Genomic DNA, 57,161 nt, shown 5'->3' with positions numbered 1-57,161 from the left:
GACACCCGCCTGATCGCTCACCCGCAGATTCTCGATCTCCAGCACCGGTTTGCCGGGCTGGGCGGGCACTTTATCGACTTGCAGCAGGACCTTCCGGCCAACCATCAGCTCGGCCAGTTCCTCGGGGCTGGTGTCGGCAGTCTTGACCGTCGCAGTCATCTGCCCGCGGCGCATGACCGAGACCGTATCGGTGTTCTCCATGATCTCACGCAGCTTGTGCGTGATCACGATGATGGTCTTCCCCTCGGCCCGCAGACGGTCAAGGATGCGGAACAGCTGATCGGCCTCAGCCGGGGTCAGAACGCCGGTCGGCTCGTCCAGAATCAAAATCTCGGCCTTGCGATACAGGGCTTTCAGGATTTCGACACGCTGTTGCATGCCCACGCCGATCTCGTCGATGCGTTTGTCCGGATCCACGAACAGTTCGTACTCTTCTTCCAGCGCTTTCAGTTCCTTGCGCGCCTTGGACAAAGACGGGGCCAGCAGCCCGCCGTCTTCAGCGCCCAGAACAATGTTCTCCAGAACGGTGAAATTCTCGACCAGTTTGAAGTGCTGGAACACCATCCCGATCCCCGAGGCAATCGCGGCCTGGCTGTCAGGGATTTCGGTCTTTGTCCCGTTGATCCAGATCTCGCCTTTGTCGGCTTTGTAAAACCCGTAGAGGATGCTCATCAGCGTGGATTTGCCCGCACCGTTTTCACCGATGATCCCGTGGATCGTGCCGGGGGCGACGCTGATGGAAATGTCTTTGTTGGCCTGAACCGGCCCAAAGGCTTTGGAAATCCCTTTGAGCTCAATGGCGGGGACGGTCATGTCTTGCCCTCAATTGCCGAAGGGCCGCGTAGTCAAACAGCGGCAGAGTGAGTTGGGACGGGAGATAAAATCCCCCGTCCCATGCGATATCAGAACTGCAGTGCCGGGCAGCTGTCGTTCTCGTAGTAGCTGACAACAGAGATGTCCCCGTCGATGATGCCACGACGTGCAGCTTCTACGGCATCAGCCATCTGGGGGTGTACCAGTTCGCGGTTGTTATCGTCGATTGCGACACCAACTCCGTCTTCGGCCAGACCCATGGCGAATACGCCGGTTTCAAGGTCTTCACCCGCTTTCATCGCTTCATAAACAGCAACGTCCACGCGTTTCAGCATCGATGTCAGAACCTTGCCCGGGTGCAGGTGGTTCTGATTGCTGTCCACACCGATCGACAGGATGCCTTCGTCCGCCGCAGTTTGCAGAACACCAACACCGGTGCCGCCGGCAGCCGCATAGATCACATCAGCGCCCTGGCTGATCTGGGCTTTGGTCAGTTCCGAACCCTTTACAGGGTCGTTCCAGGCGGCCGGGGTGGTGCCGGTCATGTTGGCTACCACGTTGATGTCCGGGTTCACAGCCTTGGCGCCCTGTGCATAGCCGCAACCGAAGTGGCGGATCAGCGGAATGTCCATGCCGCCGATAAAGCCGACGGTGCCGGACTTGGACGCCATCGCGGCCATCATGCCGACCAGATACGAGCCTTCATGTTCGGCAAAGCCGATCTGACGGATGTTCGGCGCGTCCAGCCAGGTTACGTCAACCGCGACGAACTTGGTGTCCGGATAGTCGCCTGCAACAGCAGACAGCGGATCGGCCATTGCAAAACCCATGGTGATGATCGGGTTGGCACCGGCTTCGGCAAAGCGGCGCAGGGCCTGCTCGCGCTGGGCTTCGGACTGAAGCTCGATCTCGCGGTAGGTACCGCCGGTCTGATTGGCCCAACGTGATGCGCCGTTATGGGCCGCTTCGTTGAACGATTTGTCGAACTTGCCACCCAGGTCAAAGATCAGGGCCGGTTCTGCAATTGCGGCACCCGCTGTCATCGCGACTGCAGCTGCGGCACCCATCAAGGATTTCATCAGGGTCATTGGTTACTCCCGTTTTGTTTTTTTGTCGGCTGGAGCCAAGATAGCCCCCTTTACCCACTCAGAGCGAGCATAACTGTTGTGATGGCGGGAATTAAGGCCGTTTGCAACAGCCATGGTCAACCACTAATTTGACCAATCGGTAAAAAACTTGCCTGCCTTCAGATCAGGCGGCATTCCATTTGGATTGCATCGAGCTTCTGATTGTTTTCATGAAGGTAATACCCCTTACGCAGGCCGCAGACCTTGTAACCACAGCTCTGATAAAGGGAAATTGCCGGCAAATTGTCGGCCGCTACGTCCAGAAAAGTGTGAGTGGCACCCAGTTTTTTTGCCTTGTTGTGCCAGTCTTTCATGCATTGCCTTGCAAGCCCCTGCCTTTGATAGGCCGGGTGAGTTGCAATCGTCAAAAGCTCCGCCTGATCGGCAATAACCTGAATGACGGCAAATGATCGTTCATTTCCAACAACATGCGTGAATCTGTTTTCCAGAAGATCACAAAACTCCTGGGCGCTCCACGGGCGGGCTCGGGTAAAAGCCGCGGCATGCGTCCTTGCAAGATCCTGCGGTTTCATTCGTCCAGCAACACCGGAGGCAGATCTTTCGATGGGGCCGCATCGGCCGCACGGATATAGAGCGGCGCTGGTGCCTCTGATACAGACTGCCAGCGACGCGACGTAATCCGGGCAATCGCGCGGGCTTGCAAATCCGCGTTGTCGTTCAGAACCAGGGCTCCAAACGTTTCTGCCGTCTCTTGGCCAATCAGTTCCGGGTCAGAATCATGCAAGGAAACATAAACCTGCTCTCGCGGCGCGCGAATCGCAGGGATGCTGCCCTGAGGCGCAAATTCGGCCAGGGCATCGAATCCCGTCACGCCGACAGCCGGAATTCCCAGGCCCAGCGCCAAACCGCGTGCGGCAGAAACCGAGATTCGGATTCCGGTGAAATTGCCCGGACCTATGCCAACGCCGATCGCATCCAAATCCGCCCAAGTACACCCGCCCAGAGCCAGAACCTCGTGCAGCAGAGGCATCAGGCGTTCCGCCTGGCCGCGCGTCATGGGTTCAGCGCAGGAGGTCACGATTTCACCGTCCCGCAACAAAGCGGCCGCGCAATGCGCGGCCGATGTGTCGAATGCCAGTATGATCGGATCAGACGGCAACCGGGCGCACCTCGGTCACTTCGGGGATGTAGTGACGCAGCAGGTTCTCGATCCCCATTTTCAGGGTCAGGGTCGACGATGGGCAGCCCGCACAGGCGCCTTGCATATGCAGATATACGACACCGCGGTCAAAGCCGTGAAAGGTGATGTCCCCACCATCCTGTGCCACGGCCGGACGCACGCGGCTGTCCAGCAGGTCTTTGATCTGATTGACGATTTCCGCGTCCTCGCCGGTATGTTCGGCGTGCCCCGAAGCGGTTGCGGCGTCTGCGCCCATAACCGGCTGACCGGACTGGTAGTGTTCCATCACCGCGCCCAGAATTGCGGGCTTGATGTGATCCCACTGCAGGTCGTCAGACTTCGTGACTGTTACAAAATCATTGCCGAAGAAAACTCCGGTAACGCCGTTCACCTCAAAGATCCGCTTGGCCAAGGGTGACTTCTCGGCAGCTTCGGCCGTCGGGAAGTCTGCCGTACCCGCTTCCAGAACGGTTTGGCCGGGCAGGAATTTCAATGTTGCAGGGTTGGGCGTCGATTCGGTTTGAATGAACATGGCGCGGCTCCGGTTGGGTTGTACCTGATATGCGGGCAGGCGCCGTGGAAGTCAAGATTTGGAACGATTCTAAATCGTACTGGCAAAATCGACCGCATCCTCCAGCCGGTCATCCCCCCAGAACAGCTCGTCGCCTGCTACAAAACTGGGCGCCCCGAACAGGTCCAGGGCCTGAGCGCGCTTGGACTGCTCGAACAAAGCTTCCTTGATAGCCGGATCCTTTGATCGCGCAATCATATCGCTGCGCAACCCGGCAACGACAAGACAATCAGCCAGCACGCTTTCGTCCGAGATTGTGCGCCCGTCGGCAAATTCTGCTTGGTACACAGCGCGCACAAATGCCGCTTTTTGGTCCTGATCCTCGATGGCCAGAACCAGCCGGGCGGCCAGAACTCCGTTTTGGGGAAAAGGGTTCGGATGCACGAAAGCCAACCCGCGCTTTTTGCACAGACGCTCCATGTCACGCCACATATAGCGCCCTTTGGCGGGATAGATATTGAACGGAGAATTGTCCCATCCCTGCGCGGCGAAAATCGGGCCCAGAAGAAAGGGCTGCCAATCCACGGCAACCCCTTTTTGCGCCGCCACCTGTTCAACCCGCATCGCACTGAGATAGGAATAGGTCGAAGCAAATTCGAACCAGAATTGGATACGGCGGGTCATGTTGGGGCCTCAGGTAATAGCTTCCAGCTTTTCCTTGCTCAGATCCCCGGGCACGATGGTGATCGGGATCGGAAGACTGCCGGAATTGCGTGTCAGTTGCGTCACCAGCGGACCGGGCCCTTTCTTTTCAACGCCCGCACCCAGAACAAGCACCCCGATTTCAGGGTCCGACTGGACATGTTCAATGATCTGCGGCACCGGATCGCCTTCGCGGATGGCCAGTTCGGGTTCGATACCCTGCTTGTCGCGCATCCATTTCGCAAACACCTCGAAATGTGCGTGAATGCGCTCGCGCGCTTCTTCCCGCATGACTTCCGCCACACCGATCCAGTGGTTGAACTCATCCGGAGGGATGACCGACAGAACCGTTACCCCTCCGCCGGTATGCGCCGCACGCATTGCCGCGAAACGCATGGCATTCAGGCATTCGCGGCTGTCGTCAAGTATGACCAGGAACTTACGCATTTGTATCCTCTTTTGTTTCCGGGATCATGCCCGACAGTGGGGATACTGGCAACTCGGAAGCGCGCCGCATTGACGTGTTAGCGGTTGCTGGCGGCCCAATCCCAATACAACTCACGGGCGCGGCGGGAAATCGGGCCAACCTGATACCGGGTATCTTCCAGTGCCGTTACCGGTGTGACCTTGTTCATGTTCCCGGTCATGAACACTTCGTCAGCGTTGTGGAAGTCATCAAAGCTCAGGATGGCTTCGTGCACGGTGACGCCGTCCGCCCTCAGGTTCTTGATATGACGCGCGCGCGTGATCCCGGCCAAAAAGGTTCCATTTGGGGTGGGTGTGAACACCTCGCCGTCGCGAACCATGAAAATGTTGGCCGTTGCGGTTTCCGCCACATGTCCAAGGGCGTCGGTGACAAGCGCATTTGAAAACCCTTTTCCGCGCACCTCCTGCAACATCCGAGCGTTGTTGGGGTAAAGACAGCCGGCCTTGGCATTCACGACTGCGGATTCCAATACCGGGCGACGGAATCGTGTGGTGCCCAGCGTTGCCGAGGCAGTCTCGGGCGCCATCGGAATTTCTTCCAGACAGACCGCAAAACCGGTGCTGTTTTCCTGCGGAACGATAGCGGTCGCGTCGCCATCGATACCCCAGTACATCGGACGGATATAGACAGCGGCATCGGGGCTGTAGCTTTTCAAGCCTTCGCGGATGATCCCGATCATCTGATCAGTGGTTACGAATGGCGTCAGCATAAGCGCCTCGGCCGAGCGATTCACGCGGGCACAATGCGCCTCAAGATCCGGGGCCATGCCATCAAAATACCGCGCCCCATCAAAGACGGACGATCCCAGCCAAGCACCGTGATCGGCCGCGCGCATGATCGGGGCATCCCCGTCATGCCACTGACCCTCGAAATAGGTACGGATATTCTTGCCGACTGCCATGGCGCCCTCCCTAGCTTATGGCAAACCTAGGAAGGCGTTGAGGCAACGTCCAGCGTAATCAGCCCTGTTTGGCGCCGACCATGCCCACGATTTCGTAGGTCTGCTGCAGGATCGGAGATGCAATCGCGCGCGCCTTCTCTGCGCCCCGGGCCAAAATCTGGTCGATCTCGGCCTCTTCGCCCATCAGTCGGGCCATCTCGGACGAGATCGGCGCCAGCTTCGACACCGCCAGTTCGGCCAGCATCGGTTTGAACTCGCCAAACTGCTTGCCGCCTGCTTCGGCCAGAACCTGCTCGGCAGTCTGGTCGCTGAGGGCGGCATAGATGTTTACCAGATTGCGCGCCTCCGGGCGTTCTGCCAGCCCGTCGATCTCGGACGGCAGCGCATCCGGGTCTGTCTTGGCCTTGCGAATCTTCTTGGCGATCGCGTCGGCGTCATCGGTCATGTTGATCCGGGTCATGTCGGACGGATCCGAAGACGACATCTTGCGCGTTCCGTCGCGCAGGTTCATCACACGCGGCGCAGCACCACCGATGACCGGTTCGGTCACAGGAAAGAAGTCCACCCCATAGTCGTGATTGAACTTGATCGCGATGTCACGGGTCAGTTCCAGATGCTGTTTCTGATCCTCTCCCACTGGCACATGGGTTGCGTGATAGGTCAGAATGTCCGCCGCCATCAGCGCAGGATAGGCAAACAGACCCAGCGAGGCGTTTTGCGCATTCTTACCCGCCTTGTCCTTGAACTGCGTCATCCGCTGCATCCAGCCCATCCGGGCGATACAGTTGAAGATCCACGCAAGCTGCGTGTGTTCGGCCACCTGGCTCTGGTTGAAAAGGATCGACTTTTCCGGATCAAGACCGGCGGCGATAAAACCCGCGCAGACTTCGCGGGTCTTTTCGCGCAGACGCTCCGGGTCTTGCCAGACGGTGATCGCGTGCAGGTCGACCATGCAATAGATGGTCTCGAACTCAGGGCCCTGCATATCCACAAAACGCTTGAGCGCACCGAGGTAGTTGCCAAGGTGCAGGTTTCCCGAAGGCTGGATGCCGGAAAACACGCGCGGCGTGAATTGAGTTTCGGTCATCGAAGGGAACTCCCGTCTGGAAAAATCAGCCCCCGTCGCTTACCCATGAGGTCAAGGGACGTCAACAGCCGCGAAAGGCCCGCCCAATGAGCAGCGAACAATATACACCTGCCGTGAACCCTCTGCCGCCTGTCGTTGTGGCGCTGGTGTTGTTCATCATTGGTATCGAACTGGCGTTTTCCCTTGGTACGCGCGGGATCGTCGGCGGACCTTCGGCTGTCGGATGGCGGCTGGACGCGCTGCAAAGCTATGCCTTCTCGCCGGACATCTTCGACTGGATGGTTCAAAACGGGCGGTGGCCCTTCGAACATTTGATCCGGTTCGTGACCTATCCCTTTGTCTCGGCCAATTTCACGCAGGCCATTTTTGTCTGCGTGTTCGTGCTGGCAATGGGCAAAATGGTGGCCGAGGTGTTTGGCGGCTTTCCCATGCTGTTGATCTTTGTGCTGTCAGGTGTCGGCGGTGCACTGGCCTATGCGCTGATCCTGGATCCCCGCTACCCGTTGGTCGGCGGGTTCCCACCGGTCTACGGTCTGATCGGCGCGTTCACCTGGCTGCTGTGGCGCAAACTGTCGCTGGTCGGCGAAAACCAGTCACGCGCTTTCAGCCTGATTGCCGTGCTGATGGGCATCCAACTGCTGTTCGGCCTGCTGTTTGGCGGCACGTCCGACTGGGTCGCCGATCTGGGCGGGTTTGCCACCGGCTTTGGCCTGTCGTTCTTTTTGGCCCCGGGTGGATGGGCCCGGATTGTCGGGCGCATCCGGCGCGACTGACGGATCAGGACCGGCGCAAGGCGCGCCTGAATTCCGATACTTCAAAAGCCCGCAACAGGTGGCCCAACGCGAAATAGGTGATCGCGGCAATCGCAATCAGCAGGAACAGGGCCGGATAACGCCATCCTGGCAGGGCAAAGACCCAGCCGAACACGTGCAGCGCAACAAACAACACAGCGCCCATTCCAACCGAGGCCGCGACGATTCGCCAAGCACGGCGCTTTAAGCGGGCGTCAAAGCGGGCCTCTTCCCCCATCCGGCGTGCGCCGATGGCCAGAAGCGCCACCATCGCCCACCCGGCAGCCGAAGCCGCAATGGCGGGCGCGATCCAGCCCACAACCGGATACAGGCCAAAGGCCAGGGCAGCATTCACGATCATGGCCACCACCGCGTAGTGAAACGGCGTGCGGGTGTCTTCACGGGCAAAAAACAGCGGTTGCAGCAGCTTTTGCAGCATGAAGGCCGGCAGACCGACCCCGTAAATCGCGACGGCCAGCGCCGTGGCGGCTGTGTCTTCTGGGCCGAACTGGCCCCGCTCGAACAGCACCGAAACCAGTGGCGTGGGAATGATCACAAACGCCACAGTCGATGGGATGGTCAGAAGCAGCGTGAATTCGCCCGCTCGGGAGAAGGCGTTGCGCGCACCATCCTTGTCGTCCGCGCGCAAGCGGCGCGAAAGATCGGGCAGCAGCACGATGCCCACAGCGATGCCCACCACACCCAATGGCAACTGGTAAAGCCGGTCTGCCGCAAACAGCCAGCTGACGGCTTTTTCGGTTTTCGACGCCACCAACTGGCCCACCACCAGGTTGACCTGCGTCACGCCCATCGCCAAAGCAGCAGGAACCGCGACACGAACCAGATTGCGCATCTCAGGGCTGAGCTTGGGAAGCCCGGGACGAATACGGATACCTGCGCGCTCCGTTGCGACCCAGACCAGCGCCAACTGTGCGACACCGGCCGCCGGAATGACCGCCAGCAGCCAGCGGACGACTTCGCCACCGGATACAGCACCAAGAATAAGGGCCGAACAGGCAAAGATGTTCAGCAACACCGGCGCGGCCGCAGCGGCGGCAAACCGGCCCGTCGCGTTCAGGACACCCGAAAACAAGGCGGCCAGCGACATGAATAGGATGTAGGGAAAGACGATATACCCATAATCCACCGCCAGATCGAAACGTTCGTCGCCATAGAAGCCCTCGGCCGTGACCCAGACCAGCGCGGGCATGAAGACCATGGCGAGGCCGACCAGCGCCAACACAGCCAACGCCAGCAGGTTGAAGGCGTCCTGCGCAAACTCTTGTGCGTTCTCGCCGCCCTCAAGGCGCTTTGAGAACATCGGAACAAACGCTGCGTTGAACGCGCCTTCGGCGAAGAAGCGGCGGAACATGTTGGGCAGGCGGAAGGCCGCGACAAATGCATCCATGACCGGTCCCGGACCAATATAGGCCGCCAGAAGGATTTCGCGCAGAAATCCAAGGATGCGGCTGGCAAGCGTCCAGAAGCCGACCGTGAACAGGCCCGAAAACAGGCGGATCTGCTTCATGAGGCCGCGCGCTCGGCGCCTTCGGTGATCGCTTTGCGCAGCTTGGCTTCCAGCCCGCGCTGTTTGCTTTCCGAATAGTATTTCAACCCGAACATATCCTTGACATAGAAGGTGTCGACCACCTGTTCGCCGTAGGTCGCGATCACAGCATTGGCGATATACACGTTGGATGCCGCTAGGGTTCGGGTCAGGTCGAACAGCAAACCGGGGCGGTCGCGGGTATCGACCTCGATGATCGTGTAAATTTCAGACCCGTCATTGTCGAACATGATGTGGGTCGGAACGTTGAAGGCGCGTTCGCGTTTCTTGATCTTGTCCCGCGATTTCAGCGCATCGCGCGCCACCACCTCACCCTTGAGGGTTTTGTGGATCATCTGGGTCAGGCGCGGCAGGCGGCTGGCTTCGAATGGGTGGCCTTCGGCATCCTGTATCCAGAACGCATCGGTCACATAGCCGTCCTTGGTCGTATAACTGCGTGCATCCACGACGTTGGCCCCGACCAGCGCCAGCGCGCCGGCGATCCGCGCGAAAATTCCGGGGTGATCGCCCATGGCGAAACAGGCGCGGGTGGCATCGCGGTCTTCGTCCGGGTGCAGGCGGATTTCCATCGCTCCGGGGTCGCCGCTGGTTTCCAAAGCCTGCAGCATCTCGGCAAATTCGATGTGGGTCGAAAGATTGAGACCCTGCCAGTAAGGATCGTAGTGCCGTCCGGTTTCGGTTTTCAGGTCGGCCTTGGACCAGTCGTCCAGCGCAACCCGCAGTGCCTTCTTGGCCTCGGCCCCGCGGTTGGCCCGGTTCAGATCCTCCATCCCCGTTTCCAGCGCGCGTTTTGTTTCGGCATGCAGCGCGCGCAACAGGGTAGCCTTCCAGTTGTTCCATGTATCTGGGCCGACGCCGCGAATGTCACAAACCGTCAGCACCGTCAGAAGGTCCAGCCGTTTGACCGTCTGCACTGCCTTGGCAAAATCACGCACCGTGCGCGGGTCGGAGATATCGCGTTTTTGTGCCATGTCCGACATCAGCAGGTGATAACGCACAAGCCATTCGACCGTTTCGGTGTCTGACTTGTTCAACCCGAGACGTGGCGCGATCTTGCGGGCCATCTGGGCGCCGAGAATCGAGTGATCTTCAGGCCGCCCCTTGGCAATGTCATGCAAAAGCAGCGCCACATACAGAACCTTGCGATTGACGCCCCCTTTCAGGATCGACGAGGCGAGCGGCAGCGATTCAACCAACTCTCCGCGTTCGATCTGCGCCAGGTTGACGATGCACTGGATGGTGTGCTCGTCCACCGTATAGCTGTGATACATATTGAACTGCATCATCGCCACGATAGGCTCGAACTCGGGCAGGAAGGCCGACAACACACCAAGCTCGTTCATCCGGCGCAGGGCGCGTTCCGGGTTGCCGTGTTTCAGCATCAGGTCGAGGAAGATGCGCTGCGCCTCTTTGTCATTGCGCATTTCATCGTCGATCAGATGCAGGTTGGCCGTGACTAGGCGCATTGCATCCGGGTGGATCAGCATCCCGGTCCGCAACCCCTCCTCAAACAGACGCAGCAGGTTCAGTTTGTCGGACAGAAACTTGTCCGGGTCACCAACATCCAGACGGCCATGCACCACCGTGTAGCCTGATTTGACACGGCGGCGGCGGCGAAAGATGCGTTCCAGCAGCGGCGCACCTTTTACATGCGCGGCCTCCAGCTTGGTCAGAAAGATCCGCGTCAGTTCTCCGACCCGCGTTGCTTCCCGGAAATATCGCTGCATGAACACCTCGACCGCACGCCGACCGGCGCGGTCCTGATAGCCCATGCGGTCGGCAACCTCGACCTGCAGATCAAAGGTCAGCTGCTCGGTCGCGCGACCCGTGATCAGATGCAGATGCGACCGGACAGCCCAAAGGAACTCCTCAGCCTCGACAAAGCCCTTGAATTCATCAGGTGTAAACAAGCCAAGCGGAACAAGCTCGGCCACGTCGTGAACGCCATAGATGTACTTGGCGATCCAGTACAATGACTGCAAGTCGCGCAGACCCCCTTTACCCTCTTTCACATTGGGCTCGACCATATATCGCTGGCCTTGCTTGAGGTGTCGTGCGTCCCGCTCCTGCAACTTGGCTTCGATGAATTCACGCTCGCTGCCCTTGAACAGGTCGGCTTTCAGGCGCTCTTCCAGCCCCGTCGCCAATTCCCTGTCCCCGGCAAGGTACCGCTGCTCGAGCATCGAAGTGCGGATCGTGAAATCATCCGCGCCCAAACGCAGGCAATCCCGGATTGTGCGTGATGAATGCCCGACCTTCAACCGCAGATCCCAAAGGATGTAGAGCATGGATTCAATCACGCTCTCGGCCCACGCGGTGATCTTGTAGGGGGTCAGAAACAGCAGATCGACGTCGGATGACGGGGCCATTTCACCGCGGCCATACCCTCCGACCGCCAGAACTGCGATCTTTTCACCCTGTGTCGGATTGGCCAGCGGGTGAAGATACCGGCCGGAGACCAGCATCGCGGTTCCGACCAACTGGTCCGTCAGGTAGGTGTACGATCGCGTCAGTGGTCGCGCGGCAAAGGGTTGCTCCGCAAACGAATTGGCGATGGCCGTGCGTCCGGCCTTCTGCGCATCACGCAAAACGCGCACGGTTTCCGCGCGCATTTCAGCATTGTCATTGCAGTTATCGAAGGCTTCGGACAAACGGGCACTGACGCCCTCGCTGTCAAAAATCTCGTTTGCCGGGCAGATCAGGCTGCCTTCGGGCTCAGAGACCGGCGCCTGCAAAGCTTTGTGGAGCAGGGTCAATCACAACCACCTGTTTGTTCTGGATCGTGGCAACCGCCAGACCACGTTCATTTGTTCCGTTCGATCGCAGACGGAAGATGCCGCCAACGCCCTGAAACCCAGCGTTCTGGGTCAGGGCGGCACCTGTCAGCGCGTCCGATTTCCCCTGCCCGACCAATGCGCCGATGGCCGCGATGCCATCATAGGCCAAACCGCTGATCGGGTGCGGTGCCTCGCCATAGGTCGCATTGTACCGTTGGCGATAGGCTTGTGCCTTTGCCGGATCCGGCAAGGCAAACCACCCGCCCTGCACACCCGGCAATTCTAGTGTTTGCGGCGGAATATCCCAGCGTGTCAGCCCGATGAATTGCGTCGTAGCCGGAGAAATACCAGCTTCGGGCAGCAACTGGCTGAACAGCGGCAAGGCACCGGCGGTGGTTGCCGTCAGAAAGATCGAATCGGCCCCGGTTGCATCGACCGTCGACTTAATCGTCGGAACCGAGCCGATGACGCCCTGCTGCGAGCGGTCAAATCCAACCGAACCCGCATTGTTGACCCGGCTTGTGCTGAGGGCTGAAATAATTGCGGTTTGGCCCTGCTGACCTGCCCCATCGTTACTGTGAACGACGACCATTCCGGTTTTGCCCTGCTGGGCCGCGTAATTCACCAGCCGACCAGCCGTGTTTTCAAAGGTCGGTCCCAGCACAAACACGTTTCCACCGGCGACGCTGGTGTTGTTGGAAAAGGACAGAACATTGATGCTTTTGTCCAGAACGGCCAAACCGGCGGCATTGGCTGCCTGCGCGTAAACCGGGCCGATGATGATCTTCGCACCGTCATCCACGGCCTGTTTGGCCACCGTGCCGGCGATACCCGCGTTTCCTGCAGTGTCATAAACCCGAAGATCAATCTGCACATTCTGAAGATCAGCCATGGCCAGACGGGCGGCGTTTTCAAGGCTTTGGGCCAATGCCGCATCCCCCGATTGCGCCGATCCGCGTGGAACCAGTAGGGCGACAGGCACCGGTTTGGATGCGTTGATCGAAGGACCCCCGCCCAGACCGCCGGGCTCACAAGCGGCCAGAAGCGCGGCAGTGGCGAGGACTACGGCGGATTTCGCCAACTTGCGAACGGGCTTGCAAACGGTAAACATCTAAATGAAAACTCCCTGATCCGGCGGCTTGGAACGCTGCTATTCTATTGAGCCGCGATAATAAACGTCATGCAGTGAGGGTCCAGCTTTGAATTTCCAGAAGGTCAGATTAGGCGCGGGATTGTATTTTGTTGCCACTCCGATCGGAACGGCGCGCGACATCACGCTCAGGGCGCTGGATGTACTGGCCTCGGCTGACATGATCGCCGCCGAAGACACCCGCAGCCTGCGGCGCCTGATGGAGATTCATGGAATCCCCTTGGAAGGGCGGCGTATCCAGGCCTACCACGACCACAGCAGTGCAGGCGCGCGCCAGAAAATCCTGGACGCCCTGGCGCAGGGATTGTCGGTGGCCTACGCATCCGAAGCCGGGATGCCGCTGATTGCCGACCCCGGCTACGATCTTGGACGACAGGCGGCCGAGGCCGGGCATTCCGTGACCTGTGCCCCGGGACCTTCTGCGGCCCTGATGGCCTTGACGCTTGCCGGTTTGCCCACGGATGCGTTCTTTTTTGCAGGCTTTCTTCCCAATGCCTCGGGCGCGCGCCGCAGCCGGATAGAGGCGCTGCGCGACATACCCGGTACGCTGGTGTTCTACGAATCACCAAAGCGCGTCGCCGCCAGCCTGTCCGATCTGGCCGAGGGTCTTGGACCCGACCGTCAGGCCGCGCTGTGCCGCGAACTGACCAAGAAATTTGAAGAGGTCCGGCGCGGCACGCTTGGCGATCTGGCCGACGCCTATCGCGGCGAAACCGTAAAAGGTGAAGTTGTCTTGCTGGTTGATCGCGGCCATTCGCAAACCGTTAAGGACTCTGACGTAGAAGAGGCTCTGCAAAGAGCTTTGGAAACCCATTCGGTTCGGGACGCGGCTGATCTTGTCTCGCAGATGTTCAAACTGCCGCGCCGCCCCCTCTATCAGAAGGCTCTGAAACTCGGGAAGGAGTGAAATGGCCAGTCGTTCGGTCAGGGGGTCAGTTTCCTACCACGCGGGTCAGTCTGCGGAACTGTGCGTTGCAGCTGATTATGAACGACGTGGTTTTACCATCACTCACCGTCGTTGGCGCGGGGCCGGTGGTGAGATCGACCTGATTGCACGCGATGCGGACGGCATCGTCTTCATAGAAGTCAAGAAAAGCAGTAGTTTTGAAAAGGCCGCGGCGCGGATCAGCCCCCGCCAGATCAGCCGAATCTACGCCTCCGCAGCCCAGTTTCTGGAGCATGAACCCAATGGGCAGCTGACGAATGTCCGATTTGACGCGGCTCTGGTCGACGCGAGCGGAGCGGTTCAAATCATCGAAAACGCCTTCGGTCAGGTTTGATCGCCATTGAACCCCCTGCCCCTCTGCGCCATGTATCAGGCGAGAAAACGAGGGATACGCCATGAAAATCGCCTTTCAGATGGACCCAATCGGGACCGTGGACATCAATGCAGACAGTTCGTTCAGGCTGGCGGAAGAGGCACAGGCCCGCGGACATCAGTTGTTTTTCTACGGACCCGATCAGCTTGCTTATCAGGAAGGTCGCATTACAGCGCTTGGCCGGGACATGACGGTACAGCGCGTTCCCGGCGATCCCGCGGTTCTGGGGCCAGAACGCGAAGTGGATCTGGCCGATTTCGACGTGATCTGGCTGCGTCAGGACCCACCGTTCGACATGCACTACATCACCTCCACGCACCTGTTGGACCGCCTGAACGGGCGCGCCCTTGTGGTGAATGATCCCTTCTGGGTGCGCAACTACCCGGAAAAACTGCTGGTTCTGGATTTTCCTGACCTGACCCCGCCAACCACAATCGCGCGGGATCTGGAGACAATCAAAACCTTCAAGGAAAAACATGGCGACATCATCCTGAAGCCGCTCTACGGCAACGGCGGCGCCGGTGTGTTCCGCCTGGATACCAATGACCGCAACCTGACCTCGCTGCATGAACTTTTTACGGGCTTTTCGCGTGAACCTCTGATCGTGCAGAAATTCCTGCCCGATGTCCAAAACGGCGACAAACGCGTGATTCTGGTGGACGGGGAACCGGTTGGTGCCATCAACCGCGTTCCAGCAAAGGGCGAGACACGGTCCAACATGCATGTTGGCGGCCGGCCAGAAAAGATCGGCTTGTCCGACCGGGATCTTGAAATCTGCGCCAAGATCGGTCCGCTGCTGAAGGAAAAAGGCCAGGTGTTTGTCGGCATCGACGTGATCGGCGACTACCTGACTGAGATCAACGTCACCTCGCCCACCGGTATCCAGGAACTGGAACGGTTCGACGGGGTCAACGTCGCAGGCAAAATCTGGGACGCAATCGAGGCAAAGCTCTAGGCCATCGCCCGGGCGCTGATGCGAAAACTTAGCGCTTCGGCCACATGGGGTTTGCGGATGTCAGGCGCGCCGTCGAGATCCGCAATCGTGCGCGCAACGCGCAGGATACGGTGGAACGCGCGGGCTGACAGTCCAAACCGTTCGGCCGCTTTCAACAGCAACTCCCTGCCTTCGGCGTCCGGCGCGGCAACCTCCTCCAGCAGCGCCCCCTCAATATCGGCATTTTGACGCACCGACGGGTTTCCCTGAAATCGCGCTGCCTGAACGCCACGCGTCCGTTCCACGCGCGCTGCAACCACAGCCGAACTGTCACCTGACGGCGGCAGATCCAGATCGGTAAACCCGACCGGAGGAACTTCGATTCGCAGGTCAAAACGATCCATCAAAGGACCGGAAATGCGCCCCAGGTAGTCCTCGCCACACATCGGAACCCGCGAACAGGCACGCGCAGGATCGCTCAGATAGCCGCATTTGCATGGGTTTGCGGCCGCAACCAGCATGAACCGGCAAGGGTATTTCACATGCGCATTCGCGCGGGCGACCATGACCTCGCCGGTTTCGATTGGCTGGCGCAGGGTTTCCAGCACGGTGCGCGGAAACTCGGGGAATTCATCCATGAACAGTACCCCGTTATGGGCCAGCGAAATCTCACCGGGTTTGGCGCCCTTTCCGCCGCCGACGATGGCCGCCATCGAAGCGGTGTGGTGCGGTTCGCGAAAGGGGCGGCTGCGGTTGATGCCGCCTTCGTCCAGCAAGCCGCACAGGGACTGAATCATCGAGGTTTCCAGTGCTTCGACCGCTGTCAGCGGCGGCAGGATACCGGGCAACCGGGCGGCCAGCATTGATTTGCCCGATCCCGGTGTGCCGATCATGATCAGGTGGTGTCGCCCCGCCGCAGCAATTTCCAGCGCCCGTTTGGCGCGTTCCTGCCCCTTCACATCGCGCAGGTCTCGCGTAATGGGCGCAAGTGTCACTTCGCCGGGCTGCGCGACCGGCAATGGCGACTGACCCGAGAAATGCCGGACCACATCGCCCAGAGATTCGGCGCCGATCACTTGCGTAGCATCAACCCAGGCCGCTTCGGCGCTTGAGGCTTTGGGGCACAACAGGGAACGATCCTCGGCAGCGGCGGTCATGGCTGCGGGCAAGGCGCCGACGACGGGGACCAGCGATCCATCCAGGGACAGCTCGCCCAGCGCAACTGTGCCTTCCGCGGCATCGGCAGGAATGATCTCCAGCGCCGACAGCAGGGCCACGGCGATGGGCAGGTCGAAATGGCTGCCCTCTTTCGGTAAATCGGCGGGCGACAGGTTGATGGTGATCCGTTTGGACGGCAGGGCGATGGCCATGGAACTGAGGGCGCTTCGCACACGGTCGCGCGCTTCGGACACGGCTTTGTCCGGCAGGCCTACGATCGAAAAGGCTGGCAACCCCGGTGAAACGGCGCACTGAACTTCGACCGGGCGGGCATCAACCCCTTGAAATGCGACAGTGTGGGCGCGGGCAACCATTGTCTTCCTGTTGTTGGTTAACAGGACGTTGCTGCCATGGGTGCGGTTTAGGAATGGTTAACGGCGGTGTTCATTTCCCGACCATCGCCTTGAATTTCGGCCATGCTTCGGGGTCGGCGACGGTCTTGTCCCGACAAAACGCGTTGCAGAACCCCCAACTTGCGCCGTCAAGCTCCAGGAAGTGGGTGGCTACTTTGCCGGAATAGGGACAGTTTTCATTGGCGGAGGGGCCGCTTGCAACTGGCCTGGCCTGTGAAACCCCGCCGATGGGCCACGGGATTGAAGAAAGGTCCTGCGCGTAAGGAAAAGGATCGTATTGCACGGTCAACCCCATGGCCCGCCATTGCCTTACGCAAGGGTCCGAGAGCAACTCCAGGCAATAGTCGCGGCTCGCCGAGGACACCGGCAGCCCATAGCCAATGATGCGGGCCGCAACTGGTGTATAGAATACATCTGCCAGAGAATACGCGCCGAACAACGGACCCGAAGCCGCACCGGACACCGAACGGGCGTGATCCCACAATGTTTCGATGCGCTTCAGGTCTGACAGGGTTTCGGGCGAAGGGTCAAAACCCACCCAGCAGTGAAGCAGTTGCATCGGGCATTGGCTGCGTAACGCCGAAAAACCCGACACCATTTCTGTGCAAAGCCAGCGCGCGGTTGCGCGGGCCGCCGGTTCGTCGGGCCACAAGCCTGCCTCGGGGTGCTGTTCAGCCAGCGTTTCGGCCATGGCCAGGCTTTCACCAACCACAGTTCCGTCCGGCAAACACAAGGCCGGCACAAGCCGTGCCGGAGCCAGAGGTTTCATGTCTTCGTCCATCGTGCCGGAATACAGACCGATCAAATGGCTTCGATAAGGCAGGCCGAACTTTTCCAGCATCAGCCATCCACGCATGGACCAGCTGGAAAACAGGCGGTCCCCGATATACAGGTCATAAGTCATGCGGCAACGATGCCGCAGGGCTTTGCATCAGTAAATCAGAGAATTGTGGGCACTCTTATCACGGAAGATGATTAATAGACCCAACCGACCATGTGCTGCCGTCCCGCGAAATTCGCGTCACCGACAGATTGTCTATCCGGTGTGAAAATGCCTGTTGCGCATCCAGATCAAGCGCGCGTTGCAACTGTGTCAAGATAACGCCGAAATGGGCGACAATGACCAGATCCGCGCCCGTGTGCGCTGCGATCAGCCGATCAATGGCCCGGTCCACCCTCAGGCGCACGTCGTTCCAGCTTTCGCCACCGGGCGGGCGTATGTCGCCGGGATTGTCCCAATAGGCAAATGCAAGTTCGGGATCTTCCGCCTCGATCTCGGCAAAGGCGCGCATCTCCCAGCGGCCAAAGTTGATTTCCCGCAAATCACGGTTATGCGGCAACCGTCTCCGCGTGCCCTGAATGGCCGTTGCCGTATCCGCCGCACGGGACAAGTCGGATGACACGATCAGAGCATCTGATGGCAGGTGCTCGTGCAACCGGTCAATTGCGGCCTGATCGCTCAGATCAGCAGGCAGATCCGACCAGCCGACCATGGTTTTGGCATGTGTGGGCCCGTGTCTGACAAGAAACAAACGTGTCATGGCAATTGCCCCTTGAGGACCAGCGGCAATCCGGCTGTCACCTGCACGACCAGCTTGGCCTGCGCGGCCAGCGCAATGTTCAGACGCCCCTGCGCCTCGCGGAACCGGCGGGCCAGCGCGTTTTCGGGCACGATGCCATGACCGACTTCGTTGGACACGACAACCAGCCGGGCCGGGCAATCGCGCAGTGCGTTCAGCAAATCCTCCTGCGCAGATTGCAGATCGGATTCTGCAAGCAAATGGTTGGTCAGCCACATGGTGGCGCAATCGATCAGACAGATCTGATCCGCTGCCAGTTCGGCCAGAACCGGGGCCAGATCCATGGGCGCCTCAATCGTGGTCCAGCCTTCCCCGCGCTGATCCAGATGGCGCTGAACCTTGGCGTGCATCTCGCCATCAAGCACTTGTGAAGTTGCAAGATAAACCCGGCTTTTTGCAGTTGAAACAACCAGTTGTTCCGCAAAGGCCGATTTCCCCGAGGCGGCCCCGCCCAGTACAAAGGTTAAATCGGAGCTCACGATCCCTACCTTTCAAATGATCCATCTGGTCTTTCTGTGCGTATCGACACCAGGTCGGCATGGCAAGCCCGGCCCGCGCCTGTGAAAGGGGAGATTTGCATGGCACTGGATAACGCAAAAGATTTTTCGATGTCCCGGCAGGCAATGAAAGCCGAGCTGCTGGACGCTGAAACCGAACTTCGGCTGGCTTATGCCTGGCGGGATGAAAGAGATGAGCAGGCGCTGCATCGCCTGATCACCGCCTATATGCGTTTGGCGATTTCAATGGCGGCCAAGTTCAAGCGCTATGGCGCGCCGATGAATGATCTGATTCAGGAGGCCGGGCTGGGCCTGATGAAAGCCGCCGACAAGTTTGACCCGGATCGCGGCGTGCGCTTTTCGACCTATGCGGTTTGGTGGATCAAGGCCAGCGTGCAGGATTACGTGATGCGAAACTGGTCGATGGTGCGGACCGGATCGACCTCTTCGCAGAAATCTCTGTTCTTCAACATGCGGCGGGTTCAGGCCCGGTTGGAACGTGAAGCAGCGACCGAGGGTATGGAACTGGATCGCCATCAGCTTCACCAGATGATCGCGGCCGAAATCGGTGTCCCACTGCGCGACGTCGAAATGATGGAGGGGCGTCTGTCCGGTTCAGATTTCTCGCTCAATGCGGTGCAGTCAGCCGATGAAGACGGGCGCGAATGGATCGACGCGCTTGAGGACGATCGCGAGCAGGCCGCTGAAACCGTGGAAAGCCGTCACGACACCGAACAGTTGCGTGAATGGCTGCTGAAAGCGATGCAATCGCTGAATGAGCGCGAGCGTTTCATCGTGCGCGAGCGCAAACTGCGTGAACCTTCCCGGACATTGGAAAGCCTCGGGCAGGAACTGGGATTGTCTAAGGAACGTGTACGTCAGCTTGAAGCCGCCGCCTTTGTGAAAATGCGCAAGAACCTTGAAGGCCAATCGCGCGAGGTGCAACACTTCATCGCATGAAACAGTTTGCGATTCTTGTTTGGGCCCTGACCCTTACCTCCGGGTTGGCGCGACCCGCGCAGGCCGACAGCCTGATCCCCGATGATGTGACGGCCGCCATGCAGGCGGCGGATGTGGTCATACTGGGTGAAATTCACGACAACCCGCGCCATCACCTGGTTCAGACCCAGGCGCTTGAGGCGGTTTCGCCTTCTGCCGTTGTTTGGGAAATGGTGACGGAAGAGGGTGCCAAACGTCTGGCCCAGACGGCAGCCTCCGACCCCGAGGAATTGTCACGTATTCTGCAATGGGCCGAGTCAGGCTGGCCACCGCTCAGCATGTATTACCCCGTCTTCGAGGCAACGGATGCGCCGGTTTACGGGGCGATGGTTCCACGAAAGGCCGCCCGAACTGCCATGGAACGAGGTGCCGCCACGACGTTCGGCGCCGATGCCGCGCGTTTTGGCCTGACGGTACCCCTGTCAGCCGATGATCAGGCCGCGCGCGAGGCCGATCAGCTTGCCGCGCATTGCAATGCGGTTCCGACCGAGATGTTGCCCCAGATGGTTGCGATTCAAAGATTGCGGGACGCGGTTCTGACCCGTGCGATCCTGCGCGCAAAGGATGAAACCGGCGGGCCGGTCGCGGTTATCACTGGCAACGGCCACGCTCGCAAAGACCGCGGTATCCCGACCTTCCTGTCGCGCCTGAGCCCCGGTCTGAAGGTTTATGTTCTGGGCCAGTCCGAAGATGGCGTTATCGATGGCACGTTTGACACCGTAATCGACAGCCCCGCTGCCGAGCGGGAAGATCCGTGCGAAGCCTTTGGTGTGCAGAATTAACAACTGGAACAACCTGCCTGCGTTGCCTAATGTCGGGACCGACCAGGACGGGAAGGGCAGATGATGCTGGCATCCAAACGCATATTGCTGATCATTGGCGGCGGGATTGCGGCTTACAAGTCGCTGGACCTGATCCGGCGGCTGAAAGAACGCAGTGCGGCGGTGACTCCGGTCCTGACAGGCGCAGCAGAAGAATTCGTGACGCCCTTGTCCGTGTCCGCTCTGGCCGGAGATAAACTCTACCGAGATCTGTTCGATCTGACGGATGAGGCCGAGATGGGCCATATCCAGCTGTCCCGTTCTGCTGACCTGATCGTAGTGGCTCCGGCAACGGCGGATCTGATGGGCAAGATGGCTGCTGGGCTCGCCAATGATCTGGCCTCGACCCTGTTGATGGCAACGGATACGCCCGTGCTGTGCGCACCCGCCATGAATGTGCGTATGTGGGATCATCCCGCGACGCAACGCAACCTAAGGCAATTGCAGGCCGATGGCGTCCGGTTCGTCGGTCCGAACGAAGGCGATATGGCTTGCGGCGAGTTCGGACCGGGCCGCATGTCGGAACCTCTGGAGATCGTGGCCGCGATCGAGGCCGCATTGGGCAATGGCCCCCTGTCCGGCAAGCGTATTCTGGTTACGTCGGGACCGACCCACGAACCCATAGACCCGGTGCGCTATATCGCCAACCGGTCGTCTGGCGCGCAAGGCACGGCCGTGGCCCGCGCGCTGGCATCCCTGGGGGCCGAAGTGATCTTTGTAACCGGCCCAGCAGATGTACCTCCGCCCGATGGCGTGCAGGTCATCCCAGTGGAAACCGCGCGCGAGATGTCCGATGCGGTCGATGCAGCCCTGCCTGTCGATGCCGGCGTGTTCGCCGCAGCCGTGGCTGACTGGCGCGTGGCCAGCGCGTCCGATCGGAAGCTGAAGAAAAGCCGCGACGGCCTGCCCGCGCTGGAGTTTGCCGAAAACCCTGACATCCTGAAACGTGTGTCGCACATGGCGGAAGGGCGGCCCAGACTGGTTGTCGGCTTTGCCGCCGAAACCAATGACGTAGTCGAAAATGCGACGGCCAAACGCACGCGCAAAGGATGCGACTGGATCGTCGCGAACGATGTCAGCCCCGTCACGGGCATTATGGGCGGTTCGGAAAACGCCGTGACCCTCATCTCGCAAGATGGGGCCGAAAGCTGGCCTCGCATGGGCAAGGATGAAGTGGCCCGAAAACTGGCCGCCAAAATCGCCGACGCTTTGACAGAATAAGATACCGGCCCTGCGTGGCACGGCAAGAGGTGCAGCTATGGTAGCAATTCGTGTAATCCGTGAAGATGGAGCGGACCCTTCGGTTCCCCTGCCCTCTTATGAAACATCGGGCGCGGCGGGCGCGGACGTGCGGGCCAATCTTCCGGGTGGCGCGCCGATCCGGCTTGAACCGGGTCAGCGGACACTGGTGCCGACCGGGCTGCGGGTCGAAATTCCCAACGGGTATGAGGTGCAGGTGCGCCCCCGTTCCGGGCTTGCGCTGAAACACGGAATTACCTTGCCAAACACGCCCGGCACCATCGACAGCGACTATCGCGGCCCGTTGGGTGTGATCGTTCTGAATGCTGGGCAGGATGTGTTCGAGATCACGCATGGGGAACGCATTGCGCAACTTGTGGTGGCCCCGGTTGTGCAGGCCGTGTTCGAGGCCGCGGTTGCCCTGTCCGACACCGAACGCGGGGCAGGTGGCTTCGGTTCGACCGGGCGCGGCTGATGATACTGGTTCTGGGGCTTGCCGCTGGGCTTTGGGGCATCGGGTATTTTGCCGGAGTTTCGCGCGGGGCGCGTAATGTATCCGTTGCCGTATTGTTGGCCGGGGTCATCATTGCCCAACTGGTGCTGCCGGATGGAAACCCGCTAAGGCAGGCGACCGGCGGATCGGCGGCAGTCTGGCTGATCCTGGGTGGCGCTGCCGGTCTTGCTCTGATTTATGGCAGGTTGTTGAGGATGCTGCGCGCTCGCGCAGTGCCTGCCAAGGAGCCTGCCATGCCATCCGATCAATTCAGCGAAACCGAACTTGACCGCTACGCCCGCCACATCGTTCTGCGCGAACTGGGCGGACCCGGACAGAAACGGCTGAAAAAGGCGCGGGTGCTGGTCATTGGTGCCGGCGGGCTTGGCGCCCCGGCCCTGCAATATCTGGCAGCGGCAGGTGTCGGCACAATCGGCGTGATCGACGATGATGAGGTCGAAAACGCCAACCTGCAGCGGCAGGTAATCCATCGGGACGCGGATATCGGCATGCCCAAAGTGTTTTCCGCCCAACAGGCGATGGAGGCGCAGAACCCGAATGTTGTGGTCCTGCCCTATCATCGTCGCCTGACAGACGACATCGCCGAAGAACTGTTCCGCGACTTTGACCTGATCCTGGACGGTACCGACAATTTCGACACTCGCTATCTGGCCAACCGAACGGCAGTCGCGCTTGGCAAGCCGCTGATCTCAGGCGCGCTGTCGCAATGGGAGGGGCAACTGAGCGTCTTTGATCCGGCCACGGATGGCCCCTGCTATCAATGCATTTTCCCCGAAGCCCCGCCCCCCGGGCTGGCTCCTTCCTGTGCCGAAGCGGGTGTCGTTGGCCCCCTACCCGGTGTGGTCGGATCCATGATGGCGGTGGAAGCCATCAAGGTCATCACTAGCGCGGGGCAGGCCTTGCGCGGCGAAATGCTGATCTATGACGCGCTTTACGGCGAAAGCCGCAAGATCACCCTGTCCAAACGCGACGATTGCCCGATCTGCGCAAGCGCCGGGGTTTAACCCAATCCGCCGCGCGCCAGCGGCGCGCGGCCCGGCCCAACCCCGCCAGGGCACGTCTTTGATGTGTCCCGCGAGGGCGGGAGCCTAACGATGGCCCAATGCGCGATCCAGATCGGCGATCAGGTCTTTGGCGTCTTCCAGCCCGACAGACAAGCGGAAAATCCCGTCGCCGGCATAGGCGCGGTAGTCCTCAAGCTGCGCACCACTCAGCCGGAAGGACGTTTCCATCAGGCCATCGGTTCCCATCCAGAAAATCAGGCTGCGATGATGCCCCAGCGACACCGCGTAGTGAATCACCTCAAGCCGCTCGATCATCTGCTGCGCGATACGTTCACCATCAGCGGCGCGGCCGACCTGAAATGCGATCATGCCGGATTTGTTCGACATCTGCCGTGCCGCCAGATCCGCCTGCGGATGCGAGCCCAGACCCGGATAGATGACTTTCGTGACACGTGGGTCGCCTTCCAGCCATTGCGCTACGGCCATTGCGCCAGCCTCGTGCGCTTTCATCCGCAACGGCAGAGTCGAAGCCCCGCGCGCGATCAGCCAGGCGTTGAAGGGGGACAAAACGCCTCCATGATGAATACCTGCCTCGATCCGCATTTTCGCGATCAGCTCGGCGGACCCGGCAACGGCGCCGCCAATCGCATCACCATGGCCGCCGATATATTTGGTAATCGAATGCATCGTCAGATCAACGCCAAGACCCACCGTGTCCATGCCCAAAGGCGATGCAAAGGTCGCATCACAGCTGAGCAACGCCCCGGCGTCACGCGCCAGTTTCGAGACGGCGGCCAGATCGGTCAGGCGACCGATCGGGTTCACCGGCGTTTCCGTGTGGATCAGGCGGGTGTTGGGGCGAATTGCGGCCGCCACCGAGGCCGGATCGGACATGTTGACCGCCGAGACTTCGATCCCCATCCGCGGCAAAGTCTCGCGTGCCAGTTCCGCGACCCCTGCATAAGAAACATCCGACACGATCAGATGATCTCCGGCGGACAGAAAGGTGAAAAAGATCGCTGACGCAGAAGCCATCCCGGACGCGCTTGCCAGACAGGCTTCAGTCCCCTGTAACGCGGCAATCTTGGCCTCCAGACCCGCGACCGTCGGGTTCGCCCAGCGCGAATAGACAAACGGGCTGTCCGGCGTCAGGTCATGGGCCGAAAAACCCGCCAGATCCTCGGTCACATAGGTCGAGCTCATGTGGATCGGCGGAGCAGACGCGTTGGTCGAGGCATCCGGCGCATCGCCTGCGTGGATGGCCCTGGTCATGATCCCGGCGGGACGGTTCGGCTTGGTCATATCCTGTCTCCCTTTGCCGACGACCCTGCGTGCGCCACACTGCCGATGCAAGCCGGATTGCGACTTTTTCAGGCGACTTGCGCGCCCGCCCTCTGGACCATCACAGGCAGGCTGCCTACCTTGTCGGACAAAGGAGATCTGAATGACCAACCCGATCCTGTCCGACTGGAACACCCCTTTTGCAATCGCCCCATTTGCCGAGATTTCGGACGATGATTTTGCCCCGGCGCTGGATCAGGCATTGGCCGCGCACACCGCCCAGATCGATACCATCGCGACAAATCCGGACGCCCCGACATTCGCCAATACAATCGAGGCACTCGAAGCCGCCGGGGAACAGCTGGACAAGGTTCTGGCGGTCTTTTTTACGGTCGCAGGTGCGGACAGCAACCCGGCGCGCGAAGCCTTGCAGCGCGATTTCTCACCCAAACTGGCTGCGCATTTTTCCGCGATCTCATCCAACAAACCTCTGTTTCAGCGGGTCGCCGATCTTTGGGCGCGGCGCGGTGGATTGGGCCTGACCGACGAACAGGCGCGTGTCCTGATGCTGACCCACCGCGGCTTCGTGCGCGCGGGTGCGGCATTGCAGGGTGATGACGATACCCGCATGCAGGAAATCAAATCCCGCCTGGCCACGTTGGGCACATCCTTCACACAGAACCTGCTGGCGGATGAAAGAGACTGGTTCATGGAGTTGACCGAGGGTGATCTGGCCGGTCTGCCCGGTTTTGTCACCGATGCCGCCCGTGCCGCCGGCAAGGAGAAAGGGCTGGATGGCCCGGTTGTGACCCTGTCACGGTCCTTGATCGTGCCGTTTCTGCAATTCTCGCCCCGCCGCGATCTGCGCGAAAAGGCGTATCTCGCGTGGGCGGCACGTGGTGCGAAAGGCGGGGAAACCGACAACCGCGAGATTGCCGCTGAAATCCTTTCGTTGCGCGGAGAACGCGCTACGCTGCTGGGTTATGGCAGCTTTGCCGATTACAAACTGGAAACGGAAATGGCCCGGACGCCGGATAGGGTGCGGGACCTGCTGATGCAGGTTTGGAAGCCTGCTAAGGCGCGCGCAGATGCCGATGCCAAAACCCTGACGCAAATGATGCAGGAGGACGGGGTCAACGGGCCGCTGGAAGCCTGGGACTGGCGGTATTACGCGGAAAAACGGCGCAAGGCCGAGCATGATCTGGATGAGGCCGCGCTCAAGCCGTATCTGCAGTTGGAGCGTATGATCGAGGCGTCCTTTGCCTGCGCCAATCGGCTGTTCGGGCTGGAATTCAAGCCGCTGGATGTCCCGCTCTATCACCCCGATTGCCGCGCATGGGAGGTGACGCGCGATGGCAAGCATATCGCGGTGTTCATCGGGGACTACTTCGCGCGCGGTTCCAAACGGTCCGGTGCCTGGTGCAGTGCCATGCGCGCGCAGGCGAAATTCCCCAAGGAACAGGCGCCAGTTGTCATTAATGTCTGCAACTTCGCCAAAGGCGACCCGGCGCTGCTGTCCTACGACGACGCGCGCACCCTGTTTCACGAATTTGGCCATGCCCTTCATCAGATGCTGTCGAATGTGACCTATGAAAGCATCTCGGGCACAAGCGTTGCGCGGGACTTTGTGGAACTGCCCAGCCAGCTTTACGAACACTGGCTGGAAGTGCCCGAGGTACTGGCAGAATACGCAACGCATGCAGAAACCGGCGAACCGATGCCGCAGGACATGTTGGAGAAGGTACTGAAAGCGGCCAATTTCGATCAGGGCTTTCAAACCGTGGAATATGTCGCCTCGGCTCTGGTCGACCTGGCATTCCACGACGGCGCGGCCCCAGCCGACCCGATGGCGAAACAGGCCGAAGTTCTGGCCGAAATCGGAATGCCGCGCGCCATCGGAATGCGCCACGCCACTCCGCATTTCGCGCATGTCTTTTCCGGGGACGGATACAGTTCCGGCTACTACAGCTATATGTGGTCCGAAGTTATGGATGCCGACGCTTTTGCGGCATTTGAGGAGGCGGGCAGCGCCTTCGATCCCGATCGCGCCCAGGCGCTTGAGGACAACATCCTGTCCACCGGAGGCTCACGCGAGGCCGAAGACCTGTATCTCGCCTTCCGTGGCCGCCTACCGGGTGTCGAGGCACTGCTGAAAGGGCGGGGCCTGATCGCCGCCTGAACTGGATGGGTCGTCAGTACCCCAACTGGCGATCCACCAGATGCAGGAAGGGCTCACCTGCCTCACCGCGCCGGATGTTTTCGCAAATGACCTGCGCGGCAGTGATCTCGCGGGTTTCGGACGCGATATGAGGTGTCACAGTCACGTTGGGATGTGCCCAGTACGGATGCTCGGGCGGCAGTGGTTCGGTCCGGAACACGTCCAGCGTGGCATGACCCACTTGCCCTGAATTCAACGCATCCAGCAGGGCATCATCGTCGATCAACGGCCCGCGACCCGGGTTGAGGATCCGTGCACCTTTGGGCAACAGGGCCAGCGTTTCCGCGTTCAGCGTGTTTTCCGTCGCTGCCGTATCGGGCAGCAGCAGAACCACAATTTCTGCCTGAGACAGCGCCCTTTTCAATCCCTTCTGCCCATGCAGACAAGTCACGCCGTCGACGTCCTTGGGCGTGCGGCTCCAACCGGTAACATTGAAATTCAGCGCGGCCAGTGCCTTGGCGCAGGCCAGCCCCAAAGCGCCCAGACCCAAAACCGTTACATGCCGTTGCTGCGCGAGCGGCGGTGCTTCGGGCGTCCAGACGCCGTCCTGGACGGTGATGTGACGATCCATCCCCAGATGGTAGCGCAGCACATGCCCGACGACCCATTCTGTCATGCCTTGCGTCAGCCCGTGATCGACCATCCGGGCCAGCGGCACGGTCAGGGTTTCATTGTCCGCGATACTCTCGATCCCGGCCCACAGGCTGAGTACAGCCTTGAGCCGACTGAAGGGCCCGAAATCCCGCAATCCGCCCGTCGGTCCGTAAACCACGTAGTCGACCTGTTCCGGTGAAATCTCTGGCGACAACTCAAACTCCAGCCCGGCTTCGGACAGGCCCTGGCGCAGCAACGGCTCATAAACCGGCCAAAGCCCGGGACGTGCGGAAAACAGGACATTCACTGTCATGGATTGCCTTTCAGATTAACGAGGACGATGGATATGCGCGCTTTGAACGATGCCGAACGCGGCCATCAGAACCAGCATGGCCGAGCCGCCATAGCTGACCATGGGCAGCGGAACGCCGACAACCGGGGCAAGACCCATGACCATGGACATGTTGACGGCAAAGAACAGGAAGAAGTTCAGTGCAATGCCCAAAGTCACAAGCGATGAGAAACGGTCTTTGGTCGTCAGCGCGGTAACCATGCAGAAAATCAGGATCAGAGCATACAGGATCAACAGCGTGATGCCGCCGACGAACCCGAACTCTTCGGCCAGTGTGGTAAAGATGAAATCGGTATGTTTCTCGGGTAGGAAGTTCAACCGCGACTGAGTGCCCTGCATAAACCCGCGTCCGTTCCAGCCCCCGGATCCCAGGGCAATCTTGGACTGTGTAATGTGGTAACCCGCGCCAAGCGGATCGGTGGAAGGATCGAGAAACGTATCGATGCGCCTGAACTGGTAGTCCTTGAGCAATTGCCAGTCTGTCCCACGGCTGTTGAACACTGTGGCGATCAGCCCGACACCTGCTGCTATTACGGCGGCGAAATAGGCCCAGTGGACACCAGCCAGAAACATCAGGCCACCGCCAGCGGCCAGCAACAGGATCGACGTACCCAGGTCAGGCTGTTTGAGCACCATGAAGGTTGGGATCAGGATCAGGGCAACAGGGATAAGCACCCAAAGCGGGCGCGAGGTCTTGTGAGACGGCAACCAGTCGTAATAGGCGGCCAGCACCATGACCAGGGCAACCTTCATGACCTCGGACGGTTGAAGCCGCATGAACCCAAGGTCGATCCAGCGCTGCGCGCCCATGCCGACCGTGCCGAAAAGCTCGACAAAGATCAGCAGAACGATCGAGCCGAGATAGGCCAGAACCGACATGTTGCGCCAGAACCAGATCGGAACAAGCGCCACAATGAACATGGCCGCCAGACCCATCCCGAACCGCTCCATCTGCGGTTCGGCCCACGGGGTCCACGAACCGCCCGCCACCGAATACAGCATCAGGAACCCGGCACTGGCCGTGCTGATCAACAGCAGGGTCAGCGGCCAGTTCATATACAGAAACTTGCGAAACCCCGACGGCGTGGATTTGACGGCATATTCAAGATAGCTCATGCGCGGTCCTTTTCATCCGGACGCGCTTTGGGGCGGCGGTCGCCCTCCAACCTTTTTTGCTGTTCCTTGATGCGCTCGCGGTCGGCAACCGGATACGCCTCAAGCGGGGGCGTACCGTTGTAGAGCGCCTGAAGCATGATGTCCCGCGCGACAGGGGCGGCCGCCTTGGACCCGCCACCGCCATGTTCAACGACGACGGCTATGGCGTATTTCGGATTATCGTACGGGGCGAAGCTGACGAACAGCGCGTGGTCACGCCGTTCCCAAGGCAGATCTTCGTTTCGGATCACACCAGCAGCGCGTTCAGCCTTGGTAATGTTGCGGACCTGACTGGTACCCGTCTTGCCCGCCATGCGAAACTCATCTGCGATGATACGGCTGCGGTAGGCCGTTCCACGCCGGTCATTGGAGACCGAGAACATCGCTTTGCGCACCTGTGACAGGTTCCGCTGATTGACCGCAAGTGGCTCACCCGCGCCCGAGGGCTGTTCGACCCCGTTGACCGACCGGACCAGGCGCGGCGTCACGGCGCGGCCTGTGGCGATCCGCGCGGTCATGACGGCAAGCTGCATGGGCGAGGCCAACATGAAGCCCTGACCGATCGAGGCGTTCGCGGTGTCCCCGACCAGCCATTCCTGCCCGTGGACCCGCTGTTTCCATTCCTGATTTGGCGCCAGCCCCCCTGCCACGGCCGACATCGGGATATCGTGCTTGATGCCCAGCCCGAAGGTTCGGGCCATGTCGGATATCCTGTCGATGCCCACGCGCAGGGCAACATCATAGTAGTAGACGTCGCAACTGCGTTTGAGAGAGGTTTCCAGATCGACCGTACCGTGCCCGCCGCGCTTCCAGCAATGGAACCTGCGGCTGCCGACTTTCAGATGACCGGGGCAATATACCGTGTTGCCGGGTCCGATCACACCGGCCTCAAGCGCAGCCATGGCCGTGATCATTTTGAACGTCGACCCCGGTGGATAGGTACCCTGTACCGTCTTGTTGGCCAGCGGGCGATACTTGTCCTGTGTCAGCGATCTGTAATCGGCGACCGAGATACCACGTACAAACAGGTTGGGATCAAAGCTGGGGGCCGAGGCAATCGCACGCAGATCGCCGGTTTCGCAGTCAATCACAACCGCCGCCGCGCTTTCCCCGGCCAATCTGGCCTGTGCGTATTGCTGCAGATCGGCGTCGATCGACAATTGCAGGTCGGCCCCGGCTTCACCCTCCTGGCGGTCCAGTTCCCGCATCACGCGACCGGTCGCGTTGACCTCGACCCGCTTGGCCCCGGCCTTGCCGCGCAGGGTGGCCTCCTGCTTGGCCTCCAGCCCGACCTTGCCGATCTGAAACCGGGGGATGCGCAAAACCGGCTCGGGGTCTTCCATTTGGCTCAGGTCGTAGTCGCTGACCGGGCCGACATAACCGACGATATGGGCGAAATCCTCATACCGGGGATATTGGCGGGTCAGACCGACTTCGGGCGTCACGCCGGGCAGGGCCGGCGCGTTCACCGCAACTTTCGAGATGTCCTCCCACGTAACCTGATCTGCCAGCGTGACCGGCAGGAAGGGTGCGGACCGGCGCATTTCCGTGCGGGCACGCTCGATCTCATCCTCGTTCAGGGGGATCAGTTCCGAAAGCTTGGCAATGACCGAGTCGATATCACCCGCGTCTTCGCGCACGATCACGATCCGGTAGGACGGCGAGTTCTGGCCAATGACCTGTCCGTTCCGGTCATAGATGCGCCCGCGTGTCGGCGGGATCAGGCGGATGTTGATCCGGTTCTCTTCGGCCAGCAGCCGGTACTGATCGGCCTGATCAACCTGCATAAACCGCATCCGCGCAGCCAGACCACCGATAAAGACCGCCTGCAAACCACCCAGAACCAACGCCCGGCGCGGCAGACGTTTGTAGGCAAGACCCTGGGATTTGGTGCGTTTCTGCTTCATGCCCGCGCCCCGACAATACCGGCATCCGCAGCTGAAACACGGCGGACGCCCATACCATTCTGACTGATCAGCACAATCAAGGGATAGATGGCGATGGTCAAAATCAGTTGAACAACTGTCGGCCAAAAGGCGGCCTGCTGGACCGACAGAACCGACAGAATGAAACGGTTGAGCACAAAGATACCGGTCATCACCGCCGCGACCGAGCTCCATTCGCCAAAAAATCCGACATCCCGCATTCCCGGCGCTGCCGAGCGCAAATAGTTTGTTGCCACAACGACCAGTGCCGCCAGCAACCCCGGCGGCCGTTGCAGAAGAAGGTCGGCCATCAGCATGACAACGGCCACAATTGCGATGGGCGTGTATTCGGGGCGCCGCAGCACCCAGGCGAATGTGAGGGCGATCAGAACATCCGGAAACGGCCAGCGGTCCGGTTGCGTGTTCAGCGGCAACAGGTGCAGAAACAGCACAAGAACCACCAGAAAAACATAGAGGCAGCGCATGGCCCACAGATGGGAAACCGCCTTATCCATCTGCGGCCTCATCCGGGGTCAGGGATGCTTCGGGTCGCAGCGGACCAACAATATCCCCGGAATCACGAATGGCGGGCGCCGACTGGTAGCGCAGTACGCGCAGAAACTCGAGCCGCTCGAAATCGGCGGACAGACGCACGCGCAACCTGCCACCCGGATCGGCGGTGATCTGACCGATCAGCAATCCTGCCGGGAAAACGCCACCGTCGCCCGACGTGATGACCCGGTCGCCGGGTCGGACGAGTTCACGGTTTTCCAGAAACTCAACCAATGGTACCGCTGTGTTGTCCCCCTTGATCAAAGCGGTCTGCCCGGACGGCTGGATGGTGGCAGGGATAGCGCTCGAGGCGTCCGTCATCAGGATGACACGCGCCGTGTCGGCGCCGACGCCGGAGATGCGCCCAACCAGCCCGATCCCGTCCATGGCGGCCCAGCCATCGACTATACCGTCCCGCTGTCCCACGTTCAGAAGGACAGACTGCCGGAAGGGGGAGCCGCTGTCGGCCATGACAACACCGGTGATATAGGTCAGGCGCGGATCCAGCCGGACGTTGTTCAGGTCCAGCAACCGGGCGTTTTCCTGTTCCAGTTGCAGCGCCGCCTCTTTCCAGGCGCGCATCCGGCGCAGTTCACTGCGCAATTCCCGGTTCTGCTCGCTCAGCCGCTGATAGCTCTGGAAATCGCGGACCAGGTTGACCGTGGCCGTGACCGGCACCATGGCCCATTCCATCGAGGGCACCACGGCATCCACGACCTGAGCGCGAAACCTCTCGACCCGTGGGCTGTCAATGCGCCAGACCAGAAAGATACCCAGCAGGCACAAAACAACGATCCCCAGCAACAAGCGGCGTAAGGGGGTGGTGTATTCGTCGCGCTGTGATCGGTCCTTTGCCACAGGACTCCTTCCCGTGCTGCTCGCGCCCGATTGTTAACCCTGTATTGGAAGGGTGCGCGCCTTAGCTTTCGTAGTCAATCGCGTGGCGCAGTTGTTTTTCGTATTCCAGCGCCTTGCCGGTGCCCAAAGCCACACAATTCAGGCTTTCATCGGCGATCGACACGGCCAGACCGGTCTGTTCGCGCAGCGCCAGGTCCAAATCACCCAACAGAGCGCCACCGCCGGTCAGCATGACGCCCCGGTCCACAATGTCCGCTGCCAGATCGGGCGGCGTGGTTTCCAGCGCGGTCATCACCGCCTCGCAAATCTGCTGGACAGGTTCAGACAGCGCCTCGGCCACCTGAGCCTGGCTGATCTCGATTTCCTTTGGCACACCGTTCAGCAGGTCGCGACCGCGGATATGCATCGACTGGCCACGGCCGTCATCGGGCATCCGGGCGGTGCCGATGGTGGTTTTGATACGTTCAGCGGTGGATTCGCCAACCAGCAGGTTCTGCTGACGGCGCAGGTACGAGATGATGGCCTCGTCCATCCGGTCCCCACCGACGCGAACCGAGCGGGCATAAACGATGTCGCCCAGCGACAGAACCGCAACTTCTGTTGTACCGCCACCGATATCGACAACCATGTTTCCGGTCGGATCGGTGATCGGCATTCCCGCGCCAATGGCGGCCGCAATGGGTTCAGCGATCAGACCCGCGCGACGGGCCCCTGCGGACAGAACCGACTGTCGGATTGCGCGCTTTTCGACCGGAGTCGCACCATGCGGAACACAAACGATGATTTTCGGTTTCGAGAAGGTCGAGCGTTTGTGCACCTTGCGGATGAAATGCTTGATCATTTCCTCGGCGGTGTCGAAATCGGCAATGACTCCTTCGCGCATCGGGCGGATGGCCTCGATGGAACCGGGGGTCCGGCCCAGCATCAGCTTGGCGTCTTCGCCCACAGCCAGCACTTTCTTCACGCCATCCTTGACGTGATAGGCGACCACAGAGGGTTCGGACAGAATGACGCCGCGCCCTTTGACATAAACCAGCGTGTTCGCCGTCCCAAGGTCAATGGCCATGTCCGCTGTGAACAGGCCGCCCAGATTGCCAAAGATCCCCATGTTTCCCCTGATCCTGTCTGTCAGAATTTTCTACTGCCCGCGACTCGACGGTTCCGGGACGGATGACTTATAGGGTGCCAACACGCCCGATTAAAGGCCTGATTCCGTGGCAATCAGCGCCTTTTCGCCTCATTGATAGGGACTTTAGAAGGCAAAATGCTTTCATATCAACATATTTACCACGCCGGGAATCTGGCGGACGTGCAAAAGCACGCTTTGCTGGCCTGGACGCTGCGTTATCTGACGCAAAAAGACAAACCGCTGAGCTACATCGAAACCCACGCCGGACGCGGGCTATACCACCTGGACTCGGAGGAGGCCCGCAAAACCGGCGAAGCGGACGCGGGCATCGAAAGGGCGCGGCGCGAGGCCTGGTTCGATCCGGAACACCCGCTGGCCCGGGCAATCTCGGACATACAGGCCCGGTATGGACCGGCCTGTTACCCGGGTTCTCCCATGATCGCAGCCAGCCTGTTACGCCCACAGGACAATTTGCATTTCGCGGAACTGCACCCAAAGGAATACGCAGCCCTTTCAGGCGAGTTAACGGCCCGAAACGCACGGGTGTATCGGCAGGATGGCTATGAACTGGCGCAATCCATGCTGCCGCCCACGCCGCGTCGTGGAATGTTGCTGATCGATCCCAGCTACGAGGTGAAGGCCGAATATGGTCGTTTACCGGGGATCGTCGCCAAACTGCACCGCAAGTGGAATGTCGGGGTGATCGCGCTGTGGTACCCGATTCTGGCCGATGACCGTCATAAGCCTATGCTGGCAGCCCTGACCAATCAGGCATTGCCAAAGGTGATACGCCACGAAGTGATCTTTCCGCCGGCCCGGGAAGGGCACAACATGGTCGGTTCGGGGATGTTCATAATCAACGCTCCCTACGGTGTCGAAGATGAAACCGCGCGGCTTTCGGACCTGTTCAACAAGATCTGAGAGACGTTCGTGCAAACAACGGGGGAACTCCCGCCCCGATTGCCAGCATCAAAGATGCAGTCAATTGGGTTGGGCCCGCCACCGCGCCAAAGCGCGGTGGCGGGCCCAAAGCCGCTAGGTGGTTCGGCGCAGCCGGACCGCCGCGGTTGCGGGAGCTTTCGCGCCCTTCAGGTCAGGTCCTTGTAGCTGATCTCACGCGTGTCCGCCCCGGGACCGGCTTTTGCACGGCGCACGACCAGGCGGTTGAGAGCATGGATATAAGCCTTGGCCGAGGCCACCACAGTGTCGGTATTCGCCGACTGGCCGGTTGCAATCATGCCATCCTCTTCCAGCCGCACCGATACTGTGGCCTGGGCGTCCGTCCCTTCGGTGACGGCATGCACCTGATAGAGCTGCAGATGAGCCTCGTTCGGGAAAATCGCGCGGATTGCCCTGAACGTCGCATCAACCGGGCCGTCACCGTATTCCGTGGCGATGACATCCTTTCCGTCAACCTCAAGCTCAACCGTCGATTCTGCCTGACCTCCGGTGCCGCAGGTGACTTTCATCGACACCAGCTGCAGAAAATCGTTCGCTTCGTCATCATCCAGCGTCATAAGCGCGATGATGTCGTCGTCAAAGACCTCTTTCTTGCGGTCAGCCAGATCCTTGAACCGAACAAAGATGTCCTTGAGCTGGTTGTCACCGACCTCATAGCCCAGCGTGTTCAGCTTGTCCCGCAATGCCGCGCGGCCCGAGTGCTTGCCCAAGGGCAGCGAAGTGCCAGACAATCCCACATCCTCGGGGCGCATGATCTCGAAATTGTCGCGGTTCTTCAGCATCCCGTCCTGATGGATACCGCTTTCATGGGCAAAGGCGTTCTTGCCGACAATGGCCTTGTTGAACTGCACGTTGAAGCCCGACACCGTGGCGACCCGGCGCGAGATATGCATGATCTTGGTGGTATCGATCCCGGTGCGGAACGGCATGATGTCATTGCGGGTCCGCATGGCCATCACAACTTCTTCCAGCGCGGTATTGCCCGCACGTTCACCAAGGCCGTTGATGGTGCATTCGATCTGACGCGCCCCGCCGATCACGGCCGCCAGAGAGTTCGCGGTCGCCATCCCCAGGTCGTTGTGACAGTGGGTCGCGAAGACGACTTCATCTGCGCCGGGAACGGTTTCGATCAGGCGCTTGATCAGATCGGCGGATTCCAGTGGTGCCGTATAGCCGACAGTGTCGGGTATGTTGATCGTGGTCGCGCCTGCCTTGATCGCGATCTCGATAACGCGGCACAGGTAATCCCATTCCGTCCGGGTCGCGTCCATTGGCGACCACTGCACATTCTCGCACAGGTTGCGGGCATGGCTGACCGTTTCATGGATCTTTTCCGCCATCTCGTCCTGCGTGAGGTTCGGAATGGCGCGATGCAGCGGAGAGGTGCCGATGAATGTATGAATGCGGTTCTGTTCGGCGTGTTTGATCGCCTCCCAGCAGCGGTCGATATCCGCGAAATTCGCGCGGGCCAGTCCGCAGATGCGACTGTTTTTTGAACGTTGGGCGATTTCGGAAACCGCTTTGAAGTCACCCTCAGAGGCGATTGGGAAACCGGCCTCGATGATGTCGACGCCCATGTCGTCCAGCAGCTCGGCGATCTCAAGCTTTTCGTCATGGGTCATGGTGGCGCCGGGGCTTTGCTCGCCGTCGCGCAAAGTGGTGTCAAAGATCAAGACGCGGTCTTGGTCGGTCACGTTGGTCATGGGATTCTCTTTCTTCTTCTGTCCTAAAGCCTATGGCGCGCGGGCGTCCTCCTCTGAGCGGGCGCGCCGAATGGCACGCTCAGAGGCGGATTAGGATCAGTAGGCCACGCAGCGACGCACCGCAAAAAGCGGTGTCGGCATAAGGGATATCTGCGCGGTTGATCATGACTGTGAGGTTATACAGAGCCCGCAAGGAATGAAAAGAACCAATTTGCGATCCTCTGTCCGGACCCGGCCTTTTCAGCCGGGCATTGATTCAGACGGGTATCCTTCTAGGTTGGCGCACATGAAATCAGCATTGATCATCGGCTCAAGCGGAGGAATTGGACGCGCCATTTGCAGGCAGCTGGACCTGCAACAGGTCAGCGTGACCGGGTTGTCCCGCTCGGCCGATGGATTTGACATGACGAAACCCGTCGCGGTTCACTCCGCGCTGGACAAGCTTCAGGGCCCGTTTGATCTGGTTCTGGTCGCCACTGGCGCGCTTGAGATCGATGGCCACGGGCCGGAAAAGACCATCCGGTCGCTGTCTTCAACGGCGATGATGGACCAGTTCGCGTTGAACGCGGTTGGGCCAGCCCTTGTGCTTAGCCACGCAAATCGGTTGCTGCCTCGGGATCGGCGTTCGGTTTTTGCCATCCTGTCCGCGCGCGTCGGTTCCATCGGGGACAACCGGCTTGGGGGATGGATCAGCTACCGCGCCGCAAAGGCAGCGGTCAATCAGATCACGCGCACCGCTGCAATTGAACTGGAACGCACACATGCACAGGCGATTTGCGTGGCGCTGCACCCCGGTACGGTCAAAACCGAGTTTACGCGGAAATATCTGGGGAGGCACCCGGCAGTCGAACCGGATGAAGCTGCCCGCAATCTGCTGTCCGTCATCGAAGGATTAATGCCTGCGGATAGCGGCGGCTTTTTTGACTGGGCCGGTGAACGGATACCCTGGTAGGTAAGGGTCACCCATCCGAAGCGGCCGGTTCCTCTGCGTTTTCCTGCGTTGGTTCATCCGCATCCGTGGCGTCCTGGGATTCGTCAGCCTTTTCCGCCAGCGCACCATTTTCCCAGACACCGGTTTCTTCCAGACCGTTGGCATATTTCATGGTGCCGTTGCCTTGCCGTTTGTTGTCAACAAAGCTGCCTTCATAAACGTCGCCAGTCGCATAGGTGGCAATACCGTCACCACTGATCTTGCCGTCAATCCAGCCGCCCGTGTAGCTGAACCCGTTTGGCGCTGTGATCGTTCCTTCACCGTGGCGCTCACCGTTCCGGAAATCACCCTCGTAAACGGTGCCGTCGGCGAAACTGGCTTTGCCCTTGCCGTGCCGTTCGCCGTCAACCCATTCGCCCTCGTATCTGTAGCCGTTGGCAAATGTCAGAACGCCCTGGCCATGGCTGCGGGCATTCTTGAATTGTCCGGTGTAGACGACGCCGCTGGGATAGGTCGCCTTGCCGTTGCCTTCGAACACGCCGGCGATCCAATCGCCTTCGTAGATCGTACCGTCCGCAAAAGTGTTCATACCCTTGCCGTGCGGCAGGTCAGCCTGAAAGTCCCCGACATAGGTTGATCCATCCGGATAGATCAACTCACCAAATCCCTCAATCTGGCCTTCGGACCACTCGCCGTTATAGTCGAACCCGTCCGCGCCGAGAAACCGGCCTTTGCCGTGGCGGCGATCATCCACATAGTCGCCTTCATATGTCGCGCCATTCTTGTAGGTCGCCTTGCCTTTGCCTTCACGCCGACCTTCGACCATGTCCCCTTCGTAGACATCGCCGTTGGCCTGGGTGAGACGGCCCTTGCCGGTGATCAGATCCTGTGACCAGTCCCCCGTATAGATCATCCCGTCAGAAAGCGTCAGCGTACCCTGGCCATGACGCAGCCCGTTTTCGATATCGCCTTCATAGATGCCGCCTTCGGCGTAAGTTATCTGGCCTTTGCCCTGCTTCACGCCGTCGACCCAATCACCGTCATAGACATAGCCGGCAGGATCCTTGATCATGCCCTTGCCGTGATGGCGGTCATCCTTGAACTCGCCTTCATACCGCATTCCGTTTGCGTATTCGGCGATACCTGTCCCGTTGATGGATCCGCCGGCCCAATCGCCTTCGTAGCTGCCGCCATCGGCAAAAACGATCTTGCCGCGCCCCTCGGGCTGGCCTTTTGCAAACATCCCTTCATAGACCGAGCCATTGGCGTAGCGCGCGATGCCCTTGCCCTTGATCTCGCCTTCGAACCATTCACCGGAATACTCGAAGCCGTCAGGCAGGCGATACGTGCCGGTCCCATGACGTAGCCCGTTTTCAAACGTGCCCTCGTACACGCCGCCAACCTCGTCATCGGCAATGATGACTTCGTCACCCTGCGCGGCCACGTTGACCGCCGTCAGGGCCAAAAGTGAAACGGCTATAGATATGCGAAACAAGTTCATGGGTTTTCACGCCTGGCCGGTCATGCTTTGAATGCGTTCTGTTGCGCAAAACTAAGGCACCACTCAGGGCAGGGCAACGGCTTTTGCCGCATTTGTCTTTTCCTCACGGTGCGATCTGGTAAATGGCAATAGGACAGTCGAGGGCAAGAGGGCAGTATGGCCGACCGTTTCCGCATCACTCTGGCGCAACTCAACCCCGTTGTCGGGGATATCGACGGCAATGCTGACAAAGCCCTTGCCGCCTGGGCACAGGGGCGCGATGCCAAGGCCGATCTGGTGGCGTTGCCCGAAATGTTCATCACCGGGTACAACACGCAGGATCTGATCCTGAAGCCGGTGTTTCACCAAGCGGCCATGGCTGCGGTCGAATCGCTTGCTGAACGCTGCGCCGATGGGCCGGCGCTGGCAATTGGCGGTCCGTGGGTCGAGGATGGCAAACTGTTCAACGCCTATCTGATCCTCAAGGGTGGGCGGATTTCCAGCAAAGTCCTGAAACATCACCTGCCCAATGAAACGGTTTTCGACGAAGTCCGCCTTTATGACGCCGGACCGCTGGGTGGCCCCTATTCGGTGGGTAACACCCGCATCGGCAGCCCGATTTGCGAAGACAGCTGGCACGAGGATGTAACCGAAACGCTGGCAGAAACCGGCGCCGAGTTTTTGCTGATCCCCAACGGATCACCGTATTTCCGCGACAAATACGACATACGCCTGAACCACATGGTGGCGCGCGTTGTCGAAACCGGACTGCCGCTGATCTACCTCAACATGGTGGGCGGTCAGGACGACCAGGTTTTTGACGGCGGAACATTCGGCCTGAACCCCGGTGGAGAGCTGGCGTTCCGGATGCCCGTGTTTGATGAAGCGATCACACATATCGATCTGGAACGTGGCGAAGATGGCTGGCGCATTGCGCCGGCAGAAATCGTCCCGCAACCGGATGAATGGGAACAGGATTATCGCGCAATGGTTCAGTCCTTGCGCGATTACATGGGGAAAACCGGGTTCGGCAAAGCCCTGCTTGGTCTGTCAGGCGGCATCGATTCCGCGCTGGTGGCGGCAATAGCGGTGGATGCGCTCGGGTCGGAAAACGTGCGCTGCGTGATGTTGCCGTCGGAATATACCAGCCAGGCCTCGCTGGACGACGCCGAGGCCGTCGCAAGGGCGTTGGGCGTACACTACGATTTTGTTCCGATCTCGGAAAGCCGCGCCGCTGTCACCAATTCGCTCGCCTCATTGTTTGAAGGTCGAAACGAAGACCTGACCGAAGAGAATGTTCAGTCTCGCCTGCGTGGACTTCTGCTGATGGCGATTTCGAATAAGTTTGGCGAGATTCTGCTGACAACCGGCAACAAATCCGAGGTCGCGGTGGGATATGCCACCATTTATGGCGACATGAACGGCGGTTACAATCCGATCAAGGATCTGTACAAGACCCGCGTGTTCGAGACCTGCCGCTGGCGCAATGCCAATCATCGCGACTGGATGATGGGACCGGCGGGTGAGGTCATCCGCCCGTCAGTTATCGACAAGCCCCCAAGCGCAGAGCTGCGCGAGGACCAGAAGGACAGTGACAGCCTGCCCGACTATCCGGTTCTGGATGCCATCCTGGAAATCCTGGTCGACCAGGACGGCTCGATCGCCGATTGCGTGGCGGCAGGTTTTGACGAGGCCGAGGCCCGTCGGGTCGAACATCTGATCTACATCAGCGAATACAAGCGGTTTCAGTCTGCGCCGGGAACAAGGCTGACCAAACGCGCCTTCTGGTTGGATCGCCGGTATCCCATCGTGAATCGGTGGCGTGACACCGATTGAGTATCGGAACTGATCGTCGCGATTATGGGCAGAATACGTTCCCATAATTGAGCAAAGGGAAACAGTTCCATCAAAAATCGTCCCTTTGTTTGCTAAGCTGGTCAGTTTGAACGGTTTTTTGCCGTCCGTTGCCGCTGCAGGCTTGTCCGATTGACAATGTTTTGCCACATTTAAGCTGCAATGCCGCCGCATGTGGGGCGAGTGTGACGCATTCCTAGCATAACAAGTTTTCAGGCGATGTGTTGGATTCAAGTGTGGCGCATTGATCTGCGAATGTCTGAGTTAACGGTTTGGTGTTACAATGCATGAGGAATATGAAAGGCCGTATTACCCGTATCTGCGTCTAAGGACGATGGAGTCCCCGGCGCAGGAATTGGACGAGGCCGAGTTGGAGGCCGCAATTGCCGCGGTCATGTGTGAGGAACTCTCGCAAAGCACTCCGTCGCTTCAAACAGTACGCTCCGAGTTTCCGGTGCTGGCTTCGGCTGAAGAGATTTCGGAGCAGGCTGAACCTCAGCCAACCGGCCTGACGGCGACACTTCGCCAGAAGTGGGCCGAGTTTTCGGGCGCGGCGTAGTTCAGCTCATAGCTTTTCGCTGGAAATTTAGATCGCATTGCTTTCAATTGCGGCTCGAGTTTGAGGGCGCAATTGAAACTTGCTGCGCCACGCCCACGGATCGCCCCTGATACACCGCGCCCAGAAGGCCTTCGGCTTTTTGAGCCGTTCGTGATTTCAACGTCATGTCAATTTGCAACCCTCGTTACGTGCCAAGGTGCTTTGCAACCGACCTACCGAACTGACAAAAATTCCGTCATTTTGACGTCTTCTAGGTGCAATTCGTCAGATTGGTCCCTATGAAGCGTAACCCCTTTCAGCCATTTTCCACGCAAGACAGTTTTTGTGGAGAAACTGATGTCCTGGAATATTTGTGTCATCGGGGCCGGCAAGATCGGGCAGATGATCGCGACGCTTTTGAAAGGGTCGCCGAATTACAGTGTTACGGTTGCGGATCATGACCTGAAAGCCTTGGGCGATATCGCGAAAATGGGCGTTGGCACCAAACAGATCGACGCCACTGACGCGGACGGCATGGCCAAAGAGCTAACGGGATTTGATGCCGTCATTTCGGCAGCACCGTTCTTTCTGACCCCGACCATTGCCAAGGCAGCCAAGGCTGCGGGCGCGCATTATTTCGACCTGACCGAAGATGTCGCCGCAACCCAGGCGGTGCGCGAGCTTGCCGAGGGCAGCGAGACGGCGTTCATGCCGCAATGCGGCCTGGCACCCGGCTTTGTCGGGATTGCCGGCGCTTCACTGGCGGCGGAGTTTGACGAGATCGACAGCCTGCATATGCGGGTGGGCGCATTGCCGCTGTATCCGACGAATGCGCTGAAATACAATCTGACCTGGTCAACCGACGGGCTGATCAACGAATACTGCAACCCGTGCGATGCCATCGTGAACGGCAAGCTGGTCAAGACTGCACCGCTGGAAGATTACGAGGTTCTGGGCCATGACGGCGTGGAATACGAGTGCTTCAACACTTCCGGTGGCTTGGGCACTTTGCCGGAAACGCTGGAAGGCAAGGCGCGGGCCGTGTCCTATCGCTCGATCCGCTATCCGGGCCATTGCGACATTCTGAAACTGCTCCTGAACGATCTTGGACTGGAACGCCGCCGCGATCTGCTGAAAGAGATTTTCGAGGCCGCATTGCCCCGCACCGACCAGGACGTCGTTCTGGTTTACTGCACCGCCAAGGGCAGGATTGACGGTGTGCTGCGCGAGAAGTCCCTGATCAACAAGTCCTTTGCCCGCACCATCAACGGACAGGTCTGGAGCGCCATTCAGGTCACCACCGCCGCAGGTGTTCTGGGCGTGGTTGACCTGATGCGCATTGGCGCACTGCCCGCGAAGGGGTTTGTCCGGCAGGAACAGGTCAAGCTTGATGACTTCCTCAACACCGAATTCGGCCAGCTTTATCGCGCTGGTGACGTCACCAAACAGAACAAGGCAGCCTGAGATATGAAAGACATTGTGATGACAGCCCAAACCACGCTTGCGAATTTGGATCTGACCGAGGCCGAACTGAACGGCGGCACGCTCAAGGTGACGTCTCCGATCGATGGCAGCCTGCTGGCACAAGTGCACGAGACACCGGTTGCGGAGATGGACGCTGTCTTTGCCCGCGCGCAATCGGCTTTCAAAGCCTGGCGTGTCGTTCCGGCACCGCGCCGCGGCGAGTTGATCCGCCTGCTGGGCGAAGAACTGCGGGCCGCCAAGGATGATCTGGGCGCTCTGGTCAGCTGGGAAGCTGGCAAGATCACCTCAGAAGGTCTGGGCGAAGTGCAGGAGATGATCGATATCTGCGACTTCGCTGTCGGCCTGTCGCGTCAGCTTTATGGTCTGACCATCGCCTCGGAACGCCCCGGCCACCGGATGATGGAGACCTGGCACCCGGCCGGTCCGGTCGGCGTGATCTCGGCCTTCAACTTCCCGGTCGCGGTCTGGTCCTGGAACGCGGCGCTGGCCCTGGTCTGTGGCGATCCGGTGATCTGGAAGCCGTCCGAGAAGACGCCGCTGACCGCCATGGCCTGCCAGAAGATTTTCGAACGCGCGCTGGCCCGGTTCGGCGATGCGCCTGACGGCCTGCTGCAAACCCTGATCGGAGGCGCCGCGCTGGGTGAAGCGCTGGTGGCCAGCGAGGACGTTCCGGTGATCTCGGCCACAGGTTCGACCCGCATGGGCCGCGCGGTGGCCCCCATCGTGGCGCAACGTTTCGGCAAGTGCATTCTGGAGCTGGGCGGAAACAACGCAATGATCGTTGGCCCTTCGGCCGATCTGGAAATGGCGGTTCGTGCCATCGTGTTCTCTGCTGTTGGCACCGCCGGTCAGCGCTGCACCACCCTGCGTCGCCTGATCGCGCACAACTCGATCCGCGAGGAACTGGTGAGCCGTCTGAAGAAGGCCTATGCCGGTCTTCCCATCGGCAATCCGCTGGCCGAAGGCACCCTGGTCGGCCCGCTGGTGGATGAAGCCTCGGGCGCGGCCATGACCGCAGCGTTGGAGGCCGCAAAAGCCGAGGGCGGAACTGTCTTTGGCGGTAATCGGGTGACCGAAAAAGTGCCGGCCGGCGTCTACATGGAACCTGCTATCGTCGAAATGCCCGGTCAAAGCGCGGTGGTGAAGACCGAAACCTTTGCGCCGATCCTTTATGTCATGGGATATGACGACTTTGCCGAAGCGCTGGACATTCAGAATGATGTGCCGCAGGGCCTGTCATCCTGCGTGTTCACCCTGAACATGCGCGAGGCCGAGCAATTCCTGACTGCGGCAGGATCGGATTGTGGCATCGCCAATGTCAACATCGGACCGTCCGGCGCCGAGATTGGTGGCGCGTTTGGCGGTGAAAAAGAAACCGGCGGCGGGCGCGAAAGTGGCTCGGATGCCTGGAAGGCATACATGCGCCGCCAGACCAACACCGTGAACTACTCGGCCGAACTGCCGCTGGCGCAGGGCGTCAAGTTCGACATTTAGGCTTTCGTCAATTGAGATTGGCCGATCAGCCGTTCTGACAGGTCAAAGATACAAAACTGAAATTCCCCCGGGTGCAGATGCTTGGGGGAATTTTGTTTCGAATGGGTTTTGCGAGCTTCTGCTCCAATATGCCTGTAATGCGCTTCCGCTACATTCCGGAAAGCCCCGCATTGGTGTTCAACAGAAACTGGCGAAAGATCGGACTGCTCGCCGCGCCTATGCCGCGCGCGTTTTCCCCGACCGCTGCACTTTCAACGACCGGCGGGATCAACCCCCGCTTGTCCTGGTTGGCCAGATAGCGACGCACTCTTGAAACCAGTTCTTCCCTGACCTCCGGCGGGAATGCCCCATCTATGAAGATTGCCTCGAAATCAATGACAGCACAGATCGAAAGCGCGGCTTTGGCCAATTCCTGAGCTGTTGTGCCAATCCACGGCTCAACATACCGGGAAATGCTGCTCCAATCCTGCGGCTTCTTCCAGAGAATGCCCGGATCGACGCCCGCTTCGACCAGCCTGTCCTCAAGCAAAAACAGCGAGGCTGTGTCGATCAGCTGCTGGCTTTCGCCCAGGGGGCCGGTGGTGCGCATCGCGCCCAGGGCCCCGGCGTTGCCCTGGTTGCCCTCGAACACCGTGCCATTCAAAGCGACCCCGCCGCCGATCATCGAGCCGATGAAAAAGTAGAAATAGTCGCGGTATTCCGCGCCGCGACCGTAGAGATGTTCGGCGTGACACGCTGCTGTCGCATCGTTGACGACAAAAACAGGCAAACTGCTGAACCTGGCCACCTCGCTAAAGAAGTTTACGTTCTTCCAGGACCGGAACTGTTTGGCCGCCAGCCCCGTCAGGTCGTGCCACTTCCAAAGCTCGAATGGGGTGCCAATTCCAATCCCGCAAACGCGATCCCGAAGTTTCCGGGGCTCATGCGCCAAAAGCGTTTCCAGGCCAGCCTCCAGAAATCCGAATACGGCTTCTGGCAGCGGGTAGTCATAAGTGGTGGAAAGCTGGCGGCGCGGCTTGCCTGTAAAGTCGATCAAAAGCAGGTCTGCACTGCGCCGCCCAATCTTCATGCCGACCGAAAGGATGCCTTCCGGGTTCAACTCCATCGGGACCGAAGGCTTGCCAACTTTCCCACGTAAAGGGGTTCCACGTTTGAGAATCTCATCCTTTTCAAGTTTGCGCAGGATGATTGAAACGGTCTGAGGAGAAAGGCCGGTCAACCGGGCAACATCCGCACCCGCTGCCGGTCCATGGCGTTGTAAAACCGTCAAAATCAGGCGCTCGTTATGATCGCGAACACCGCTTTGACTTACCCCGCCGGTCAGCATTTTAAGTGCTTCTTTCTCCATAATCCCGAACATAACCACCTTGTTTTCTTATGAAAAGATATCTGATCGAATTAATAAATAAACTTTATTTACTTATTGACATCGAGGCTCGAATCGCGGTTTGTTGAATACGACCTGCATTGGAGGATGGAGGTAGGTCTCGCTGGCGCGCCATGCGGGACGACGATGATTTTATGGGAGGACAACATGAGAAATTTACTCAAGCTTGCCGCATCGGCGACTGCACTCACACTGGCTGCCGCATCAGCGCAAGCGGCCGGTGAGACCGTGTGCCTGATCACCAAGACTGACACCAATCCATTTTTTGTAAAAATGAAGGAGGGTGCGACCGCGAAGGCGGAAGAGCTTGGCATGACCCTGAAGGCTTTTGCCGGTAAAATCGACGGCGACCACGAAACTCAGGTCCAGGCGATTGAAACCTGCATCCTCGATGGTGCCAAGGGCATTCTGCTGACGGCGTCTGACACAAGTTCGATTGTCCCCGCGGTTCAGCAGGCTCGGGACGCTGGTGTTCTTGTGATCGCATTGGATACGCCGCTCAGCCCGATTGACTCGGCAGACGCGACATTTGCGACAGATAACTACAAGGCAGGTCTGCTGATCGGGCAATGGGCGAAGGCCAAAATGGGTGATGCAGCAGCGGACGCCAAAATCGCGACGCTTGATCTGAATGTCAGCCAGCCGACCGTGGACGTTCTGCGCAATCAGGGCTTCCTCGACGGGTTCGGAGTGGAATTGGCGGATCCAAATGTTATCGGCGATGAAACAGACGCACGGCTGGTCGGCAGCGACGTGACCGACGGAAACGAAGAAGGTGGACGCCGGGCCATGGAAAACCTTCTGGCCAAGGATTCAACGATCAACGTGGTTCACACGATCAATGAACCGGCGGCGGCCGGTGCCTATGAGGCTCTGAAATCCATCGGGCGTGAAAACGACGTGTTGATCGTTTCAGTCGATGGCGGCTGCCCCGGCGTACAAAACGTTGAGGCCGGAGTGATTGGCGCCACAAGCCAGCAATACCCCCTGCTGATGGCGTCGCTTGGCGTTGAGGCCGTGAAGAAATGGGCCGACGAGGGCGTGAAGCCAGAAAACACACCCGGTAAAGACTTCTACGATACCGGCGTTGCGCTGATTACCGATCAGCCCGTTGATGGTGTGGAATCGATTTCGGTCGCTGAAGGCTTGGAGCTCTGCTGGGGCTAAGCGCAGGCCTGTTGGATGAGGCGCGCCGAAGCGCCTCATCATTCCTTTCGCCAGCAAACCGAAACTTCCTGTACACTAATCTCGTGGGCGGCATAACGCCCACGAAAAGGGGGAGATATGTCCGAAGCAAACCAAAGCGCCCAGGGATTTGAATCCGCAGCCAGCAAAACAGAAACTGTTGCGACTTTTGAGGATAATCGCCACGGCGTTCTGGGGAAGTTGCAGCATCTTCTGCATGTTAACCCGTCCTTTGTGCCGCTAATCGTCCTGGTCGGTGCGATTTTGATTTTCGGACTGCTTTTGGGCTCAAAGTTCTTTTCGCCCTTCGCGATGACCCTGATCCTTCAACAGGTGCAGATCGTCGGCATCGTGGCCGCAGCGCAAAGTCTGGTCATTCTGACCGCGGGCATCGATCTGAGCGTCGGCGCGATCATGGTATTTTCTTCTGTCATCATGGGGCAGTTTTCCTTCCGATACGGCATTCCGGTACCAATTGCCGTTATGTGCGGATTGGCCGCCGGAACCATGATCGGAGCGCTCAATGGCTGGCTTGTCAGTCGCGTCAAGCTTCCCCCCTTCATCGTCACACTTGGAATGTGGCAGATCGTTCTGGCCACAAATTTCCTGTATTCCGCGAACGAAACCATTCGCAGTCAGGACATCGAGGCAAACGCCCCCTTCCTTCAGTTCTTCGGCACCAAGTTCAGCATCGGTGGAGCAACCTTCACCGTTGGCGTCATATTCATGCTCGTGCTGATCTTTGTGTTGGCCTACGCGCTCAAACACACGGCCTGGGGCCGACATGTCTACGCAGTGGGGGACGATCCAGAAGCCGCAGAACTGTCAGGGGTCAATGTTCACAGAACATTGATGTCGGTCTACATGTTGTCCGGTCTGATCTGTGCATTCGCTGGCTGGGCTCTGATCGGGCGTATCGGATCGGTCTCGCCGACATCCGGGCAATTGGCCAACATCGAAAGCATCACCGCGGTTGTGATCGGGGGTATCTCGCTTTTCGGGGGGCGCGGTTCAATTCTGGGATCCCTGTTTGGTGCCCTGATCGTCGGCGTCTTCACGCTTGGCCTCAGGCTACTGGGCGCGGACGCGCAGTGGACCTTCCTGCTTATCGGACTTCTCATCATCGCGGCGGTCGCGGTTGACCAATGGATCAGAAAGGTATCGGGCTGATGTCAGACACAACTCCAGTCGTCCAGGGCCGCGGGATCGTAAAACGCTATGGCCATGTAACCGCCATCGACCATTCCGATTTTGAGCTGCGTCAGGGCGAAATCCTGGCGGTCATCGGGGATAACGGCGCGGGCAAATCATCCATCGTCAAAGCAATCTGCGGCGCCACGATCCCGGATGAGGGCGAAATTCTGATTGAGGGGAAGAAGGTCAACTTCACCTCTCCGATTGACGCGAGGAACATGGGGATCGAGATCGTCTATCAGCAGCTTGCGATGTCCCCTGCCCTTTCGATTGCGGATAACATGTTCATGGGCCGCGAGATCCGCAAACAGGGCTTCATGGGAAAATACCTGCGCCAGCTCGACCGGCCAGCCATGGAGAAGTTCGCGCGTGACAAGCTGACCGAGCTTGGTTTGATGACCGTTCAATCGATCAATCAGGCAGTCGAAACCCTGTCCGGAGGCCAGCGCCAGGGCGTGGCCGTTGCCCGTGCCGCTGCGTTTGCGACCAAGTTCATCATCATGGACGAACCAACAGCCGCACTGGGCGTGAAAGAAAGCCGCAAGGTGCTTGAACTCATCCAGGATGTTCGGGCGCGGGGCATTCCGATCATCCTAATCAGCCACAATATGCCCCATGTCTTCGAAGTCGCCGATCGTATTCACGTACACAGGTTGGGCAAACGGCTCTGCACAATCGATCCCAAGGACTACACGATGTCCGACGCTGTGGCTTTCATGACCGGCGCCAAGGAACCCCCGAAAGAGGACGCCGCGTGATCGAGCAGGACGTAAAACACGTTTGCGACCTGATCGCCGCCCGACGGCAGGCCGGTGCCCGGATGATTGTCGCAATCGCCGGCCCCCCTGCATCCGGAAAATCGACCCTGGCGGAGGCCGTCGTTCAATCGCTCAACACTGATCAGGGCTCGGGGATTCCACAGGCAACGCTGGTGCCCATGGACGGTTATCATCTGGACAACCGCGTCCTTGAAGCACGGGGACTACTGGCAAAAAAAGGTGCCCCGGAAACCTTCGATGCGGTTGGGTTCTGTAAGGCGATCAAGGGCCTGCAATCCGCGCAGCATGAAGTCTTTCACCCAAAGTTCGACAGACAGATGGATCTGGCGATTGCAAACGCGATTGCCGTTCATCCAGAAACTCCGATTGTCGTCGTTGAGGGGAACTACCTTCTGATGGACAGTGATCCCTGGAATGCATTGGCGGATGTCTTTGCTCTGACGGTTTTTGTCAGCCCGACATTGGAAGAACTCGAAAGCAGACTGCAACAACGGTGGATCAAACACGGCCTCGACCCCGTAACGGCACTGCAACGCGCAACCGGGAACGACCTGCCCAACGCCGAACTGGTTCTTGGAAAAAGTCGGAAGGCCGATCTGGTCCTAAATCAGAACTACACCGAATTCGGCGTGCGCTACGCGTTCTGAACCGGTGCGATGAGTAGTTGTGCCATCCGGTGACATCACTCGCAAGAAAGCGCGCGGCTTCTCAGGAGGCATCGATTTAGTGCGTTTCCTTTTGCGTCAATCGCCTCCATCGACCAACTGTCTCCAACCTCTCTGGTCAACATCAGGAAGCCGAAATCACTGTTGTTGACCACAAGGCTTGCCAGGCTTCCGGCGACTTCAACATTGGTCAAAGCACCTGTTGGCATTGGATCCAGCTGTGTCCCGCCGTTGCCGCTTATCCCCTGCACCGGCCCATCTGCCAAATCGATTGCCTGAAACGCGTGAATATGGCCAGACAGGACAAGGTTCAATGGTCCTGGCATGGCCTCGCCAAACGCCGCGCGCTGTGTGTCGTCGCCATCGATCAGTTCACCGAAGGCACGCATGTTTGCCCAAAGTGGGCGATGAGTGAGAAACCAGGTTTCGCCACTGATGTTTGCAAACATATCCTCGGCCATTCGACCATATTCGGGCAACAGATCGGGGCTGCTTTTTGGGGCAGGACCGGCGGACGAGTCGAATGCGATCAGATCAAACCCGTCGACAGAGGCTACCCAGGGTTCAGTCACAGCCGGACAATCATCCGGAACGAGACCAGGTGCAAAATACCGGAACCACCCTTTGTCGCCGCGCCCGCAACTTTCATGATTGCCTCTGACAAATATGAAGGGGGCAAGAGCGAACAGGGTTTCGGCCGGGTCCAACCAATCTGCAGACCAGGCCCGGAAATTGTCACCAAAAGGGGAACCACCGCACTTTTCCGGGTCTGGGCACTCACTTGACCGGTACAGGTAATCGCCAACGTGGATGATCAGATCCGGTGATCTGGATGCAATTTCTGCCGCGATCGATTCCAATGGCCAGGCAACCGGGTCATTGCAGGCCTGAGCCCTGCCGCCCCGAATGCGGCAGCCGGTATCTCCAATCACGACAATCCGCTGGACGCTTGGATTTAGAATTGGCAGCGCGTTTCCCTCAAGCATTATCTGTTGCGCCCTTTTTGGCGCGCGATGCTCGCAGACGATTTCCGGAAACTGGCTGTCTGGTATCGCCCTTTTGTTCATGGCGACCAAATGGCCATCGACTTGCAAGTTGGGGCAGTCAGGCGATGTAGAGGTTGCGCGTACAACAACTTCGTCATCGGGCCCAAGCTGGACCCAACGGTGCACTACATCAGCGACAGAAGACGCAGCGCCGAAACAAAACAAACACCATACCCAGAAAACGAGTGAACCGATCCTGACCAACACGCGGGCACCTCTTTCGAAGAATGTCACAAATCTACGATCGACCTTTCGAAAGTCCAGTGAATTGAAATCCGGTTGATGCTGGCCGGAAGGAGCAGCTGCAAAGCGGTATTAGGGTTGGTGACCAAGTCCAATAGCTGTCAACGAAGAGTTTAATCCTAATCAGGACAACTGATCTATAGAACTGGATGACTGCCGTGTCCGCGAAGCGGGCTCTCACAATGCTTCGGTTGATGGTCGCAATGACCCCTGAATGGACTATTGGCAATGCGCCCTTTCCCCGAGCTTGGAAACTTGGAAATAACTCACTGTGCGCGTCAGGATTCAATTGGCGCATAGCTTCCGTCCTCGCGATGAACCTCCCTCCCGGTGAGGGGCGGGTTGAAGACGCAGACGAGCCGGAGGTGACCGTCCAGAGCTTGTACCAGGTGTCTGTCGTTTTGATCCAAAGCGTATAGCGTGAAAGGTTCCAGTGCGTACCATTTCACTTCGCCAAATCGCCTGATCTGACCTCTGCCTTCGATACAGTAGCAGGCTTCCAGGTGATGGGTGTATTCAAGCTCGAGGACCGCATCCTTTTCGATGATTGTATCGGTCATCGAAAATCCCATGCCATCGGACGCGAGCAAAAGCCGTCTGCTGTTCCATCCCGGGCCGGTAATATCCCGCTCTGTCCCGACAATACCTTCGAGCGATCTTACGATCATGCCTTTACCTTCCCAAAGTCATCGAACCGCACGGTTCATCCCTCCATCCGACAGGATGTTCTGCCCGTTAATGTAACGCGCTCCTTCCGAGGCAAGGAAGACACAGGCTTGGCCGATCTCGGCGAATGTTGCCGGGCGTTGCGCGGGGATGGACCGTCTTGCAATATCGGACAGATTCACGTTCTCGCAAAAACCGGGCATCAGGTTGTTCATGTTGATGTTGTGGCGGGCATACCGATCTCCGAACAGCTTGGCGAAACTATGCAGCGCACCGCGCAGCATGCTCATCGGGTAGGGCGCGCGCGGTTCAACCGTGTTCATGGACGAGATGTTCACGAATGAACCGCCGCCTTGTTCAATCATGATCGGGGTCACAATGCGCGCCAGCTTGACCACGTTCAGAACATACATGTCGAGACTTTCGTGCCACAACTCATCCGGCAATTCCAGCAACGGCCCGTCGAATTCCGGATCAAAGCCAACCGTCTTGATTGCCTCTGGTACGCCGCCACCATGGCCCATGTTACTGACGACGGCATCGATCCTTCCGTACTTATCGAGTGTGGCGTCCACCATCGCTTGCAGATCATCGGTGTCGAGGACCGAACCCTGGCGTCCAATCCCGCCCAATTCCTCTGCCAGGTCTTTGGATCGCGTCGATGGGGACATCAGCGAGACCTTGTAGCCCGCTTTCGCCATCTCGACGGCGCACCCTTTTCCAATGCCCTGGCCAGTTCCAGTCATCAGGGCCACTCTGACACCAGTCATTTCACTTTCTCCGCTATGATTTTTCTGCCTTGTCCTGACTAGGATATGCGGGATCTAGCCTACAATAAAACGACTTTACGGCACATAGATGTGAGGTAAAGTCACAGTCATGGCGATCATCAGACATCTTCGTGCATTACAAGCCTTCGACGCAGCCGCATCACGCTTGAACATCAGCAAAGCAGCCGATGACCTTGGTGTGACGCATGGCGCGGTAAGCCGCCAGATCAAGCAACTTGAGCAATACTTGGATGTTCGGTTGCTGCGAAGACTGCCGGGCGGTGTCGAACTCACTGATGCAGGGTCACGTCTGCATCTGGCGACACAGGACTCATTCGCAACGTTGCAACAAGGGATTGGAGCGATTAAGCGTTCGAAAACACGGCGTTCGGTCACGGTATCGCTTTCGTCTTCCCTGGCGATCAAATGGCTTGTGCCGAGGCTTCCGGAATTCCGCAAGCGCCACCCCGGCATCTCCATTCGTCTGGATACCGATGATCAAATCATCGATTTCTTTGACAGCGAGGTCGATGTGGCCCTGCGGTATGGCGGCAACCCGCCGAGTGGGCTTTACCGCGAGCGCCTTTGGAAGGAACGCCTCGTCGTTGTTGCCGCGCCTTCCTTGGTGGCGGAAGGTCCGGTTGCCCCTGACACCATAATTCAGCTTCCACTTTTGCATGATCAGTTTCATCCGCACTGGGACACATGGGCGACACAGGCCGGAATACGCCACCCGGATGTTCAAGCGAAAAGTTCGGCTTTCCCAAATTCTGCCGTTTTGATTGCAGCTGCCATCGATGGGCAGGGTGCCATCCTTGTGCGCCAGATTCTGGTCGCTGATGACCTTGCGGCAGGTCGGCTGGTCTACCTCAATAGTGTCAGCGTTGAAGACGAGAACGCCCTGTGCTTCGTTTGCCGGGACGGCGACCAGCAGTCTCCTCCCGTCAGTACGCTACGCTCCTGGCTCACTGAGATCGGCTCGCCGCCGTGACCAAAGAACTAAGTGGACCGGGTATTCTGCGTGGCAGCCGAAATTTCTTCACCAAGACTTCTCGCATTAGGCTTTCGCGCCGCAGCCGCAAGGCGTTTTCCAAGGGCTGCCGGCTATTTGGATAACCACCAAACGCGGCCAAGACCCGCGCGGGACGAGCGGCAGAAACTCTGCAACGCGAATGATCACTTAAAAAGCAAATATCGGATCGGTCGATCCGCACCGGATCGCCGGACCTCGCCCCGGGTTTGGTCGAACGTATCTTGGTCCGGCAAGTGAGGGACGGCGTGCCGATCAAGTGGGGGCGGATCGACAGTGACAATAATCTGGCTGGAAATGAACAAACCCGTCCTGAAGTGGCTCGTTTGGCGCAGAGTTCCCTACGAGAGGCTGCGAACACGCATTCGGTTTTGCCGATATGTCAGAATTTGACAGAACTCTCCCTCGATGCTTACCTGTCAGCGACATAGCGGTATGAGTTTAAATCTATTGTCTTTTCAATGTGCTGAGACGTCATGAGCAGTGCCGGCTCGAGCAGTGTAAAAGCCCAGGGGTTTGATGATGGAATTGATCACTGAACAACTACGCGCCTTTCCAATAATGGCGCTTTTTTTGTGTCTGGGTCTGGGATACGGAGTCGGAAAATTCCGGGTCGGCAAGTTTGAGCTGGGCGGCATCGCAGGCACTTTGCTTGTGGCGGTGTTTGTCGGTCAGATTGGCGGCATAAACCTGAGCGCGGATGTTCAGAACGTCTTTTTTTCATTGTTTATCTTCATGGTGGGCTACAACGGTGGCCCTCAGTTTTTCGCAGCATTGAACCGAACGGCGCTGACCAAGCTTCTGGCCGCCTTTATGATGACCTTGTGGGGATTGTTCTTTGTTGTCGTCGTGGCCAGACTGGCGGGACTGGACAAAGGATTGGCTGCGGGTCTGGCGGCTGGCGGTCTGACACAATCGGCCATTATCGGAACCGCAGGAAACGCTATCGATCTGCTGGGTCTGGCCTCGGATGAAGCCGAAAAGCTAAAGACGAACATCGCTGTGGGCTACTCGGTTACCTATATCTTCGGCTCAATCGGCCCAATTCTGGCCGTCAGTGTCATCCCGATCATTATGCGCGTTGATCTGCGACAAGAAGCTATCAAGCTGGCTCAGAAACTCAGCGGTGGTGGTCACAAGCTGGAAGAAGGCGAGTTCCTTCCTATGAACCGCTTTGAAGCCCGGGCGTACCAGGTGAACGCCGATGCGGACATAGTTGGAAAACCGGTTAAGGACATTGAGAGCGGTTACCAGGGCGACCTTGTGGTCGAACGGTTGCTGCAAAACGGTGCTCCCGTCGATCCAACGCCGCAGACGTCGGTCAACACCGGGGACGTCATCGTCGTCTCAGGCCTTGTCGCAACTCTCACTCAATTCGAAGGCACTGTCAGTGGTGAAATCGGAGAGTATCCGCCGGAACTGACAGTTGTGGAAGAGCGTCGCAACGTTGTGGTCACCAACCGCAAACTGACCGGCAAAACCCTTGCCGAATTGCGCGCGGCGCTTACAGCGGATCAGCGGCGCGGTGTCCATATCTCGAAAATCACCCGAATGGGCCATGATGTACCGGTTCTGCAAAACACCGAAATCCATGCGGGTGACGAGATCAGCATCGTCGGCCACAAGGACGATCTGAACCGGGTTTCGAAGCTTGCGGGATACGTGCCTCCGTCGGCCTCGGTCACGAATTTCGTGGCATTGGGGATCGGTGTGGCGATCGGTTATCTGATCGGCGAGATCAGCTTTAACATCGCAGGTACCAAAGTGGCACTGGGCTCGGGGCTAGGATGCCTGGTAACGGGGCTGATCATCGGCTATTTGCGCATCAGACGACCCAAGATTGGCGGCATTAATCGGGGTGCGGCGAATTTCCTTCAAAGTTTCGGATTGGCCGTTTTCGTGGGTGTCGTCGGCCTGAATGCCGGGCAACCTGCGCTGCAAGCGATTCAGGAATACGGCATCACCCTCCTGTTTCTGGGAATCCTGGTGACGCTGATGCCGATGATCGTACAGTTCCCGATCAACTATTTTGTCCTGCGCATCAAGAACCCGGTCGAGGCCTGCGCCGTTGTAACCGGTTCACGTTCGGGAAATCCGGGTTTTGCAACGCTGTTGGAAAAGACGGGCAATGCGACCCCAACGCCGGCCTTTACAATGACCTACGCCGTGGCAAACATCTTCCTGACCCTCTGGGGACCGCTGGTCGTGGCATTTGTTCCTTAGGTTGTCCCATAGGAACACTGCCCCAAGCGCAGCGGCCCATAGGTGATGGCTAGGCTGCAAAGTATCGTCAGGCAGGGAGATGGCCAAAGCTTTGCCCGCTCAGCTTCTTGCGCCCGCACCTAGCCGTGTAACGGCAACCCTTTCGACGCGCGGTACGCTTGCACATAGCCAACGGCCACGGCCCGGACCGCGCGACCAATCTGCCGATACGCGCTGTCGTCCAGGTTGGCAAAGGACACCCGCGCCGACCAGTTGGGGGCATCAAAACCCGATCCGTTCAGCAGAACAATCCCGTGATCCTGTGCCAGCTTGAAGGAAATATCTAGGGGGTGGACGTTGTCTTTGATCCAGGCAACCACCTCTTCGCCCACGTATTTCCGAAGCCAGAATTCGAAATCGATGATGCCGTAGTATTTGTCGAACAACGGGTTGTCGGGCACTTCAATGCCCAAGCCTTCGACCAACTCATCAAAACGGTGTTTCAAGATACCCCAGCAGAATTTCTGATAGCCTTTCTGTTCATCCATCAGTTCGACCAGCGAGAACAGTGTCATCATCACTTGCTGTGGCAATGACAGCCCCGCCGTGTGGTTCAGTGCCACATCGCGGCTGTCGGCCACAATGCGGTCGATAAACTTGAAGGACGAAGGATCCGGGGTCAGCGTCTCATACCGCGCGTTGACCACGGCCTTTGTCTCGGCCGGCGCCTCGGCAATCATCCTGTCGAAGATGTTGTTTTCGGCCACCAGGATTGCGCCAAGACGCCAACCGGTGCAGCCGAAGTACTTTGAAAAGGAATAGACCCCGATCGTGTTCTCGGGCAGATGCCCCATCACCGACTGGAAGTTCGGAACGAAAGTACCATAGACGTCGTCCGTTAGGATGATCAGATCCGGACGACGGGTTTTGACGAATTCGACCAACCGGGCCATGACCTCGGAACTGATCGCGACCGAAGACGGGTTGCCCGGATTGACCAGAAACAGCGCCTTGACCTTCGGATCGGCCAGTTGCTCGAGGTCGTCATCAGTCAGTTGGAAGTGATCTTTCTCGGCCGAGGATACATCCACGACATTCAGCCCATAGTCCTCGAGCACTGGCATTTCCAGATAAGGCGTGAATATCGGCGTGCCCAATGCGATGGTGTCACCAGCATTCAGCAGACGCTGGTTCTTGAGCGCCTTGAAGATGTAGCACATCGCAGCCGTGCCGCCCTCGACCGCGTAAATGTCGAATTTCGCGTCGGGCCGGTGACCGGCGCACATTGCCCACATCACGTATTCATGGACGATCGCCTCGTTATGCATCATGCACCGATCAGGCATCGGGTAGTGGTCACCGACAATGCCATCGGTCAGTTCCAAAACAAAATCGTCAGGGACAAAGCCGAACTTCTCAATCGCGAAGTCCACCACATCAACCAGAGTGTCAGCACCCGGAGGGCCATTCTTATCTATCGAATCCGCACAATACGTCTTGAGCCGGTCATAGCATCCATTCCCCTGCGGCATTCCGGCCAAACCGACCTGCTGTTCATTGCGATGGCGCTGCGCTTCGGTCATCGCGAATTGACCCAGAAGAAAAAACGCCTCGCGTGCCTGTGTTGCGATCCAGTTGGGGTTGCCACGTCCCGCATTCAGATAGGGAAGAGCCATCTGGCGCGACTCTTTCTGTGCCAGCTTGATGAGTTCGTCTTTGATTTGGAAAGGACTTAGATTTTCGTACTTATGCAGGTCCAGCGTATCTGGCATGGCATCAAACCCTTTGTTTATAATGTCGGAAATATTCAACAGGATCGTACGCAATGAGTTGTGCCTGTGTAAACAATGCTGTCGCGTGCGGATTGAGTTGGAGGGTGCCTTGGCGGCGCTGATAGGGTTGGTCCAGAACGACAAAAGCCGCCTTGCGGCGGCTGGTTCGGTAAAAGTGGTT

52 protein-coding genes (1 of these 52 running past the window's edge) are annotated in these 57,161 nt (G+C 59.0%); 22 read left to right on the top strand and 30 right to left on the bottom strand.

The window, feature by feature from the left end:
* The 9 genes from ACR0J2_RS20365 to trpS form a co-directional block, all read right to left on the bottom strand.
* Positions 1-813 carry the 5' portion of an ABC transporter ATP-binding protein gene (locus ACR0J2_RS20365; protein WP_170615669.1) on the bottom strand. The gene continues 717 nt to the left of window position 1, outside the view, so the window shows 813 of its 1,530 coding nt (coding positions 1-813); its start codon is at positions 811-813; its stop codon lies off the left edge, out of view.
* Between the two features lie 89 nt (positions 814-902).
* The gene (locus tag ACR0J2_RS20360) at positions 903-1,901 is read right to left on the bottom strand and encodes a BMP family lipoprotein (protein WP_170615671.1); all 999 of its coding nucleotides are present in this window, start codon (positions 1,899-1,901) and stop codon (positions 903-905) included.
* A 158-nt stretch (positions 1,902-2,059) separates the two neighbouring features.
* Entirely contained in the window at positions 2,060-2,473 is a 414-nt protein-coding gene (locus ACR0J2_RS20355; RefSeq protein WP_170681849.1) for a GNAT family N-acetyltransferase, read from the bottom strand.
* Positions 2,470-3,060, bottom strand: a complete 591-nt coding sequence (tsaB, locus tag ACR0J2_RS20350) for a tRNA (adenosine(37)-N6)-threonylcarbamoyltransferase complex dimerization subunit type 1 TsaB (protein WP_480813654.1) — start codon at positions 3,058-3,060, stop codon at positions 2,470-2,472. The genes ACR0J2_RS20355 and tsaB overlap by 4 nt, the downstream gene beginning before the upstream one ends.
* Complete coding sequence (locus ACR0J2_RS20345; protein WP_480813653.1) at positions 3,050-3,613, bottom strand: NifU family protein; 564 nt, start codon at positions 3,611-3,613, stop codon at positions 3,050-3,052. Before ACR0J2_RS20345 ends, tsaB begins: the two co-directional genes overlap by 11 nt.
* Before the next feature lie 69 nt (positions 3,614-3,682).
* On the bottom strand, positions 3,683-4,276 hold the full coding sequence (locus tag ACR0J2_RS20340) for a 2-hydroxychromene-2-carboxylate isomerase (RefSeq protein ID WP_170805763.1): 594 nt from the start codon (positions 4,274-4,276) through the stop codon (positions 3,683-3,685).
* Between the two features lie 9 nt (positions 4,277-4,285).
* Positions 4,286-4,741, bottom strand: a complete 456-nt coding sequence (locus ACR0J2_RS20335) for a universal stress protein (protein ID WP_170615682.1) — start codon at positions 4,739-4,741, stop codon at positions 4,286-4,288.
* A gap of 77 nt (positions 4,742-4,818) precedes the next feature.
* Entirely contained in the window at positions 4,819-5,682 is an 864-nt protein-coding gene (locus tag ACR0J2_RS20330) for a branched-chain amino acid aminotransferase (RefSeq protein ID WP_480813652.1), read from the bottom strand.
* 58 nt (positions 5,683-5,740) lie between these two features.
* A complete protein-coding gene (gene trpS / locus ACR0J2_RS20325) occupies positions 5,741-6,769 on the bottom strand; it encodes a tryptophan--tRNA ligase (RefSeq protein WP_170615686.1) in 1,029 nt (342 codons plus the stop codon).
* Between the two features lie 86 nt (positions 6,770-6,855).
* On the opposite strand from trpS, the gene ACR0J2_RS20320 reads away from it, so the two are divergent.
* The gene (locus tag ACR0J2_RS20320; protein ID WP_480813651.1) at positions 6,856-7,542 is read left to right on the top strand and encodes a rhomboid family intramembrane serine protease; all 687 of its coding nucleotides are present in this window, start codon (positions 6,856-6,858) and stop codon (positions 7,540-7,542) included.
* A gap of 4 nt (positions 7,543-7,546) precedes the next feature.
* On the opposite strand, the gene murJ is transcribed toward ACR0J2_RS20320, so the two are convergent.
* Genes murJ through ACR0J2_RS20305 form a run of 3 tightly spaced genes read right to left on the bottom strand, consistent with a single transcriptional unit; the run spans position 7,547 to position 13,015 of the window.
* Complete coding sequence (gene murJ / locus ACR0J2_RS20315; RefSeq protein ID WP_480813650.1) at positions 7,547-9,088, bottom strand: murein biosynthesis integral membrane protein MurJ; 1,542 nt, start codon at positions 9,086-9,088, stop codon at positions 7,547-7,549.
* A complete protein-coding gene (locus ACR0J2_RS20310) occupies positions 9,085-11,883 on the bottom strand; it encodes a [protein-PII] uridylyltransferase (protein ID WP_480813649.1) in 2,799 nt (932 codons plus the stop codon). The genes murJ and ACR0J2_RS20310 overlap by 4 nt, the downstream gene beginning before the upstream one ends.
* Positions 11,843-13,015, bottom strand: coding sequence for a penicillin-binding protein activator (locus tag ACR0J2_RS20305; protein ID WP_170615693.1), 1,173 nt, complete (start codon positions 13,013-13,015; stop codon positions 11,843-11,845). Before ACR0J2_RS20305 ends, ACR0J2_RS20310 begins: the two co-directional genes overlap by 41 nt.
* Before the next feature lie 88 nt (positions 13,016-13,103).
* On the opposite strand from ACR0J2_RS20305, the gene rsmI reads away from it, so the two are divergent.
* The 3 genes from rsmI (at position 13,104) to gshB (ending at position 15,328) form a co-directional block, all read left to right on the top strand.
* Positions 13,104-13,961 carry a 16S rRNA (cytidine(1402)-2'-O)-methyltransferase gene (gene rsmI / locus ACR0J2_RS20300; protein ID WP_480813648.1) on the top strand — a complete coding sequence of 286 codons (858 nt, stop codon included), beginning with the start codon at positions 13,104-13,106 and terminating at the stop codon, positions 13,959-13,961.
* 1 nt (position 13,962) lies between these two features.
* Entirely contained in the window at positions 13,963-14,334 is a 372-nt protein-coding gene (locus ACR0J2_RS20295; RefSeq protein ID WP_480813647.1) for a YraN family protein, read from the top strand.
* A 61-nt stretch (positions 14,335-14,395) separates the two neighbouring features.
* Positions 14,396-15,328, top strand: coding sequence for a glutathione synthase (gshB, locus tag ACR0J2_RS20290; RefSeq protein ID WP_480813646.1), 933 nt, complete (start codon positions 14,396-14,398; stop codon positions 15,326-15,328).
* Here the strand turns inward: gshB and ACR0J2_RS20285 are convergent.
* From ACR0J2_RS20285 to cobU, 4 genes are all read right to left on the bottom strand, one after another.
* Complete coding sequence (locus tag ACR0J2_RS20285) at positions 15,325-16,839, bottom strand: YifB family Mg chelatase-like AAA ATPase (RefSeq protein ID WP_480813645.1); 1,515 nt, start codon at positions 16,837-16,839, stop codon at positions 15,325-15,327. The two genes, gshB and ACR0J2_RS20285, sit on opposite strands and share 4 nt — an antisense overlap.
* A gap of 70 nt (positions 16,840-16,909) precedes the next feature.
* On the bottom strand, positions 16,910-17,782 hold the full coding sequence (locus ACR0J2_RS20280) for a glutathione S-transferase N-terminal domain-containing protein (protein ID WP_480813644.1): 873 nt from the start codon (positions 17,780-17,782) through the stop codon (positions 16,910-16,912).
* A gap of 58 nt (positions 17,783-17,840) precedes the next feature.
* Positions 17,841-18,419 carry a histidine phosphatase family protein gene (locus tag ACR0J2_RS20275; RefSeq protein ID WP_480813643.1) on the bottom strand — a complete coding sequence of 193 codons (579 nt, stop codon included), beginning with the start codon at positions 18,417-18,419 and terminating at the stop codon, positions 17,841-17,843.
* Positions 18,416-18,937, bottom strand: a complete 522-nt coding sequence (gene cobU / locus ACR0J2_RS20270; RefSeq protein WP_170615708.1) for a bifunctional adenosylcobinamide kinase/adenosylcobinamide-phosphate guanylyltransferase — start codon at positions 18,935-18,937, stop codon at positions 18,416-18,418. Before cobU ends, ACR0J2_RS20275 begins: the two co-directional genes overlap by 4 nt.
* 99 nt (positions 18,938-19,036) lie before the next feature.
* Here cobU and ACR0J2_RS20265 point away from each other — a divergent pair, with 99 nt between their 5' ends.
* The 5 genes from ACR0J2_RS20265 to ACR0J2_RS20245 all read left to right on the top strand — a co-directional run bounded on the left by ACR0J2_RS20265 (position 19,037) and on the right by ACR0J2_RS20245 (position 23,532).
* Positions 19,037-19,915 carry an RNA polymerase factor sigma-32 gene (locus tag ACR0J2_RS20265; protein WP_170615711.1) on the top strand — a complete coding sequence of 293 codons (879 nt, stop codon included), beginning with the start codon at positions 19,037-19,039 and terminating at the stop codon, positions 19,913-19,915.
* Positions 19,912-20,736, top strand: a complete 825-nt coding sequence (locus ACR0J2_RS20260; protein WP_480813642.1) for a ChaN family lipoprotein — start codon at positions 19,912-19,914, stop codon at positions 20,734-20,736. The genes ACR0J2_RS20265 and ACR0J2_RS20260 overlap by 4 nt, the downstream gene beginning before the upstream one ends.
* 63 nt (positions 20,737-20,799) lie before the next feature.
* Positions 20,800-21,996 (top strand): bifunctional phosphopantothenoylcysteine decarboxylase/phosphopantothenate--cysteine ligase CoaBC, encoded by a 1,197-nt coding sequence (coaBC, locus tag ACR0J2_RS20255; protein ID WP_480813729.1) that lies wholly within the window; start codon positions 20,800-20,802, stop codon positions 21,994-21,996.
* Positions 21,997-22,033: 37 nt separating this feature from the next.
* Positions 22,034-22,489, top strand: a complete 456-nt coding sequence (gene dut / locus ACR0J2_RS20250) for a dUTP diphosphatase (protein WP_480813641.1) — start codon at positions 22,034-22,036, stop codon at positions 22,487-22,489.
* Entirely contained in the window at positions 22,489-23,532 is a 1,044-nt protein-coding gene (locus tag ACR0J2_RS20245; protein ID WP_480813640.1) for a HesA/MoeB/ThiF family protein, read from the top strand. Before dut ends, ACR0J2_RS20245 begins: the two co-directional genes overlap by 1 nt.
* An 84-nt stretch (positions 23,533-23,616) precedes the next feature.
* On the opposite strand, the gene ACR0J2_RS20240 is transcribed toward ACR0J2_RS20245, so the two are convergent.
* Positions 23,617-24,834, bottom strand: coding sequence for a trans-sulfuration enzyme family protein (locus tag ACR0J2_RS20240; protein ID WP_480813639.1), 1,218 nt, complete (start codon positions 24,832-24,834; stop codon positions 23,617-23,619).
* Between the two features lie 142 nt (positions 24,835-24,976).
* Here ACR0J2_RS20240 and ACR0J2_RS20235 point away from each other — a divergent pair, with 142 nt between their 5' ends.
* Positions 24,977-26,992, top strand: a complete 2,016-nt coding sequence (locus tag ACR0J2_RS20235) for a M3 family metallopeptidase (protein ID WP_480813638.1) — start codon at positions 24,977-24,979, stop codon at positions 26,990-26,992.
* 13 nt (positions 26,993-27,005) lie between these two features.
* On the opposite strand, the gene ACR0J2_RS20230 is transcribed toward ACR0J2_RS20235, so the two are convergent.
* The 6 genes from ACR0J2_RS20230 to ACR0J2_RS20205 form a co-directional block, all read right to left on the bottom strand.
* Positions 27,006-27,938 (bottom strand): 2-hydroxyacid dehydrogenase, encoded by a 933-nt coding sequence (locus ACR0J2_RS20230; protein WP_480526983.1) that lies wholly within the window; start codon positions 27,936-27,938, stop codon positions 27,006-27,008.
* A gap of 15 nt (positions 27,939-27,953) precedes the next feature.
* A complete protein-coding gene (gene rodA, locus ACR0J2_RS20225; protein WP_170615727.1) occupies positions 27,954-29,093 on the bottom strand; it encodes a rod shape-determining protein RodA in 1,140 nt (379 codons plus the stop codon).
* Entirely contained in the window at positions 29,090-31,039 is a 1,950-nt protein-coding gene (mrdA, locus tag ACR0J2_RS20220) for a penicillin-binding protein 2 (RefSeq protein WP_170615729.1), read from the bottom strand. Before mrdA ends, rodA begins: the two co-directional genes overlap by 4 nt.
* Positions 31,036-31,572 (bottom strand): rod shape-determining protein MreD, encoded by a 537-nt coding sequence (locus ACR0J2_RS20215; RefSeq protein ID WP_480813637.1) that lies wholly within the window; start codon positions 31,570-31,572, stop codon positions 31,036-31,038. Before ACR0J2_RS20215 ends, mrdA begins: the two co-directional genes overlap by 4 nt.
* Positions 31,565-32,467 (bottom strand): rod shape-determining protein MreC, encoded by a 903-nt coding sequence (gene mreC / locus ACR0J2_RS20210; protein WP_170805741.1) that lies wholly within the window; start codon positions 32,465-32,467, stop codon positions 31,565-31,567. The genes ACR0J2_RS20215 and mreC overlap by 8 nt, the downstream gene beginning before the upstream one ends.
* Before the next feature lie 61 nt (positions 32,468-32,528).
* Positions 32,529-33,575, bottom strand: coding sequence for a rod shape-determining protein (locus ACR0J2_RS20205; RefSeq protein ID WP_039523195.1), 1,047 nt, complete (start codon positions 33,573-33,575; stop codon positions 32,529-32,531).
* Positions 33,576-33,731: 156 nt separating this feature from the next.
* Here ACR0J2_RS20205 and ACR0J2_RS20200 point away from each other — a divergent pair, with 156 nt between their 5' ends.
* The gene (locus ACR0J2_RS20200; RefSeq protein ID WP_480813636.1) at positions 33,732-34,517 is read left to right on the top strand and encodes a 23S rRNA (adenine(2030)-N(6))-methyltransferase RlmJ; all 786 of its coding nucleotides are present in this window, start codon (positions 33,732-33,734) and stop codon (positions 34,515-34,517) included.
* A gap of 167 nt (positions 34,518-34,684) precedes the next feature.
* Here ACR0J2_RS20200 and ACR0J2_RS20195 read toward each other — a convergent pair whose 3' ends face one another.
* Positions 34,685-36,259: a 2-isopropylmalate synthase gene (locus ACR0J2_RS20195; protein WP_170615737.1), complete on the bottom strand. Its 1,575-nt coding sequence runs from the start codon at positions 36,257-36,259 to the stop codon at positions 34,685-34,687.
* 286 nt (positions 36,260-36,545) lie between these two features.
* Here ACR0J2_RS20195 and ACR0J2_RS20190 point away from each other — a divergent pair, with 286 nt between their 5' ends.
* Positions 36,546-37,211, top strand: a complete 666-nt coding sequence (locus ACR0J2_RS20190) for an SDR family NAD(P)-dependent oxidoreductase (protein ID WP_480813635.1) — start codon at positions 36,546-36,548, stop codon at positions 37,209-37,211.
* A 7-nt stretch (positions 37,212-37,218) separates the two neighbouring features.
* Here ACR0J2_RS20190 and ACR0J2_RS20185 read toward each other — a convergent pair whose 3' ends face one another.
* Positions 37,219-38,691, bottom strand: a complete 1,473-nt coding sequence (locus ACR0J2_RS20185) for an MORN repeat-containing protein (protein ID WP_480813634.1) — start codon at positions 38,689-38,691, stop codon at positions 37,219-37,221.
* 156 nt (positions 38,692-38,847) lie between these two features.
* Here ACR0J2_RS20185 and ACR0J2_RS20180 point away from each other — a divergent pair, with 156 nt between their 5' ends.
* From ACR0J2_RS20180 to amaB, 4 genes are all read left to right on the top strand, one after another.
* On the top strand, positions 38,848-40,506 hold the full coding sequence (locus ACR0J2_RS20180; RefSeq protein WP_480813633.1) for an NAD+ synthase: 1,659 nt from the start codon (positions 38,848-38,850) through the stop codon (positions 40,504-40,506).
* A gap of 301 nt (positions 40,507-40,807) precedes the next feature.
* Positions 40,808-41,083, top strand: a complete 276-nt coding sequence (locus ACR0J2_RS20175) for a hypothetical protein (RefSeq protein ID WP_170615745.1) — start codon at positions 40,808-40,810, stop codon at positions 41,081-41,083.
* 336 nt (positions 41,084-41,419) lie between these two features.
* Positions 41,420-42,526 carry a saccharopine dehydrogenase NADP-binding domain-containing protein gene (locus ACR0J2_RS20170; RefSeq protein WP_170805735.1) on the top strand — a complete coding sequence of 369 codons (1,107 nt, stop codon included), beginning with the start codon at positions 41,420-41,422 and terminating at the stop codon, positions 42,524-42,526.
* Between the two features lie 18 nt (positions 42,527-42,544).
* Entirely contained in the window at positions 42,545-44,041 is a 1,497-nt protein-coding gene (gene amaB / locus ACR0J2_RS20165; protein WP_480813632.1) for an L-piperidine-6-carboxylate dehydrogenase, read from the top strand.
* Between the two features lie 148 nt (positions 44,042-44,189).
* Here amaB and ACR0J2_RS20160 read toward each other — a convergent pair whose 3' ends face one another.
* On the bottom strand, positions 44,190-45,389 hold the full coding sequence (locus ACR0J2_RS20160; protein ID WP_170615779.1) for an ROK family transcriptional regulator: 1,200 nt from the start codon (positions 45,387-45,389) through the stop codon (positions 44,190-44,192).
* Positions 45,390-45,575: 186 nt separating this feature from the next.
* Between ACR0J2_RS20160 and ACR0J2_RS20155 the strand changes: the two genes are divergently transcribed.
* The 4 genes from ACR0J2_RS20155 (at position 45,576) to ACR0J2_RS20140 (ending at position 49,233) form a co-directional block, all read left to right on the top strand.
* Positions 45,576-46,595 carry a sugar ABC transporter substrate-binding protein gene (locus ACR0J2_RS20155; protein ID WP_170615751.1) on the top strand — a complete coding sequence of 340 codons (1,020 nt, stop codon included), beginning with the start codon at positions 45,576-45,578 and terminating at the stop codon, positions 46,593-46,595.
* A 117-nt stretch (positions 46,596-46,712) separates the two neighbouring features.
* On the top strand, positions 46,713-47,783 hold the full coding sequence (locus ACR0J2_RS20150; protein WP_480813631.1) for an ABC transporter permease: 1,071 nt from the start codon (positions 46,713-46,715) through the stop codon (positions 47,781-47,783).
* The gene (locus tag ACR0J2_RS20145; protein WP_480813630.1) at positions 47,759-48,565 is read left to right on the top strand and encodes an ATP-binding cassette domain-containing protein; all 807 of its coding nucleotides are present in this window, start codon (positions 47,759-47,761) and stop codon (positions 48,563-48,565) included. The genes ACR0J2_RS20150 and ACR0J2_RS20145 overlap by 25 nt, the downstream gene beginning before the upstream one ends.
* Entirely contained in the window at positions 48,562-49,233 is a 672-nt protein-coding gene (locus ACR0J2_RS20140; protein WP_480813629.1) for a nucleoside triphosphate hydrolase, read from the top strand. The genes ACR0J2_RS20145 and ACR0J2_RS20140 overlap by 4 nt, the downstream gene beginning before the upstream one ends.
* A gap of 35 nt (positions 49,234-49,268) precedes the next feature.
* Here the strand turns inward: ACR0J2_RS20140 and ACR0J2_RS20135 are convergent, their stop codons facing one another.
* The 3 genes from ACR0J2_RS20135 to ACR0J2_RS20125 all read right to left on the bottom strand — a co-directional run bounded on the left by ACR0J2_RS20135 (position 49,269) and on the right by ACR0J2_RS20125 (position 51,976).
* On the bottom strand, positions 49,269-50,237 hold the full coding sequence (locus ACR0J2_RS20135) for a metallophosphoesterase family protein (RefSeq protein WP_480813728.1): 969 nt from the start codon (positions 50,235-50,237) through the stop codon (positions 49,269-49,271).
* A gap of 581 nt (positions 50,238-50,818) precedes the next feature.
* The gene (locus tag ACR0J2_RS20130; protein WP_170805731.1) at positions 50,819-51,208 is read right to left on the bottom strand and encodes an ectoine synthase; all 390 of its coding nucleotides are present in this window, start codon (positions 51,206-51,208) and stop codon (positions 50,819-50,821) included.
* Positions 51,209-51,226: 18 nt separating this feature from the next.
* Complete coding sequence (locus tag ACR0J2_RS20125; protein ID WP_170805730.1) at positions 51,227-51,976, bottom strand: SDR family oxidoreductase; 750 nt, start codon at positions 51,974-51,976, stop codon at positions 51,227-51,229.
* 109 nt (positions 51,977-52,085) lie between these two features.
* On the opposite strand from ACR0J2_RS20125, the gene ACR0J2_RS20120 reads away from it, so the two are divergent.
* Both ACR0J2_RS20120 and aspT read left to right on the top strand, forming a co-directional pair.
* The gene (locus tag ACR0J2_RS20120; protein WP_480813628.1) at positions 52,086-52,967 is read left to right on the top strand and encodes a LysR substrate-binding domain-containing protein; all 882 of its coding nucleotides are present in this window, start codon (positions 52,086-52,088) and stop codon (positions 52,965-52,967) included.
* A 561-nt stretch (positions 52,968-53,528) separates the two neighbouring features.
* Entirely contained in the window at positions 53,529-55,229 is a 1,701-nt protein-coding gene (gene aspT / locus ACR0J2_RS20115; protein ID WP_480813627.1) for an aspartate-alanine antiporter, read from the top strand.
* 119 nt (positions 55,230-55,348) lie between these two features.
* On the opposite strand, the gene ACR0J2_RS20110 is transcribed toward aspT, so the two are convergent.
* Positions 55,349-56,980, bottom strand: coding sequence for a bifunctional aspartate transaminase/aspartate 4-decarboxylase (locus ACR0J2_RS20110; RefSeq protein ID WP_480813626.1), 1,632 nt, complete (start codon positions 56,978-56,980; stop codon positions 55,349-55,351).
* Positions 56,981-57,161 lie beyond the last annotated feature (181 nt).

It is taken from the genome of Ruegeria sp. CG4, from assembly GCF_056537185.1.
The sequence above is the reverse complement of the archived record's forward strand: the minus strand, read 5'-3'. Positions and strand labels throughout refer to the sequence as shown.

Bases quoted from the DNA above. Each gene is read 5' to 3' on its own strand.
- ACR0J2_RS20265 (WP_170615711.1), top strand. From the start codon at position 19,037: ATGGCACTGGATAACGCAAAAGATTTTTCGATGTCCCGGCAGGCAATG.
- murJ (WP_480813650.1), bottom strand. From the start codon at position 9,088: ATGAAGCAGATCCGCCTGTTTTCGGGCCTGTTCACGGTCGGCTTCTGG.
- aspT (WP_480813627.1), top strand. From the start codon at position 53,529: ATGGAATTGATCACTGAACAACTACGCGCCTTTCCAATAATGGCGCTT.
- ACR0J2_RS20205 (WP_039523195.1), bottom strand. From the start codon at position 33,575: ATGGGGATCTTTGGCAATCTGGGCGGCCTGTTCACAGCGGACATGGCC.
- ACR0J2_RS20360 (WP_170615671.1), bottom strand. From the start codon at position 1,901: ATGACCCTGATGAAATCCTTGATGGGTGCCGCAGCTGCAGTCGCGATG.
- ACR0J2_RS20175 (WP_170615745.1), top strand. From the start codon at position 40,808: ATGCATGAGGAATATGAAAGGCCGTATTACCCGTATCTGCGTCTAAGG.
- trpS (WP_170615686.1), bottom strand. From the start codon at position 6,769: ATGACCGAAACTCAATTCACGCCGCGCGTGTTTTCCGGCATCCAGCCT.
- ACR0J2_RS20230 (WP_480526983.1), bottom strand. From the start codon at position 27,938: ATGACAGTGAATGTCCTGTTTTCCGCACGTCCCGGGCTTTGGCCGGTT.
- ACR0J2_RS20145 (WP_480813630.1), top strand. From the start codon at position 47,759: ATGGATCAGAAAGGTATCGGGCTGATGTCAGACACAACTCCAGTCGTC.
- ACR0J2_RS20295 (WP_480813647.1), top strand. From the start codon at position 13,963: ATGGCCAGTCGTTCGGTCAGGGGGTCAGTTTCCTACCACGCGGGTCAG.
- ACR0J2_RS20215 (WP_480813637.1), bottom strand. From the start codon at position 31,572: ATGGATAAGGCGGTTTCCCATCTGTGGGCCATGCGCTGCCTCTATGTT.
- ACR0J2_RS20340 (WP_170805763.1), bottom strand. From the start codon at position 4,276: ATGACCCGCCGTATCCAATTCTGGTTCGAATTTGCTTCGACCTATTCC.
- ACR0J2_RS20195 (WP_170615737.1), bottom strand. From the start codon at position 36,259: ATGACCAACGTGACCGACCAAGACCGCGTCTTGATCTTTGACACCACT.
- ACR0J2_RS20110 (WP_480813626.1), bottom strand. From the start codon at position 56,980: ATGCCAGATACGCTGGACCTGCATAAGTACGAAAATCTAAGTCCTTTC.
- ACR0J2_RS20180 (WP_480813633.1), top strand. From the start codon at position 38,848: ATGGCCGACCGTTTCCGCATCACTCTGGCGCAACTCAACCCCGTTGTC.
- ACR0J2_RS20275 (WP_480813643.1), bottom strand. From the start codon at position 18,419: ATGACACGTTTGTTTCTTGTCAGACACGGGCCCACACATGCCAAAACC.
- ACR0J2_RS20335 (WP_170615682.1), bottom strand. From the start codon at position 4,741: ATGCGTAAGTTCCTGGTCATACTTGACGACAGCCGCGAATGCCTGAAT.
- ACR0J2_RS20260 (WP_480813642.1), top strand. From the start codon at position 19,912: ATGAAACAGTTTGCGATTCTTGTTTGGGCCCTGACCCTTACCTCCGGG.
- ACR0J2_RS20160 (WP_170615779.1), bottom strand. From the start codon at position 45,389: ATGGAGAAAGAAGCACTTAAAATGCTGACCGGCGGGGTAAGTCAAAGC.
- ACR0J2_RS20245 (WP_480813640.1), top strand. From the start codon at position 22,489: ATGATACTGGTTCTGGGGCTTGCCGCTGGGCTTTGGGGCATCGGGTAT.
- ACR0J2_RS20155 (WP_170615751.1), top strand. From the start codon at position 45,576: ATGAGAAATTTACTCAAGCTTGCCGCATCGGCGACTGCACTCACACTG.
- gshB (WP_480813646.1), top strand. From the start codon at position 14,396: ATGAAAATCGCCTTTCAGATGGACCCAATCGGGACCGTGGACATCAAT.
- ACR0J2_RS20280 (WP_480813644.1), bottom strand. From the start codon at position 17,782: ATGACTTATGACCTGTATATCGGGGACCGCCTGTTTTCCAGCTGGTCC.
- ACR0J2_RS20170 (WP_170805735.1), top strand. From the start codon at position 41,420: ATGTCCTGGAATATTTGTGTCATCGGGGCCGGCAAGATCGGGCAGATG.
- ACR0J2_RS20150 (WP_480813631.1), top strand. From the start codon at position 46,713: ATGTCCGAAGCAAACCAAAGCGCCCAGGGATTTGAATCCGCAGCCAGC.
- ACR0J2_RS20125 (WP_170805730.1), bottom strand. From the start codon at position 51,976: ATGACTGGTGTCAGAGTGGCCCTGATGACTGGAACTGGCCAGGGCATT.
- ACR0J2_RS20355 (WP_170681849.1), bottom strand. From the start codon at position 2,473: ATGAAACCGCAGGATCTTGCAAGGACGCATGCCGCGGCTTTTACCCGA.
- coaBC (WP_480813729.1), top strand. From the start codon at position 20,800: ATGCTGGCATCCAAACGCATATTGCTGATCATTGGCGGCGGGATTGCG.
- ACR0J2_RS20190 (WP_480813635.1), top strand. From the start codon at position 36,546: ATGAAATCAGCATTGATCATCGGCTCAAGCGGAGGAATTGGACGCGCC.
- rodA (WP_170615727.1), bottom strand. From the start codon at position 29,093: ATGAGCTATCTTGAATATGCCGTCAAATCCACGCCGTCGGGGTTTCGC.
- ACR0J2_RS20240 (WP_480813639.1), bottom strand. From the start codon at position 24,834: ATGACCAAGCCGAACCGTCCCGCCGGGATCATGACCAGGGCCATCCAC.
- ACR0J2_RS20200 (WP_480813636.1), top strand. From the start codon at position 33,732: ATGCTTTCATATCAACATATTTACCACGCCGGGAATCTGGCGGACGTG.
- ACR0J2_RS20120 (WP_480813628.1), top strand. From the start codon at position 52,086: ATGGCGATCATCAGACATCTTCGTGCATTACAAGCCTTCGACGCAGCC.
- ACR0J2_RS20135 (WP_480813728.1), bottom strand. From the start codon at position 50,237: ATGCTTGAGGGAAACGCGCTGCCAATTCTAAATCCAAGCGTCCAGCGG.
- ACR0J2_RS20305 (WP_170615693.1), bottom strand. From the start codon at position 13,015: ATGTTTACCGTTTGCAAGCCCGTTCGCAAGTTGGCGAAATCCGCCGTA.
- ACR0J2_RS20285 (WP_480813645.1), bottom strand. From the start codon at position 16,839: ATGGTTGCCCGCGCCCACACTGTCGCATTTCAAGGGGTTGATGCCCGC.
- amaB (WP_480813632.1), top strand. From the start codon at position 42,545: ATGACAGCCCAAACCACGCTTGCGAATTTGGATCTGACCGAGGCCGAA.
- ACR0J2_RS20330 (WP_480813652.1), bottom strand. From the start codon at position 5,682: ATGGCAGTCGGCAAGAATATCCGTACCTATTTCGAGGGTCAGTGGCAT.
- ACR0J2_RS20235 (WP_480813638.1), top strand. From the start codon at position 24,977: ATGACCAACCCGATCCTGTCCGACTGGAACACCCCTTTTGCAATCGCC.
- ACR0J2_RS20320 (WP_480813651.1), top strand. From the start codon at position 6,856: ATGAGCAGCGAACAATATACACCTGCCGTGAACCCTCTGCCGCCTGTC.
- ACR0J2_RS20185 (WP_480813634.1), bottom strand. From the start codon at position 38,691: ATGAACTTGTTTCGCATATCTATAGCCGTTTCACTTTTGGCCCTGACG.
- ACR0J2_RS20130 (WP_170805731.1), bottom strand. From the start codon at position 51,208: ATGATCGTAAGATCGCTCGAAGGTATTGTCGGGACAGAGCGGGATATT.
- mrdA (WP_170615729.1), bottom strand. From the start codon at position 31,039: ATGAAGCAGAAACGCACCAAATCCCAGGGTCTTGCCTACAAACGTCTG.
- dut (WP_480813641.1), top strand. From the start codon at position 22,034: ATGGTAGCAATTCGTGTAATCCGTGAAGATGGAGCGGACCCTTCGGTT.
- ACR0J2_RS20345 (WP_480813653.1), bottom strand. From the start codon at position 3,613: ATGTTCATTCAAACCGAATCGACGCCCAACCCTGCAACATTGAAATTC.